Origin of the sequence: Faecalitalea cylindroides ATCC 27803 (assembly GCF_000469305.1) — a bacterium.
Lineage (GTDB): Bacteria > Bacillota_I > Bacilli_A > Erysipelotrichales > Erysipelotrichaceae > Faecalitalea > Faecalitalea cylindroides.
The window spans coordinates 907-58,577 of record NZ_KI270964.1 but is presented as its reverse complement, the minus strand read 5'-3'; the positions used below and the strand labels follow the sequence as shown (position 1 = coordinate 58,577).

The 57,671-nt window shown below is 35.5% G+C and carries 55 protein-coding genes, 1 tRNA gene and 1 other annotated feature (1 of these 57 running past the window's edge); of the genes, 51 read left to right on the top strand and 5 right to left on the bottom strand.

Annotation, left to right across the window (positions count from 1 at the left end; genetic code table 11):
- From trmFO to HMPREF0367_RS01315, 22 genes are all read left to right on the top strand, one after another.
- On the top strand, positions 1-827 hold the 3' portion of the coding sequence (trmFO, locus tag HMPREF0367_RS01420) for a methylenetetrahydrofolate--tRNA-(uracil(54)-C(5))-methyltransferase (FADH(2)-oxidizing) TrmFO (protein WP_035400414.1). It extends 475 nt beyond the left edge of the window; 827 of the gene's 1,302 nt are visible here — the last part of the coding sequence; its start codon lies beyond the left edge, outside the window; the stop codon is at positions 825-827.
- Entirely contained in the window at positions 820-1,719 is a 900-nt protein-coding gene (gene xerA, locus HMPREF0367_RS01415) for a site-specific tyrosine recombinase/integron integrase (protein ID WP_035400412.1), read from the top strand. The genes trmFO and xerA overlap by 8 nt, the downstream gene beginning before the upstream one ends.
- Before the next feature lie 149 nt (positions 1,720-1,868).
- Positions 1,869-2,759 carry a 30S ribosomal protein S2 gene (rpsB, locus tag HMPREF0367_RS01410; protein ID WP_022355823.1) on the top strand — a complete coding sequence of 297 codons (891 nt, stop codon included), beginning with the start codon at positions 1,869-1,871 and terminating at the stop codon, positions 2,757-2,759.
- Positions 2,760-2,782: 23 nt separating this feature from the next.
- Positions 2,783-3,670 (top strand): translation elongation factor Ts, encoded by an 888-nt coding sequence (gene tsf, locus HMPREF0367_RS01405; protein ID WP_022355822.1) that lies wholly within the window; start codon positions 2,783-2,785, stop codon positions 3,668-3,670.
- A 93-nt stretch (positions 3,671-3,763) separates the two neighbouring features.
- Positions 3,764-4,468 (top strand): UMP kinase, encoded by a 705-nt coding sequence (pyrH, locus tag HMPREF0367_RS01400; protein ID WP_015535338.1) that lies wholly within the window; start codon positions 3,764-3,766, stop codon positions 4,466-4,468.
- Between the two features lie 21 nt (positions 4,469-4,489).
- Positions 4,490-5,035 (top strand): ribosome recycling factor, encoded by a 546-nt coding sequence (frr, locus tag HMPREF0367_RS01395; RefSeq protein ID WP_015535337.1) that lies wholly within the window; start codon positions 4,490-4,492, stop codon positions 5,033-5,035.
- Positions 5,036-5,077: 42 nt separating this feature from the next.
- The gene (uppS, locus tag HMPREF0367_RS01390) at positions 5,078-5,776 is read left to right on the top strand and encodes an undecaprenyl pyrophosphate synthase (protein WP_035400410.1); all 699 of its coding nucleotides are present in this window, start codon (positions 5,078-5,080) and stop codon (positions 5,774-5,776) included.
- Complete coding sequence (locus tag HMPREF0367_RS01385) at positions 5,773-6,543, top strand: phosphatidate cytidylyltransferase (RefSeq protein ID WP_015535335.1); 771 nt, start codon at positions 5,773-5,775, stop codon at positions 6,541-6,543. Before uppS ends, HMPREF0367_RS01385 begins: the two co-directional genes overlap by 4 nt.
- A 12-nt stretch (positions 6,544-6,555) precedes the next feature.
- Positions 6,556-7,629, top strand: coding sequence for an RIP metalloprotease RseP (gene rseP, locus HMPREF0367_RS01380; protein ID WP_035400408.1), 1,074 nt, complete (start codon positions 6,556-6,558; stop codon positions 7,627-7,629).
- A gap of 41 nt (positions 7,630-7,670) precedes the next feature.
- On the top strand, positions 7,671-8,786 hold the full coding sequence (locus HMPREF0367_RS01375) for a polysaccharide deacetylase family protein (protein WP_081683603.1): 1,116 nt from the start codon (positions 7,671-7,673) through the stop codon (positions 8,784-8,786).
- A gap of 79 nt (positions 8,787-8,865) precedes the next feature.
- Positions 8,866-8,940 (top strand) — tRNA-Trp (locus HMPREF0367_RS01370).
- 190 nt (positions 8,941-9,130) lie between these two features.
- Positions 9,131-10,411 carry an adenylosuccinate synthase gene (locus HMPREF0367_RS01365; protein WP_035400405.1) on the top strand — a complete coding sequence of 427 codons (1,281 nt, stop codon included), beginning with the start codon at positions 9,131-9,133 and terminating at the stop codon, positions 10,409-10,411.
- Positions 10,412-10,466: 55 nt separating this feature from the next.
- Positions 10,467-10,955, top strand: coding sequence for a nucleoside-triphosphatase (locus tag HMPREF0367_RS01360; protein WP_022356250.1), 489 nt, complete (start codon positions 10,467-10,469; stop codon positions 10,953-10,955).
- Between the two features lie 72 nt (positions 10,956-11,027).
- Complete coding sequence (locus HMPREF0367_RS01355) at positions 11,028-11,366, top strand: winged helix-turn-helix domain-containing protein (RefSeq protein ID WP_248660656.1); 339 nt, start codon at positions 11,028-11,030, stop codon at positions 11,364-11,366.
- A gap of 13 nt (positions 11,367-11,379) precedes the next feature.
- The gene (locus tag HMPREF0367_RS01350) at positions 11,380-12,366 is read left to right on the top strand and encodes an ABC transporter substrate-binding protein (protein WP_035400400.1); all 987 of its coding nucleotides are present in this window, start codon (positions 11,380-11,382) and stop codon (positions 12,364-12,366) included.
- A complete protein-coding gene (locus HMPREF0367_RS01345) occupies positions 12,366-13,334 on the top strand; it encodes a FecCD family ABC transporter permease (RefSeq protein ID WP_035400398.1) in 969 nt (322 codons plus the stop codon). The genes HMPREF0367_RS01350 and HMPREF0367_RS01345 overlap by 1 nt, the downstream gene beginning before the upstream one ends.
- Entirely contained in the window at positions 13,331-14,092 is a 762-nt protein-coding gene (locus HMPREF0367_RS01340; protein ID WP_035400397.1) for an ABC transporter ATP-binding protein, read from the top strand. The genes HMPREF0367_RS01345 and HMPREF0367_RS01340 overlap by 4 nt, the downstream gene beginning before the upstream one ends.
- A gap of 114 nt (positions 14,093-14,206) precedes the next feature.
- Positions 14,207-14,983: an FAD binding domain-containing protein gene (locus tag HMPREF0367_RS01335; RefSeq protein WP_022356245.1), complete on the top strand. Its 777-nt coding sequence runs from the start codon at positions 14,207-14,209 to the stop codon at positions 14,981-14,983.
- Entirely contained in the window at positions 14,967-15,419 is a 453-nt protein-coding gene (locus tag HMPREF0367_RS01330) for a (2Fe-2S)-binding protein (RefSeq protein WP_035400395.1), read from the top strand. Before HMPREF0367_RS01335 ends, HMPREF0367_RS01330 begins: the two co-directional genes overlap by 17 nt.
- Before the next feature lies 1 nt (position 15,420).
- Positions 15,421-17,697 carry a xanthine dehydrogenase family protein molybdopterin-binding subunit gene (locus tag HMPREF0367_RS01325; protein WP_035400393.1) on the top strand — a complete coding sequence of 759 codons (2,277 nt, stop codon included), beginning with the start codon at positions 15,421-15,423 and terminating at the stop codon, positions 17,695-17,697.
- Positions 17,687-18,238 carry a nucleotidyltransferase family protein gene (locus HMPREF0367_RS01320; protein ID WP_035400390.1) on the top strand — a complete coding sequence of 184 codons (552 nt, stop codon included), beginning with the start codon at positions 17,687-17,689 and terminating at the stop codon, positions 18,236-18,238. The genes HMPREF0367_RS01325 and HMPREF0367_RS01320 overlap by 11 nt, the downstream gene beginning before the upstream one ends.
- 16 nt (positions 18,239-18,254) lie before the next feature.
- A complete protein-coding gene (locus HMPREF0367_RS01315) occupies positions 18,255-19,046 on the top strand; it encodes an HAD-IIB family hydrolase (RefSeq protein WP_035400389.1) in 792 nt (263 codons plus the stop codon).
- Between the two features lie 14 nt (positions 19,047-19,060).
- Here the strand turns inward: HMPREF0367_RS01315 and HMPREF0367_RS01310 are convergent, their stop codons facing one another.
- Positions 19,061-19,273, bottom strand: a complete 213-nt coding sequence (locus HMPREF0367_RS01310; RefSeq protein ID WP_015535323.1) for a helix-turn-helix domain-containing protein — start codon at positions 19,271-19,273, stop codon at positions 19,061-19,063.
- Between the two features lie 101 nt (positions 19,274-19,374).
- A complete protein-coding gene (locus HMPREF0367_RS01305) occupies positions 19,375-20,112 on the bottom strand; it encodes a TrmH family RNA methyltransferase (protein WP_035400385.1) in 738 nt (245 codons plus the stop codon).
- A gap of 141 nt (positions 20,113-20,253) precedes the next feature.
- On the opposite strand from HMPREF0367_RS01305, the gene HMPREF0367_RS01300 reads away from it, so the two are divergent.
- From HMPREF0367_RS01300 to HMPREF0367_RS01285, 4 genes are read left to right on the top strand one after another with little or no spacing between them, the layout of a single operon-like run.
- Positions 20,254-21,633, top strand: coding sequence for a glycine--tRNA ligase (locus HMPREF0367_RS01300; RefSeq protein ID WP_035400383.1), 1,380 nt, complete (start codon positions 20,254-20,256; stop codon positions 21,631-21,633).
- 14 nt (positions 21,634-21,647) lie between these two features.
- Positions 21,648-23,414, top strand: coding sequence for a DNA primase (gene dnaG / locus HMPREF0367_RS01295; RefSeq protein WP_035400381.1), 1,767 nt, complete (start codon positions 21,648-21,650; stop codon positions 23,412-23,414).
- A 4-nt stretch (positions 23,415-23,418) separates the two neighbouring features.
- A complete protein-coding gene (rpoD, locus tag HMPREF0367_RS01290; protein ID WP_035400456.1) occupies positions 23,419-24,681 on the top strand; it encodes an RNA polymerase sigma factor RpoD in 1,263 nt (420 codons plus the stop codon).
- The gene (locus HMPREF0367_RS01285) at positions 24,678-25,331 is read left to right on the top strand and encodes a class I SAM-dependent methyltransferase (RefSeq protein WP_035400378.1); all 654 of its coding nucleotides are present in this window, start codon (positions 24,678-24,680) and stop codon (positions 25,329-25,331) included. Before rpoD ends, HMPREF0367_RS01285 begins: the two co-directional genes overlap by 4 nt.
- On the opposite strand, the gene HMPREF0367_RS01280 is transcribed toward HMPREF0367_RS01285, so the two are convergent.
- Positions 25,328-25,657: an acylphosphatase gene (locus tag HMPREF0367_RS01280; RefSeq protein ID WP_206383605.1), complete on the bottom strand. Its 330-nt coding sequence runs from the start codon at positions 25,655-25,657 to the stop codon at positions 25,328-25,330. The genes HMPREF0367_RS01285 and HMPREF0367_RS01280 overlap by 4 nt on opposite strands.
- A gap of 130 nt (positions 25,658-25,787) precedes the next feature.
- On the opposite strand from HMPREF0367_RS01280, the gene HMPREF0367_RS01275 reads away from it, so the two are divergent.
- The 8 genes from HMPREF0367_RS01275 to HMPREF0367_RS01240 all read left to right on the top strand — a co-directional run bounded on the left by HMPREF0367_RS01275 (position 25,788) and on the right by HMPREF0367_RS01240 (position 33,374).
- Complete coding sequence (locus HMPREF0367_RS01275; RefSeq protein WP_035400375.1) at positions 25,788-26,027, top strand: hypothetical protein; 240 nt, start codon at positions 25,788-25,790, stop codon at positions 26,025-26,027.
- A 292-nt stretch (positions 26,028-26,319) separates the two neighbouring features.
- A complete protein-coding gene (glmS, locus tag HMPREF0367_RS01270; protein ID WP_022356233.1) occupies positions 26,320-28,134 on the top strand; it encodes a glutamine--fructose-6-phosphate transaminase (isomerizing) in 1,815 nt (604 codons plus the stop codon).
- 101 nt (positions 28,135-28,235) lie between these two features.
- Positions 28,236-29,165: a helix-turn-helix domain-containing protein gene (locus tag HMPREF0367_RS01265; protein ID WP_035400373.1), complete on the top strand. Its 930-nt coding sequence runs from the start codon at positions 28,236-28,238 to the stop codon at positions 29,163-29,165.
- Positions 29,166-29,170: 5 nt separating this feature from the next.
- The gene (pgsA, locus tag HMPREF0367_RS01260) at positions 29,171-29,749 is read left to right on the top strand and encodes a CDP-diacylglycerol--glycerol-3-phosphate 3-phosphatidyltransferase (protein ID WP_022356231.1); all 579 of its coding nucleotides are present in this window, start codon (positions 29,171-29,173) and stop codon (positions 29,747-29,749) included.
- Positions 29,749-30,222, top strand: coding sequence for a CinA family protein (locus HMPREF0367_RS01255; protein ID WP_035400369.1), 474 nt, complete (start codon positions 29,749-29,751; stop codon positions 30,220-30,222). Before pgsA ends, HMPREF0367_RS01255 begins: the two co-directional genes overlap by 1 nt.
- 2 nt (positions 30,223-30,224) lie before the next feature.
- On the top strand, positions 30,225-31,229 hold the full coding sequence (gene recA / locus HMPREF0367_RS01250; RefSeq protein WP_015535321.1) for a recombinase RecA: 1,005 nt from the start codon (positions 30,225-30,227) through the stop codon (positions 31,227-31,229).
- Positions 31,230-31,312: 83 nt separating this feature from the next.
- Positions 31,313-31,924: a cysteine hydrolase family protein gene (locus tag HMPREF0367_RS01245; RefSeq protein ID WP_035400366.1), complete on the top strand. Its 612-nt coding sequence runs from the start codon at positions 31,313-31,315 to the stop codon at positions 31,922-31,924.
- Between the two features lie 4 nt (positions 31,925-31,928).
- On the top strand, positions 31,929-33,374 hold the full coding sequence (locus tag HMPREF0367_RS01240) for a nicotinate phosphoribosyltransferase (protein WP_035400363.1): 1,446 nt from the start codon (positions 31,929-31,931) through the stop codon (positions 33,372-33,374).
- Between the two features lie 19 nt (positions 33,375-33,393).
- Here HMPREF0367_RS01240 and HMPREF0367_RS01235 read toward each other — a convergent pair whose 3' ends face one another.
- The gene (locus tag HMPREF0367_RS01235) at positions 33,394-34,056 is read right to left on the bottom strand and encodes an alpha/beta hydrolase (RefSeq protein WP_015535320.1); all 663 of its coding nucleotides are present in this window, start codon (positions 34,054-34,056) and stop codon (positions 33,394-33,396) included.
- Between the two features lie 47 nt (positions 34,057-34,103).
- Between HMPREF0367_RS01235 and HMPREF0367_RS01230 the strand changes: the two genes are divergently transcribed.
- The 5 genes from HMPREF0367_RS01230 (at position 34,104) to HMPREF0367_RS09950 (ending at position 38,803) form a co-directional block, all read left to right on the top strand.
- Positions 34,104-34,829, top strand: a complete 726-nt coding sequence (locus HMPREF0367_RS01230; RefSeq protein ID WP_022356226.1) for an amidohydrolase family protein — start codon at positions 34,104-34,106, stop codon at positions 34,827-34,829.
- Positions 34,830-34,901: 72 nt separating this feature from the next.
- Positions 34,902-35,139: a binding site (T-box leader), on the top strand.
- 41 nt (positions 35,140-35,180) lie between these two features.
- A complete protein-coding gene (locus tag HMPREF0367_RS01225; protein WP_035400451.1) occupies positions 35,181-36,212 on the top strand; it encodes a methionine ABC transporter ATP-binding protein in 1,032 nt (343 codons plus the stop codon).
- Positions 36,209-36,889 carry a methionine ABC transporter permease gene (locus HMPREF0367_RS01220; protein WP_022356224.1) on the top strand — a complete coding sequence of 227 codons (681 nt, stop codon included), beginning with the start codon at positions 36,209-36,211 and terminating at the stop codon, positions 36,887-36,889. The genes HMPREF0367_RS01225 and HMPREF0367_RS01220 overlap by 4 nt, the downstream gene beginning before the upstream one ends.
- A gap of 60 nt (positions 36,890-36,949) precedes the next feature.
- Positions 36,950-37,789, top strand: coding sequence for a MetQ/NlpA family ABC transporter substrate-binding protein (locus HMPREF0367_RS01215; protein ID WP_035400361.1), 840 nt, complete (start codon positions 36,950-36,952; stop codon positions 37,787-37,789).
- Between the two features lie 51 nt (positions 37,790-37,840).
- Positions 37,841-38,803 carry a uridine kinase family protein gene (locus HMPREF0367_RS09950; protein ID WP_051335114.1) on the top strand — a complete coding sequence of 321 codons (963 nt, stop codon included), beginning with the start codon at positions 37,841-37,843 and terminating at the stop codon, positions 38,801-38,803.
- Between the two features lie 51 nt (positions 38,804-38,854).
- Here HMPREF0367_RS09950 and HMPREF0367_RS01205 read toward each other — a convergent pair whose 3' ends face one another.
- Complete coding sequence (locus HMPREF0367_RS01205; RefSeq protein ID WP_035400447.1) at positions 38,855-39,727, bottom strand: class I SAM-dependent methyltransferase; 873 nt, start codon at positions 39,725-39,727, stop codon at positions 38,855-38,857.
- 70 nt (positions 39,728-39,797) lie between these two features.
- Here HMPREF0367_RS01205 and HMPREF0367_RS01200 point away from each other — a divergent pair, with 70 nt between their 5' ends.
- The 12 genes from HMPREF0367_RS01200 to HMPREF0367_RS01145 all read left to right on the top strand — a co-directional run.
- The gene (locus HMPREF0367_RS01200) at positions 39,798-40,973 is read left to right on the top strand and encodes a hypothetical protein (RefSeq protein ID WP_035400360.1); all 1,176 of its coding nucleotides are present in this window, start codon (positions 39,798-39,800) and stop codon (positions 40,971-40,973) included.
- 116 nt (positions 40,974-41,089) lie between these two features.
- Positions 41,090-41,584, top strand: a complete 495-nt coding sequence (locus HMPREF0367_RS01195) for a hypothetical protein (protein WP_035400358.1) — start codon at positions 41,090-41,092, stop codon at positions 41,582-41,584.
- 4 nt (positions 41,585-41,588) lie between these two features.
- Positions 41,589-41,798, top strand: a complete 210-nt coding sequence (locus HMPREF0367_RS01190) for a helix-turn-helix domain-containing protein (RefSeq protein WP_022356218.1) — start codon at positions 41,589-41,591, stop codon at positions 41,796-41,798.
- Between the two features lie 67 nt (positions 41,799-41,865).
- The gene (locus tag HMPREF0367_RS01185; protein ID WP_035400355.1) at positions 41,866-44,028 is read left to right on the top strand and encodes an ATP-dependent helicase; all 2,163 of its coding nucleotides are present in this window, start codon (positions 41,866-41,868) and stop codon (positions 44,026-44,028) included.
- 26 nt (positions 44,029-44,054) lie between these two features.
- Positions 44,055-46,052 carry an NAD-dependent DNA ligase LigA gene (ligA, locus tag HMPREF0367_RS01180; RefSeq protein ID WP_035400353.1) on the top strand — a complete coding sequence of 666 codons (1,998 nt, stop codon included), beginning with the start codon at positions 44,055-44,057 and terminating at the stop codon, positions 46,050-46,052.
- Complete coding sequence (locus HMPREF0367_RS01175; RefSeq protein ID WP_035400351.1) at positions 46,036-47,115, top strand: CamS family sex pheromone protein; 1,080 nt, start codon at positions 46,036-46,038, stop codon at positions 47,113-47,115. Before ligA ends, HMPREF0367_RS01175 begins: the two co-directional genes overlap by 17 nt.
- 14 nt (positions 47,116-47,129) lie before the next feature.
- Positions 47,130-47,423 carry an Asp-tRNA(Asn)/Glu-tRNA(Gln) amidotransferase subunit GatC gene (gene gatC / locus HMPREF0367_RS01170; protein ID WP_015535311.1) on the top strand — a complete coding sequence of 98 codons (294 nt, stop codon included), beginning with the start codon at positions 47,130-47,132 and terminating at the stop codon, positions 47,421-47,423.
- Position 47,424: 1 nt separating this feature from the next.
- Positions 47,425-48,801: an amidase family protein gene (locus HMPREF0367_RS01165; protein WP_035400349.1), complete on the top strand. Its 1,377-nt coding sequence runs from the start codon at positions 47,425-47,427 to the stop codon at positions 48,799-48,801.
- A gap of 4 nt (positions 48,802-48,805) precedes the next feature.
- Complete coding sequence (gatB, locus tag HMPREF0367_RS01160; RefSeq protein ID WP_035400347.1) at positions 48,806-50,227, top strand: Asp-tRNA(Asn)/Glu-tRNA(Gln) amidotransferase subunit GatB; 1,422 nt, start codon at positions 48,806-48,808, stop codon at positions 50,225-50,227.
- 35 nt (positions 50,228-50,262) lie between these two features.
- Positions 50,263-50,853, top strand: coding sequence for a hypothetical protein (locus tag HMPREF0367_RS01155; RefSeq protein WP_035400346.1), 591 nt, complete (start codon positions 50,263-50,265; stop codon positions 50,851-50,853).
- 207 nt (positions 50,854-51,060) lie between these two features.
- Positions 51,061-52,341, top strand: coding sequence for a hypothetical protein (locus HMPREF0367_RS01150; protein WP_035400344.1), 1,281 nt, complete (start codon positions 51,061-51,063; stop codon positions 52,339-52,341).
- Positions 52,342-52,413: 72 nt separating this feature from the next.
- Positions 52,414-57,671: InlB B-repeat-containing protein (locus HMPREF0367_RS01145; RefSeq protein ID WP_148449343.1), on the top strand; the 5,258-nt coding region annotated here is incomplete at its 3' end.

The window sequence follows — 57,671 nt, the reverse complement described above, 5'->3', positions numbered from 1 at the left end:
ATGCAGCTGCTCCAATTGTTGAAAAAGACAGTATCGATTTTAATAAAGCTTATTATAAGTCTCGTTATGATAAAGGAGAGGCTAGTTATATCAATTGTCCGATGGATGCACAAGAGTTTGAACAGTTTTATGATGCCTTGATCCATGCCCAATGTGCACATTTACATGATTTTGAAGATGAGAAGTATTTTGAAGGATGTATGCCAATTGAAGAAATGGCAAAACGAGGCAAGAAAACATTATTGTTTGGGCCTTTGAAACCAGTCGGTTTACAAAAAGATGAAAATCATCATCCTGTTGCGGTCGTGCAGTTACGTCAGGATAATGTTGCAGCTTCTATGTACAATATTGTTGGTTTTCAAACCCATCTAACATGGCCGGAACAAAGAAGAGTATTCTCCTTGATTCCTGGTTTGGAAAATTTAAAGATTACTCGTTATGGTGTCATGCATCGAAATTCTTATTTATCGAGTCCAACTTGTTTAAAAGAAACATACCAAACACAAATTCGTGAGGATCTGTTCTTTGCCGGGCAGATCACAGGTGTTGAAGGATATGTGGAATCTTGTGCAAGTGGGATGATTGCCGGGATCAACATGGCTCGTTATTTAAACGATAAAGAACCAATTATCTTTGGAAATACATGTGTGATGGGTTCTCAGGCATATTATGTGACTCATTGTGATCCAAAACATTTCCAGCCAATGAACGCCAATTTTGGCATCATGCATTTGAATGAGAAATGTAGAAAACATGAACGTAAAGAGAAATTATGCAATCAGGCACTCGAACGCATCAAAACGATACAGGGGCTTTTAGATGAATGAGTTGATTGAACGATTTCTACAATATATATATCGTAGAAATTCCCAGTCTGAAAAAACCGTTGATGCTTATAAAAGGGATTTAACTCAATTTAAAGAATATCTTGAAAGTCAGGGGATCACAAATTTTGAAGATGTAGATCGTCTGACTTTTATGAATTTTTTGATGGAGCTAAGAGTTTTACCGGATGGAACATCGGCGAAAAATTCAACGATTGCTCGTAAGATTTCTACATATCGATCATTCTATCGTTACCTGAATGAATATATCGGAATCAATGCCAACCCGCTTTCTTCAATCAAGACGCCTAAAAATAAAAGAAAAATTCCAGATTTCTTATTTCTTTCAGAGATAGAAAATTTTTTAGACACATATGATGAAAATGACCCGATTGAGTTTCGGGATAAGACCATGTTTACTATGATGTATGCCTGTGGTCTTCGTGTTAGCGAACTGGTTAATTTGAAATGGCAGGATGTTGATCTGAATCAAAGGTGTGTACGCATCCTGGGAAAAGGAAATAAAGAAAGAATCGTACCTTTTTTCAAAGGATTTGAAAAAGAACTGAAGAAATATCGTCTTGTATATTATGAAAAATATGAAAAAGGCGATAATCATGTATTCATTTCACAAAAAGGAAAAGGACTGACTTCAAGAGGCGTTCAGTTTTTAATGAAAAAACATGCATTAAATATAGGAATGGACATGGATGTGCATCCACATATGTTTCGTCATAGCTTCGCGACGCATTTGTTGGATAATGGTGCCGATATTCGTGTTGTCCAGGAACTTTTAGGGCATGCTTCTTTATCAACGACCCAGATTTATACGCATGTCTCGACCAAACAGCTCAAAGATGTGTATCAGAAGGCACATCCTTTGGCAAAACAATGATATTTTTACTTGAATAGTCGATATTGACTTGTTATAATCTAGTAGCGCGAAAATGCGCGAATACACACATCATGGATTCGTTTGCCCGTGCATCAAAGATGTTGCATTCGTTTGAAATGGTGGAGGAGTAACGGAAAGGAAGGACTATTATGTCAATTGTATCAATGAGAAAAATGTTAGAGAATGGTGTACATTTCGGACATCAGACTCGCCGTTGGAACCCTAAGATGAAACCATACATCTACACAAGCCGTAACGGGGTTTACATCGTGGATCTGAACAAAACTCAGGCTCAGATCGAAGCAGCTTACCAGGAATTAAAACGTATTAGCGAAGAAGGCGGAAAAGTATTATTCGTTGGAACTAAAAAACAGGCTGCAGACACTATCGAAGAACAGGCTTTACGTTCAGGATCATTCTACGTTAACAAACGTTGGTTAGGTGGTTTATTAACAAACTTCCGTACGATCCAGAAACGTGTTAAACGTCTAGTTGAAATTGAAGAAATGGAAGCTAGCGGAAAAATCGAAGTATATACTAAAAAAGAACAAGCTAACTTGCGTAAAGAAAAAGCTAAACTTGAATCAAGTTTAGGTGGTATCAAAGAAATGAAGAAACTTCCAGATGCTATCGTTGTAGTTGACCCTAAAGAAGAACACAACGCAATCGCGGAAGCTAAAAAACTTGGTATCCCAGTATTCGCAATGTTGGATACAAACTGTGACCCAGATGATGCAGATTATCCAATCGCTTCTAACGATGATGCAAATCGTTCAGTTAAATTAGTTATCACATTGTTGGCTGATGCTATCGTTGATGCTAAGAGCGGATTGTTAGAACTTGCTTATTTGGATGAAACAGAAGATGACGTAACAATGGAAGACGTTATCAAAAATGTTGAACAGCAGATTGCTGAAAATGAAAGACGTCGTCGTCAGCGTAATGAAGAACGTCGTAAACGTAACTTCGAACGTAAAAACCGTCGTTTCAACAAACCTGCAAAAGAAGAAGAAAAACCAGCTGAAAAACCAGCTGAATAAAAAAATCATAGGAGGAAAAGAAAATGATTACTGCATCTCAAGTTAAAGAATTACGTGAAAAAACTGGTGCGGGGATGATGGACTGTAAAAAAGCTTTGACTGAATGTGACGGAGACATGGCAAAAGCTGTTGACTGGCTTCGTGAAAAAGGTATCAGCAAGGCTGCTAAAAAAGAAGGTCGTATCGCTGCTGAAGGTTTAACTCGTGTTGCAACAAAAGGAAATACAGGTATCTTGTTTGAAGTTAACTCTGAAACAGACTTTGTTGCGAAAAACGAACAATTTTTACATTTATTAGATGTAATCCAGAATGCTATTTTGGATACTAAGGCTGCTGACGTAGATGCAGTTCTTACAACATCTACTCCAGAAGGAACAATCGCTGATTTGATCACAAATGCTACAGCGACAATCGGAGAAAAAATCACTTTCCGTCGTGTTTCTGTAGTTGAAAAAGCAGATGATGAATTCTTCGGAAGCTATATGCACATGGGTGGAAAAATTTCTGCACTTGCTGTATTAAAAGGTGAAACAAACGAAACTGTTGCTAAAAATATCGCAATGCAGGTTGCTTCTATGGCTCCTACTTATGTATCTCAGAGTGATATTCCAGGTGATGTAGTTGAACATGAACGTGAACTACAGTTGCAGATGATGAAAGCTGATCCTAAGATGGCTGGAAAACCAGAAAAAGTTCTTCAGGGTATCTTAAAAGGAAAAGTTGACAAACACTTCAAAGATCAGTGCTTATTAGATCAGGAATTCTTCTTGGATCCTAAGATGAAAGTTGCTAATTTCTTAAAAGACAACAAAGTTGAACTAGTATCTTTCGTACGTTACCAAACTGGTGAAGGTATTGAAAAACGCGAAGAAAACTTTGCTGAAGAAGTAATGTCACAAATCAAGGGTTAATCATAACCCTTTTTTTATTGAGTCAATCTTTTTTTCAGATAAAAGATAGTGTATAATCTTAATGATGAAATCTTCAAAGGAGTACAAAATAATATGTATAAGAGAGTGTTATTAAAATTGAGTGGTGAGGCTTTATCTGGCAATGGACAGCCTTTTGATCCAGAGGTTTTAAAATCTTTGGCGGCAGAATTAAAAGATGTTCATGAGCTTGGTGTCGATCTTGCAATCGTTGTTGGTGGAGGTAACTTCATTCGTGGCAAGATGATGGCTGAAATGGGGATGAATCGAGCTCAGGCAGATTACATGGGTATGCTAGGAACAGTAATCAACGCTTTAGCTGTTCAAAATGCTTTAGAGCAGGCTGGTGTTCCTACTCGTGTGCAAACAGCTGTTGAAATGCAAAAGGTTGCAGAACCATTTATCTTACGTCGTGCTATTCGTCATTTGGAAAAAGGACGTATTGTTATTTTTGGTGCCGGAACTGGTTCACCATATTTCAGCACAGACACAACGGCTGCATTACGAGCAAGTGAAATTGATGCCGATGTGATCTTAATGGCAAAGAATGGTGTCGATGGTGTATATGACAGTGACCCTAAGAAAAATCCAGAAGCTAAAAAGTTCAACTCTTTACATTATATGGATGTTTTAAACAAAGGACTTCAAGTAATGGACTCTACAGCTATTAGCATGTGTATGGATAATGATATCGATCTTGTTGTCTTCAACATGAACGAAAAAGGCAACATCTTAAAAGCTGTTAAGCAGGAAGTTACAGGAACATTGATTTCAAAATAATTTTAGAACAGGAGATTTAAAATGAGTGATAATTTAATTAAAGCTGAAGAAAGAATGTTAAAGGCTATTGAAAACTTAGAAAGTAATTTAAAAACGATTCGTACAGGACGTGCAAGTTCACAAATCTTAGAACGTGTTCAAGTTGACTATTATGGATCTATGATGCCAATTAATCAGTTATCTTCTATTCAAGTTGTAGAAGGAACACAATTGGTCGTAAAACCTTATGATCGCAGTATTATCAAATCTGTAGGGCATGCGATTCAGGCGGCAAATCTTGGATTAAATCCACAGGTAGAAGCGGATGTTATTCGTATTCTAGTTCCTCAATTAACACAAGAGCGTCGTGAACAGTTGGCAAAAGATGCACAGAAATATGGTGAAGAAGCTAAAGTTGCGATTCGTAACATTCGCCGTGATGCTAACGACGCTACAAAGAAAAATAAAGAATTAACGGAAGATGATCGTAAGGCTGAATTGGAAGATTCACAGAAATTAACTGACGATTATATCAAACAAGTTGAACAAATCGTAAATGAAAAGAAAAAAGAAATCTTGAATGTCTAAACCCAATCTTGATTGGGTTTTTTTAAGAAGGGAGCTTTTTAGATGAACGACAATATTCCTCAAACTATTGCAATCATTATGGATGGCAATGGAAGATGGGCAAAACAAAGAGGATTGCCAAGAACAGCAGGTCATAAACAAGGTGCGGATACGATTCGAACTGTGGCTTTGGCGGCAAATGAATTAGGTGTAAAAAAACTGATCCTATATGCTTTTTCGACGGAAAACTGGAAACGTCCGGAAGATGAAGTCGGATATTTATGTAAATTACCAGGCCTGTTCTTTAATAAATATATCAGGGAACTAATGGAAAAAAATATTCGCGTTACTTTTGCCGGTGAGTTAGAAAGATTCCCTTCAGATACACAAAAAGTGATAAATCGTGCTGTGAATGATACATCACATAATACTGGATTAGAACTTTGTCTTGCAATCAACTATGGTTCAAGAAGAGAAATATTGTTAGGCATACAAAAATATGCGGATGAAGTAAAAAATGGAAGAAAAAATGATCTAACAGAGGAAGATTTTAGTCAATATTTATTCGTTCCAGAAGATATAGATTTAATGATTCGTACAAGTGGTGAAGTTAGGATCTCAAATTTCTTATTATGGCAACTTGCATATTCGGAATTGATCTTTACACCTGTTGCCTGGCCAGACTTCAATAAAGAAGAGTTGGTCAAGTGCATTGAAGAATTTAAGCACAGGGATCGTAGATTTGGAGGGTTGACAAAATGAAGACTCGAGTAATGACTGCATTAGCCATCATCTTGGTTGTCGCCTTGCCAGTTGCCTTTGGAGGCTGGTTGCTTGAGCTATTGGCTCTATTCATCTTGTTGTCAACGGCTTTTGAATGGATGCATGTTCGACGTGATTTTAATTCATGGCCGGTATATGTATACCCACTTACGGTTGTCTTAGTGATCTTAACACGCTTTATCCCTGAACATTATACATATATTATTTATGCTTTAGGGGTGTGTTTCTTCTTTGCCCTTCCGGTATTTGTTGAGAATTTTTCGTTGCCGGATAGCTATTACTGCTTAACGTATTTTATCTTATTTTCTTTGATCTATCATGCTATTGGATACTTGGTGGCTGAGCATATGTATCTTTGGACCATTGTATTTGCAACATATGGTTCTGATACAGGTGCTTGGTTTGTTGGAAGCTATTTTGGCAAGCATAAGATGAACCCAAGAATTTCTCCAAAGAAGAGCTGGGAAGGCTTTTTTGGTGGAATTGTTTTTGGATTTCTGTTAAGCTTAATAGTAAGTTTCCTATATGCGGATTCATTGAATGGTTATTTAAATACATTATTATGCTGTCTATGTCCAGTTGTAGCGGAATTAGGAGACTTGTGTTTTAGCGCAATTAAGCGAAGCAATAAAGTAAAAGACTTTTCAAATCTACTTCCAGGTCATGGAGGTGTATTGGATCGAGTCGATTCTTTGATGATGAATATTTTATTGTTTGGAATCTTACATGTATTGTTGATCGTATAAGGAGTTGATGAAATGAGTATACTCGGTATCATTGCATTTATCGTATTATTGAGTGTAATTATAGTAGTGCATGAACTGGGACATATGCTTGTCGCAAAACATTTTGGTGTTTACTGTCATGAGTTTTCTCTGGGAATGGGTCCTGTACTTTATCAGAAGAAAGGGAAAGAGACTACGTATTCCATTCGTGCTATCCCTTTTGGAGGCTATGTGTTAATGGCAGGAGAAGAAGACGGATCACAAGATGATGAAACAGAATGGTTAAAAGAAGTTCCTGAAAATCGTAAATTAATTTCTAAACCAACATATCAGAAAGTTCTGGTTATGTTGGCTGGTGTTATAATGAACTTTTTATTGGCTTGGGTCATTTTTATTGGCATCTCATTGGCAAATGGATATCGACAATCGGATCCGTTACCAGTTGTATATGAAGTAATCGAGAATTCGCCAGCAAGTGAGGCAGGCTTGCAAAAAGATGATAAAATTATAAGCGCTAGAGCCGATGGTGAAGAAATCAAACCAGAAACACAGTATGACTTGTTAAAATTCGTACAGTTGCATCACGATACATTGGAAATAACCGTTTCACGTGATGGGCAGGAATTTGAGACGACGATTACACCGGAATATGATAAAGAATCGCAAGGGTATACTTTGGGCTATATTGTTGCAGCCTATTTAGAACCAATTCCTTGGTACATGTCTTTTGTGGAAGGTACGAAGGATCTATGGGATTCAACTGTTGAAATTTACCAATCTCTTGGGCTTCTGTTATCTGGACAAGCTTTAGATCAATTATCTGGGCCAGTGGGAATTTTGAATGTTACTGCTAGAACAGCTGAGCTGGGATTAAATGCATATCTTTCTTTGGTCGGCTTGATTTCAGTGAATGTTGGTATCTTTAACTTGATTCCTATACCAGCACTGGATGGTGGTCGAGTATTGGTCTTGTTGATTGAAAAGATACTTAGACGAAAGATCAATACAGCTTTGGTTGAGAATGTTATTATGATTAGTTTTGTTCTTTTACTAGGATTGATGATCTTTGCAACATACAATGATATTTTAAGATTAGTAGGTATGTAATTATGCCTACTTTTTTTTACTTGTTGTGATAAAATACTTATATGGCAAAAATAAACAGAAAGAAACAAAGAAGAAATCTATTAATATTATTATGTGCTTTTCTATTGATCTTAGGTGTGTTTGTAAAGGTAGTATTTATGATTGTGGATACTTTATTTGTAAGTGAACAAAAAGTTGGGGAGAAGCAGGAATCAAAAAAGGAAAATAAATTATCCAAAGAAGATTACACAAAATATGTAGTCGATGAATTAGGGGATGTTCCAGTTATGATGTATCATGGCATCCATAATATACCGAGTAATGAAACAGGTTATGTTGGCGGAAATGTAGATGTAGACGGATATCAAAGAACAGCCGAAGCTTTTCGTCAAGATTTACAATTCTATTATGATAATGGCTATCGTATGATACGACTCAATGACTATATAAATGGAAATATAGATGTAGAAGCAGGTAAAAGTCCTATCTGTCTTACTTTTGATGATGGATTAGAAAACAATATTTTGGTCACAGGAACGGATAAAGAAGGAAATATTAATATAGATCCCAATTGTGCGGTCGGAATCTTAGAAAGTTTCAAAAAGAAATATCCTGACTTTAATGTAACCGCTACATTTTTTGTAAATGGAGGTCTATTTAGACAACCTGAATATAATGAACAGATTATAAAATGGTTAGTTGAAAATGGATATGATGTGGGCAATCATACTTATTCACATGTTGATTTTACTACGACAGATGGGCAGATAGCACAGCAGGAAGTTGGAAGTGTTTATGCTATGTTGGACGAAATCATTCCTGGACAATATGTGAATATCGTTGCTTTACCTTTTGGTTCACCATATAGTTATGATCACGAAATGATACCATATATTCAAAGTGGACTATATAAAGGCAAACAATATACAACTCAATCGATGTTACAGGTAGCTTGGGAGGCGGATTATTCTCCTTATAGTAATCAATTTAATCCAGCTTTTATTAAACGTATCCGAGCTTATGATAATAATGGTCAAGATTTTGATATAGAAATGAATTTTACTACATTGGAAACAACGAAGTATATATCTGATGGTGATCCTAATACAATTGTGATTCCAGCTAATAAACAGGATATGCTAGGGAATGTATACGATAAAAATGTTATCACGTATTAAACTAAGGAGGCTTGTTTATGACTTTTTCAAATTTAGGATTGAAACATAATCTATTCTATGCTAGAATAAACAAGCACTTAGGGGCATCGTCCAATGGTTAAGATAGCGGTCTCCAAAACCGTTGATGTGGGTTCGACTCCTACTGCCCCTGCCAGTAGTAATTATGACGAAATGTTACAAGATAACACTTCGTCTTTTTTTATTTCAAATGAATTAAAGCTTTTGTAACAAAATGGAACAAATTGTAAATACATGAGAGAAAATTGGTCTATAAATTGACTTATAAAAACTTATTATTTATAATCTAGGTGTTGTGTTTCTAGACACATTTAAAGGAGGCTCATATGTCTAGCCAAGTAGTAGTTGGAACCCAATGGGGCGATGAGGGTAAAGGAAAAATCGTCGATGTATTAGCAGAAAAAGCAGATATGATTGTCCGTTTCCAAGGTGGAGATAACGCAGGTCATACGGTTATCGTAAACGGCAAGAAGTATGTGTTGCATCTATTGCCAAGTGGCGTTCTTCATGAAGAAGCAACTTGTGTAATTGGACCAGGTGTTGTTTGTAACCCATTTGTTCTATTAGAAGAGATGCAGCATCTTGAAGAAGGTGGATTAAAGTGTGATCATATCGTAATCAGCGATAGAGCACAAATGTTAATGCCATATCATCGTTATCAAGATCAACTTGAAGAAGAGGCTGCCAACAGTAAGATTGGAACGACTAAACGAGGAATTGGTCCTTGTTATGCAGATAAGTATGCACGTCGTGGAATTCGTTTCCATGAATTTATTAATTTTGAAACATTTAAAGTGCGTTTAAAAGAGTGTTTAGATTTTAAAAATAAGTTATTTACTGCGGTATATGGTGCAGAGCCTATGGATTATGATTCAATGGTTGCTGACTTTGAAAAAATTCATGATCGCATCGTACCAATGATCAAAGAAACGACAAGCTTGGTCAATAAAGCTCTTGATGAAGATAAAACAGTTTTATTCGAGGGAGCACAGGCTTGTATGTTGGATATCAATTATGGAACATATCCATTTGTAACTTCCAGTTCACCAACCAGTGCAGGTGTAACGACCGGAGCAGGTGTAGCACCAAGTCGTTTACAAACGATTGTCGGTGTTGTTAAAGCTTATTCAACACGTGTTGGAGAAGGTCCATTTGTAACTGAATTATTAGATGAACAGGGAGCTTGGATCCGTGAACATGGTTTTGAATTTGGAGCAACAACAGGACGTCCTCGTCGCTGTGGATGGTTAGATCTATTGGTTGTAAAACATGCTGCCATGTTAAATGGTTTAACAGATATCGTATTGACAAAAATTGATGTTCTTTCGGGTTTGGATACGCTGAAAGTTTGCACTGGATATGAAATTGATGGAAAAGTCTATGATTATATTCCAAGTGATCAGGCAGATGTTGCGAAAGCGAAACCTGTTTATAAAGAATTTAAAGGTTGGAAGGAAGACATTTCTAAGATGTCTAGTGTTGACGAACTTCCAAAAGAATGTCTGGATTACATTAAATTTATTGAAGAATTCACAAATGTTCGAGTTTCTATGATTTCTGTGGGACCGGATCGTGTGAATAATATTTATGTTCATGATATAAAATAATTCATTTAGGAGCGTAAAGCTCCTTTTTGATTTTAGAGATAGAAAGGAACGTTATATGAAGGTCTTTTTAACAGGCTCTAAACAAATTGGAAAAAGTACATTGATCCAAAAATTCATTCAGGAAAATCAAGTGCCTTGCAGTGGATATATTACATTACCATATTTTGAAAACGGTGAAAGAATAGGGTTTTATCTTCATTCTTTAGTCAGTCTAGAACGCAATGATATTCTATTTTCACATGGTAAACAGGTTGTTAAAGGTGTGTTTGATGATTTTGGTGTTGAAATCTTAGAACATTCTAATTCAGGTTTATTGATACTAGATGAAATTGGATTCCTGGAAAGAGATGAAAGAAAATATCTAGATGTATTGATAAAGAAAATCAAAGAATATCCTAATGTGCTGGGGGTATGTAGAAAAATCGATATATCTTATATCGAAGAAATCAAGCACCTTCCTGAAGTGATCGTATATGATTTAGACCATTGTGATTTTGAAGAAGTAAAGAAATCAATCGAAGCATTATGGTCAATGAAGAAGTAGAAATACTTCTTTTCTTTTTTACTATAATTATATATACTGATTATAGCGTTTATCTCAAGTGAGAGTAACGAGGTGATATTTTTGAAATATGATATTAAGGTGCGCATTGGACAAAAGGAAGCCAGCTTTGGAAAAGGTGTAATTGAGTTGATGGAAGGCGTCGAGAGAACCGGTTCGCTTTCGGCCGCTTACAAAGCTATGAACATGTCGAGTTCAAAAGCTTGGAAAATTATCCAAAGGGCTCAACAAGATCTTGGAATTGTCTTATTTGAAAGTAAAAGCGGAGGTGCTGATGGAGGGCATACTATTATTACGGCTCAAGGCAAAGAACTAATGCGAAAATATCGATCCATGATGTTGGAAATAGAAAGACAAGCTGAAATATCGTTTCAAAAATATTTTACAGAATAGGAAGGGACAGTTTATGAAAAAATTACTAAGTGCTGGTCTATGTTTAAGTATGTTTTTATTGGCTGGCTGCCAGGGACAACCACAGGATACGACATTGACCATTACAGATCAGGCAGGTCGTGAAGTTACATTTGAAGAACCTTGTCAAACGGCCGCAAGTGGCTATTACATCACAACAACGATCATGATTGGCTTGCAGCAGCAGGATAAGTTGACTGGAATTGAAATGAAACCAGAGACTCGTCCAATTTATGCCAAGGCTGCAGAAGAGATTTTAGATTTACCTCAATTAGGAAATAAAAAGATGTTCAATGTTGAAGAATGTGCCAAGGCAGATCCAGATGTTGTTTTCTTACCAGTCAGTCTTGAAAGTTATGTTGAAGAATTAGAAGCTTTAGATATTCCAGTTGTACTTTTAGAACCGGAAACAGCGGATGATTTTGAAGAAGCTGTTGAAATTATTGGTAAAGTAATGGGATGCGAAGATAAAGTCGATGAATATAAACAGTATGAAGAAGATTTATTAGAAAAATATGAACTTGATGAAGTTGAGGAAGAACCAACTGTTTATTTTGCAGGATCTGATCTATTAACTTGTGCAACAGATGATATGTATCAAGGAGAAATCTTATCTTATGCACAGGCAGATAATGCGATTGATGCTGAAGGAAGCAGCTGGGTAAATATCGATATCGAAACATTGTTGGCAGCAAATCCAGATTATGTATTTATTGAAGCAGGTTCTTTAAGTGCAGATGATTTTAAAAATGATGCAAGAGTACAGGAACTTCAAGCCGTACAAAATGATCATGTTTATGTATTCCCTAGTACGCTTGAAACATGGGATACACCATCACTTTCAAGTTGTTTAGGTAAATTATGGGCTGCATCAATTTTACATCCTGAGCTGGTTTCTATGGATGATGTTGAAGCAGAAGCTGTTGCCTTCTATGAACAATTCTATGGCTTTACGCCTGAGGCACAGGATCTGGCATTATAATGAAAAATGCGAAGACGTGGTTGCTGATCTTGTGTATAAGCATATTCGTATCTTTGTTTCTAGGACGTTATGGTCTTAGTATCAACGAGACATTTTCAGCACTTTGTTTTCAAGGAGATAAAATTGCGAACAGCCTATTATACAATATACGTTTACCACGTATTCTCTTAGTTTGTCTTTGCGGTGGAGCCTTATCAATAGCAGGAATGGTTTTTCAGACGATATTTAAAAACAGTTTAGCTAGTCCTGATATCATTGGAACAACCAGTGGTTGTTCGCTTGGTGCGATTTTAGGAATTCTATTTTTGAATGATGTGTTAATGATTGAACTTTCTAGCTTTATAGGGGGGTTGTTAAGTTTGTTTCTGGTATATTTTTTAACACGACGTTCAAAAGGCAATGAAATTGTGAATTTATTAATTTCGGGTATTATCGTACAGGCTATTTTTACATCACTGATCATGGCTTTTAAAATCGTAGCCGATCCTTATCAACAACTTCCTAGTATTGAATATTGGCTAATGGGAGGATTTGCCGACGCCAGCTGGTCAAATTTATTGATATGTTTTGTACTTATCTTAATCAGTGTATTTATTTTGTATCGGTTGCGTTGGTCAATACAGATCATAGGCTTTGGACAAGAGGCAAATACACTGGGGGTCGATGTAAAGAAGATAAGAAATAGAGCTTTGATTTTTTCAATCTTATTAGTTTCCAGTGTTGTTTCCGTTGCCGGACCAGTTAGCTGGGTAGGCTTGTTAGTGCCACATATGATTCGCTTGTGGACCAATCAGCCCATTTCAAAAAATTATGTACTGACATTTTTGGTTGGAGCTGTTTTTGTGTTATGGTGTGATAATATTGCTCGATGTTTATTTACGATTGAACTTCCTATCAGCATCGTTACAAGTTTTTTTGGAGCACTTTATCTTGCGATCATTTTCAGAAGAGGGAAAAAGGTCATATGATTCGATTAGAGAATATACGTTATCATTCAATCTTGTCTAATATTGATCTACATCTTGAAAAAGGTAAGATCGTGATGTTACTAGGAGAAAATGGTTGTGGAAAGACAACGTTGATCAAATGTTTGTTGCAGCTGATACCTTATGATGGAAAAGTTTATTTTCAAGATCGTTTGATCAATGATCTAGATAAAAGATCTTTGGCAGAAATTTTTAGCTACGTACCACAAATCAAAACTCTGGTCGATCATATTTCGGTCTTAGAGTTTGTGGTTGCCGGAAGGACACGGTTTTTACCCAGTTATCAAACACCATCCGATAAGGATTATGATATAGCTTTAAACGCTTTGAAAGAATTTGGATTAAAACATTTAAAGAATCGTTCTATGTTTGAGATCAGCGGTGGAGAACTCCAGTTATGCTATGTTGCCAGATCGATCGTTCAAGAGGCAAATATCTTGGTCATGGATGAACCTTGCACGTTCTTGGATTATGAAAAACAATATCGGTTTATGGAACGAATCAAAACATTAAGATCAGATGATAAGATGATTCTTATCAGTATACATGATCCCAATTTAGCCATTCGATATGCCGATGAAATCGTGTTTATGAAAGATGGAAAGATCTTTGATACACTTGAAAAAAAAGATTTTGAGTTCATTGAAAAGTTCTGTGAAATTTATAATCAACTCTTCTCAAATCATTTTGCGTATGATAAAAATTCAAATTTAATTTATTGGAAATTTGAGGATAGATAAGTGTTAATCAACATGTAGTCTTGTGACTGCATGTTTTTTTCATATGATTTTATTCAATTATACAGGTATAAATGATATCATTAAAATATGGTATGATCGACATAGGAGGATAATATGTTAAAAATTCAAAAATATACATGTGCTCAATCTCTTGATGAAGCATATGCTGCTTTGATGAAGAATCCTAAAAACTGTATCATTGGTGGAATGATCTGGTTGAAAATGGAAGATAAAGTCGTGCCTGAGGCCATTGATCTTTCAAGTTTAGGTCTTGATCAAATCGAAGAAAAAGAAGATTGTTTCAAAATCGGAGCTATGGTTACTTTAAGAGAATTAGAGTTACATGAACAATTAAATAAGGCAACGGGGAATGTAATTCATGATGCCCTTAAAGATATTGTAGGTGTGCAGTTGCGAAACTTGGCAACGATTGGCGGAAGTGTTTTTTCTCGCTTTGGCTTTTCCGATGTCCTTTGTGCTTTGATGTGTCTTGATGCGAGTGTACATCTATATCATGCAGGTGAAATGAGCATTCAGGAGTTTTCTAAATCAAATATTCAAAGGGATATCATTACACATATAACGATCAAGAAGAATGATTGGAAGAGTGCTTTTGTGTGTTTAAGACGATCCGCAACAGATATTTCTGTGTTGAATGTGGCGGTGTCTAAATCAAATCAATATCATATTTGTGTAGGAGCAAGACCGGGTGTAGCGACTCGCTATGATGTTGAAATTGATGATATTGATAAAGTAGCTTCTATGATCCAGGATAAGGTTATTTGTGGATCCAATATGCGCGGATCTAAAGAGTATCGCAGTCATCTGGTCAAAGTATTGACAGCGCGTGCATTAAGAAAGGTGGAATCACAGGATGCAGGTACAAATTAAGGTAAATGGGAAATTGATCAAAGATGATGTTTCTTGTGATCTATTATTGATTGATTTTTTAAGAAATCACGGATGTTACAGTGTTAAAAGAGGGTGTGAAACCAGCAACTGCGGTTTATGCACCGTTTGGATGGATGAAAAACCGGTTTTATCTTGTAGTATCTTGGCTGCACGAGCTAATAATCATTCAATTATGACTTTGGAAGGTTTGCAGGAAGAGGCCAAAGTATTCGCAGATTTTATGGCAAATGAAGGAGCTGAGCAGTGTGGCTTTTGTTCACCAGGCTTGATCATGAATGTATTGGCAATGGAAAAAGAGTTAAAGAATCCAAGTGAGGAAGAAATTAAGAATTATTTGGCAGGAAATTTATGCCGTTGTACTGGTTATATGGCACAGATGCGTGCGATTACCAAGTATTTGAATCGAGGTGTCTAGGATGAAATCAATTGGAAAACCTATTGTGAAAAAGGATGCCTATGCCTTGTTGAGCGGGCAACCGGTTTATACCGATGATCTTGCGACAAAAGACTGTTTGATCGTAAAGCTTTTACGTTCCCCTCATGCGTATGCAAGGATCAAGAACATTAATACCGATATTGCGAAAAAAGTTCCCGGCATTGCAGCTATCTATACATATAAAGATGTTCCGGATATTCGTTTTACCCTGGCTGGTCAATCATATCCAGAACCAAGTCCTTATGATCGAAGAATCTTAGATGAAGTAGTTCGATATGTAGGAGATGAAGTAGCTATTGTTGCCGGTGAGAATGAAGATTGTGTGGATAAAGCTCTAAAACTAATCAAAGTGGATTATGAGATCAAAGAGCCTGTTTTAGACTTTAGAAAAGCTTTGGATAACCCAATCAAAGTTCATGAAGAAGACAACTTTAGAACACTTTGTGATGTGGGAACGGATCAAAAACGTAATCTTTGTGCCCATGGTGAAAGTGTATATGGAGATGTTGAAGATGTCTTGAAGAATAGCGCAGTAGTTTTGGAAAGAACATATCATACAAAAGCCAATGCCCAGGCGATGATGGAAACTTTTAGAGCATTCTCCTATATCGATACATATGGTCGTTTGAATGTCGTAAGTTCAACACAGATTCCATTCCATGTTCGACGCATTCTTTCAAATGCTTTAGATATTCCTAAATCTAAGATTCGTGTGATCAAGCCAAGAATTGGTGGCGGTTTTGGTGCCAAGCAAACAGCATGCTGTGAAATTTTTAATGCCTTTGTAACCTGGAAATTAAAAAGACCGGCTAAAGTGATTTATACACGTAATGAGACATTTATGGCCTCTAATTCTCGTCATGAGATGCAGATGAAGGTTCGTTTGGGAGCAACCAAAGATGGTATCATTCAGGCAATCGATCTTTATACATTATCCAATACAGGAGCTTATGGAGAACATGGTCCTACGACGGTTGGGCTTTCCGGACATAAGTCTTTACCGATTTATAATCATTGTTTAGCAAGTCGTTTTGTATATGATGTTGTGTATACCAATACGATGCAGGCAGGCGCTTATCGTGGATATGGTGCAACGCAGGGTTTGTTTGCGGTTGAATCGATCGTGAATGAATTAGCTGATGAATTGCATATGGATCCAGCTGAGTTGCGTTTAAAAAATGTTGTCCATGAAGGAGAAACACTCCCTCAATATTACAATGAATATCTTAACAGCTGTACTCTTGATCAATGTATTGAAAAGGCAATGGAAATGATCGACTGGAAAAATAAACCTCTAGTTAGAGATATGGGTGATTTTACACGTGGTCTAGGAATTGCATGTTCTATGCAGGGATCAAGTATCTCAAATGTCGATCTAGCCAGTGTAGAAGTTAAGCTGCAGGATGATGGTTTCTATACTCTATCTATAGGTGCGACGGACATGGGTACTGGTTGTGATACGATCCTGGCACAGATCATGGCTGAATGTATGGATTGTGATATTGATCAAATCATTACCAATGGCGTAGATACAGATACTTCGCCTTATGATTCAGGTTCATACGCTTCCAGCACGACATATTTAACAGGTACTGCGGTTGTAAAAGCCTGTGAAGAATTAAAAGGCAAGATCGTGCAAATGGCGGCAGAACTTATGCAGATAGAAGCAGATCATATTACTTTTGATGGATCGAAAATTGTTTCTGTTCAAGATGGCAAAGAGATGGAACTTAAAGATTTTGCGCACACTTGTTTTGCCGGAGGAAAGGGACGTAATTTGATTGCGACAGGTTCACATGTTTCTAAAACTTCACCACCTCCATTCATGGTCGGAATTGCGGAAGTGGATGTAGATAAAGAAACAGGAGCTGTTTCTGTACATGATTATGTCAGCGTAGTGGATTGTGGAACAATCATAAATTCCAACTTAGTAAGAGTTCAGGCTGAGGGTGGAATTGCCCAGGGAATCGGAATGGCACTTTTTGAAGATATCAAGTATTCAGATAAAGGAAAGATGATCAATAATTCTTTCTTCCAATATAAGATTCCTACGCGTTTGGATGTAGGGACGATTCGTGTAGATTTTATTCCTAGCTATGAGGATAATGGCCCATTTGGTGCAAAATCCATTGGGGAAGTTGTCATCAATACACCATCTCCAGCCATTGCCTCTGCCGTAAGACATGCTACAGGTTTCCAGGTGAGAACACTTCCAATTACACCTGAAAAAGTTTTATTTAAAAAAGATGAAGATTGATCTTTGTGTATTGGCTGCAGGGAATGCCAGACGGTTTTGCGGAAATAAGCTTCTTTGTGAGTTTAAAGGTAAACCATTGATCCGACATCTTTTAGATAAAATTGATCCAATTTTATTTTCGCATGTATATGTAGTGACACAGTATGATCAAATTGCAGATATCGCAAGAGAATATGGCTTTGAGATCATTATGAATGATGCACCTGATCTTGGGATTGGTTACTCAATAAAGTTAGCGAGTATGCAATGTCAAAGTGATGCGATCATGTTTGTGGTATCGGATCAGCCTTTTCTAAAGGAAGATACGATCAAAAAGATGGTTGAGCTTGCCAACCATGAAGATATCATTGCCTTAGAATACGATCATATTTTCTATAATCCGATGATCTTTCCAGCCAAATATTTGGATGATCTAAAGCATTTACAAAATCACAGAGGTGCAAAACAGCTGATCAAAGGAAAATCAATTGTTTCTGTACCTTGTGATGCCTTGGAAATCGTAGATATTGATACACGGGAAGATTTAAATATATTAATGTAAAGACAGGAGGTATTTAGTGCATAAAAAATATTTCTTTTTTGATATTGATGGAACATTGACAAATCGTGAAACCAAAGAAGTTGTTCCTTCTGCTAGAGTGGCTTTGAAAAAATTAAAAGAGGCAGGTCATTTTGTTGCTATTGCCACAGGAAGGGCACATTATAAGGCTGTTGGTTTTATGCATGATATTAAATTAAGCGATATGGTGTGTGCTGGTGGTGGTGCTCTGGTTATTGATGATCAGCTCATTCACAATATTCCTCTTGATCTAGATAAGGCAAAGGGTGTGATCAAACAGGCAGAAGAACTTGGCTATGGCGTATTGTTGATGCTTGATGATTCCATTGATGTATACTCCAAGAATGATTTGTTTAGAGAACAGTGTGGTCCACGAAAAGAACCAACCAATTATATCATTGATCCAGCTTTGGATTATGATGCCTTACAAGCAATCTATAAAATATATATTTCGATCCCAAAAGAAAAAGAAGATGAACTAACGTTAAAAGATACATTAGGTCACCTTCGCTTTGTCGAAGAGTATTTGATGTTTCAATATGATGAAAAGAAGCAGGGAATCCTAGATATGATGAAGATCTTAAAAGGCAATCTAGAAGATGTTGTCGTGTTTGGAGATGACTACAATGACATGGTCATGTTTGATCCACGATGGACAAGCATCGCTATGGGAAATGCCTGCAAAGAATTAAAAGAAAAGGCATCCTATGTGACGGATGCCAATGTAGAGGACGGAATTTATAAAGCCTGCCAGAAATTTGGTTGGTTTAAAGATGTGCAAGACGAATGACTTGTACATCTTTTTTAATATGGCTCTTTTTTATCTGTCCTGTTGAGTAGATAATCAACGCTTGTATTATAGTATTCAGCAAGTTTTACTAATTGTTCAAGGGGAATCGCTCTATCATCGTTTTCATACCTTGAATAGGTTCTTTGAGTAACATTTAGATACTTAGCGATATCGGCTTGAGTCAAATCGTTGTCTTCTCTAAGGTCTCTTATCCTTTTCAATTTCATAAATATCCCCTAATTCATTATATATGGTTGAAAATAAATTTTTGAAAATTAGGTCAAATTGGACTGAAAACTGTACGATTTGACGTCAAATGATAGAGGTTTCATGAAGCATGCTTAAGTGTATATAGGCATATCGAGCAGGCTGTTGCAACATTTAAAGATTCAAAAGTGTCCATTTCGATCTTGATGCTCATATCGCAAATGTTCAAGATATCTTGTCGAATTCCTTTTCCTTCATTTCCCAAAACCAGACCATAAGGCAATTTAGGCTTTACGTCCTGTAAATTTTTGTATGGTTCATGAAGGCTTGTAGCATAAATGGTCGTGTTTTCGATCTGCAAAAAACGGATGGTATCGTATAGATCTGTGTTCATGGTTCCAATATGGAATATAGCGCCTTGACTTGATTGTAGAGTTTTAGGGTTATAGATGTCTGCACAATCTTTGGATAGATATACATAGTCTACTCCAAATGCATAAGCACTTCTTAAGATTGTTCCAACATTGCCGGGATCTTGAATGCCATCCAATAATAAAACAACATCAAATTTCTCGGGTTGAATATCAGGTTTTGTACAAACTCCAATTATTTTGGCATTGGAATTCTGCGATGAAAGCTTGTTGATGACCTGCTGGGAACAAAAAATAGGTTCAAGATCAGTGAAATTATCTTCGCCTTCCAGCAGATAGATTTCTTTTAGGCAGTTTGCAGACATGGCTTCTTCGATCATATGATGACCTTCTACAAGGAATAATCCGCTTCTATCTCTTTCTTTTTTTTGTAACAGTTTAGCGTGCTCTTTGATTTGTTTGTTCTGTGTTGATTCAATATATTTCATGAAATCATTGTACCATGAATTGCCATAGATTTGTATTGGGCTTTTTTATGGTTATACACTTAAAAAAAATCAAAATTAGTGTATAATATTATCGTGTACCCTTTTATCTAAATTTGAGGGATATGTAAAGGAGAAAAAACAGTGAACGAAAAAACATTTAATGATGTTGTTGCTCATATGAAGAGCACAGGATTTGTCTATCAGGGTTCTGAGATCTATGGTGGTCTTGCGAACACTTGGGATTTTGGCCCTTTGGGAATCGAACTGAAGAATAATATAAAAAATGCCTGGTGGAAACGATTCATTCAGGAAGATCCAAACAATGTTGGACTTCAAAGCGCTATTTTAATGAATCCAAATGTTTGGGTAGCCAGCGGACATGTTGGTGGATTTAGTGATCCATTGATGGATTGTAAAGAATGTAAATCACGTTTTAGAGCAGATCAGTTAATTGAAGAGGCAACGAATCATGAAGTGAACTGTTCAAAAATGACAAATGAAGAGATGGAGGATTACATTGCCAACCATGATATCGTATGTCCAAAATGTGGGGCAAAGAATTTTACCGGTATCCGTCAATTTAACTTGATGTTTAAAACATTCCAGGGCGTTTTAGAAGATGCTAAGAGCACGATTTATCTGCGTCCTGAAACAGCGCAGGGTATCTTTGTAAATTTTAAAAATGTACAGAGAACGATGCGTAAGAAACTTCCATTTGGTATTGGTCAGATTGGTAAGAGTTTCCGTAATGAAATTACACCAGGAAACTTTATTTTCCGTACTCGTGAATTCGAACAGATGGAACTTGAATTTTTCTGTAAACCAGGAACCGATCTTGAATGGTTTGAATATTACTGCAATGCGTGTGTGCAATTCTTAAAAGATCTAGGTTTAAGCGAAGAAAACATTCGTTTACGTGCTCATGATCCAGAGGAGCTGGCACATTATTCAAATGGTACGAGTGATATTGAATACAATTTCTCAGAACCAATTGGCTGGGGTGAGTTATGGGGTATTGCCGATCGTACGGATTTTGACTTAAAAGCTCACCAGACTACCAGCAAGCAGTCATTGGAGTATTTTGATCAGGAAACAGATTCTAAATATGTTCCATATGTTATTGAACCTAGTGTTGGTGTTGAACGTTTGATCTTGGCGGTTATGTGTGAAGCTTATGAGATGCAGCAACTTGAAAATGATGAACGTTTGGTTCTTCATTTACATCCTTATCTGGCACCTTATAAGGTAGCTGTGCTTCCATTATCTAAAAAATTAAATGATCAGGCTTCCAAGGTCTTCAGTGATCTTGCTTCTGAATTTACATGTACTTATGATGATGCTCAAAGTATTGGAAAACGTTATCGTCGTCAGGATTCTATCGGAACGCCATTCTGCGTTACGGTTGATTTTGAAACCGAAAAAGATAACTGTGTAACAGTACGCGATCGCGATACGATGGAACAAGAACGCGTAGCCTTAAGTGAGTTAAAAGATTATATTGAACAAAGAATCAAATTTTAAGCAGGTGGTATGATTTGAGCTGGATAAAAGAAGAGGATATGCGAGCGATACGCCAACAGGCGGATATCGTTGATATCATGTCTAATTATCTAACATTGGAAAAAAAAGGAAAGAATTACAGAGCAATCTGTCCGTTTCACGATGATCACGATCCAAGTTTATCTATTTCTACAGATAAACAGATCTTTAAGTGTTTTGTATGTGGAACAGGAGGAAATGTATTTACTTTTGTACAAAAGATAGAAGAAATTTCTTTTCCGGAAGCTGTTGCCAAGGTAGCGCAGATGATAGGGTATCCATTAAAAATCAGTACGAATGGATTTGAAGCAAAGCCAAATGTAAATCAACCTTATTATGATGTTATGAATGATTATATCGCTTATACTCAATATGAGTTGAATGCTGCTACTGGTATGGCATGCCTTGAATATTGTCATAGACGAAATATCAACGAAGATATCATTAAGCGATTCCAAATCGGGTATGCTCCAGCACAGGAAAAGTCCTACCATTATTTAAAAGCTAAAAAATACAGTGATGAAATTTTGTTGGATACAGGTTTGATTCGTGAAGGAAATGATGGATACACTTCAACCTTCTTTGATCGTTTGATGATACCGATTCATGATGAAAATGGAAATCCAGTTGGATTTACAGCGCGTATCATTACAAATAAAGAGGGGGCTCCTAAATATATCAATACTTCACAAACAAAGATTTATGAAAAATCAAATCTTGTATTCAACTATCATCGAGCGAAAGATTTTGCTCGTAAAAAACATCGTTGTATCCTGGTTGAGGGAGCCATGGATGTCATTGCCTTGGAAAAAGCCGATATCCATGAAGGTGTTGCTTGTCTGGGAACAGCCTGTACGACAAATCAGATCAATTTATTGAAACGATTACAAGTTGGTATCGTGGTTTGTTATGATGGGGATAGAGCAGGTATGGATGCTACGTATAAATTCTCCAAGATGGCTTGTGAACATGGACTTCACTTTGTAATCGTAAACAACCGTACAAAGAAAGACCCGGATGAAATATTTGAAGAACAAGGGAAAGATGGTCTGGAAGCATTGATTTCCAAGACTGTTTCATATGTAGAATTTTTGTTTGGTTATCTGTTGACAAAGTACAACCTGGATAACTATGAAGATAAGAAAAAGTATGCTGAAGAGATTTATGATGCGATCAAGAAAACTTGTGATGAAGTCGAAAGCGCAACATATCTTTCACGCATAAAAACGCAGACAGGATTTGATTTTAGTGCTTTAACGCACGATCAAAAGCCGTCGGAGCGAAAACATACAAGTGCGCCTAGATCATATACGTATTTAGAAGCGCCTTTGCAGGGAAGATTGAAAGCAGAGCAATCATGCCTTGCCATGATGTTATTGTCAAAAGAAGCAGCAATGCGATTTAAAGATGAGATAGGTTTCTTTAAAGATGATCTATGCTCAAAATTGTCGCTTTACTGTTACGATATGTATCGAAGTAAAGATCGTCTGGATATGGATGGTCTGATAGCTTCGATCGATGAAGAAGAAGTTAGAAACTTTTTTATCAGTTTGATAGGAAATAGCTCTCTACCCGGAAAATATGATGAAGAATACTTCCAAGATTGTCTTATCAAGATCAAGGAATGTACGCTTAAAGAGCAGATTGACTTAATCAATCAAAAAATAGAGAGCATGCCTTCGGCTATGGAAAAGCTGAAATTAGCTTCTAAGAAAAATGAACTTATCGTGCAAAAAAATGCACTTAGAAGAAAGGATGGTTGATGTTATGACAAATTCCTTAACTGATGCTTTAAAAAACAAAAAGTTCGCCACTTTAGAAGATGCCAAAGAATATATTCTTGCGTGCCGCGATGCTGATGTTGAAGTATCACAAAATCAGTTTATAGAGTCTATTTCCCAGTTAGATTTATCAGATGATGACATGGATAAGTTGTTTGACTGGTGTGATGAAAATGAGATCTCTTTCATGGATCAACACGAGTTTGATATGGAAGAAGAAGTCATTGATGATGTGGATGAAGATCTAGATTCTAGAATTGATGATGCAGTCGATGAAAATTCCATCGAAGATGAAATTTCTCAGTTAGAGCAGACATTTGCCAATGCATCGCATACTAAGATCAATGATCCAGTAAAGATGTATTTAAAAGAAATTGGACAAATTCCATTGTTGGATCCAAAAGAAGAGCCAATCATTGCCAAGAGAATTCAAGATGGAGAAGCCGCAAAGAAAAAGTTGGAAGAACCAGATCTTGATATAGAAGAAAGAAAAAAACTTGCCAGTGTTGTTGCCGATGGAGAAGAGGCAAAACAAGTGTTGATCTCAAGTAACTTAAGACTTGTTGTTTCCATTGCCAAAAAATATGTTGGACGTGGTATGTTGTTCCTAGATTTGATTCAGGAAGGAAACTGTGGTTTGATCAAAGCGGTTGAAAAATTTGATTATACAAAAGGTTTTAAATTCTCTACATATGCAACTTGGTGGATTCGTCAGTCTATCACGCGTGCAATCGCCGATCAGGCAAGAACAATTCGTATTCCAGTGCATATGGTAGAAACGATCAATAAGCTTACAAGAATTCAACGTCAATTGGTACAGGATCTAGGAAGAGATCCATTACCGGAAGAAATTGCGGAAAAAATGGAAAATATCACAGCGGATAAAGTGCGTGAGATCCAGAAGATTGCTCTAGATCCAGTGAGCCTTGAAACACCGATTGGCGAAGAAGATGATTCTCATCTGGGTGATTTCATCGAAGATAAGGAAACTTTGTCTCCAGACGATTATACCAATAACCAGCTTTTAAAAGACGAAATCAATAACGTATTACAAGGTCTTACAGAACGTGAAGAAAAAGTATTGCGGTTACGTTTTGGTTTGATGGATGGAAGAACACGTACACTTGAAGAAGTTGGTAAAGAGTTCAATGTTACACGCGAACGAATTCGTCAGATTGAGGCAAAGGCATTACGTAAATTAAAACACCCAAATCGTTCTAAACGATTAAAAGACTTTGTTAAATCATGATATCTGTATCAAAACGATTACAGGCAATCGTTGATTGGATCGATGGGACGATTCTAGCTGATATTGGATGCGATCATGCTTATGTGGCCATTGAAGCAATTCGCCAAAAGAAGGTTTTAAAGGCTTATGCATGTGATATTGCTCAAGGACCATTGAACAATGCGAAAAAAACAATTGAAGAGCTTGGCTTGCAGGATAAGATTGAATGTGTCTTGATGGATGGAATTTCCGGACTTTCTTCAGAAGTTGATTTTGTGGTAATTGCGGGCATGGGGAGTAAGACCATTGAAATGATCCTTGATAATGGGGATTGTACAAATCGAACTTTTCTTTTGATGCCGCATAAAGATGAAGATTCTTTGCGAAAATATTGTATGGATCATCATCTGCGCATAGAAAAAGAGCGGATGATCCACGATGGAAATCATTATTATCCGCTCATGAAAGTTTCTCATGATCTAAAATCTACTCAAAGTTTGAATCAGACAGAAATATTTTATGGTAAAAATATGCAAAAAGATCAAGTGTTCTATGATTTTATGGAAAAAGAACAAAAGAAATGGTCTATGATCTATCAACAAATGCCGGAAGATAAAAGTGATTTAACTTTACAAAGATTAAAAGCCATCCAATCTTTATCTAAAAATTAATAACCCATCATTTCAAAACCACTCTCCTGTTTTAAGGGAATCTGGTGGACTGAGATGCTTTCAATATGGATCCTTGGTATCTTCTTCATAGATGCAACCAAGTGATCCATTTTTTCTTGTGATCCCTGCAATTCGCATTCGACACTTCCATCATAGTTGTTTTTTACCCATCCTCTTAAACCTAAATCTACTGCGCGTTTCCATACCTCCACACGAAAACCAACACCTTGAACGATACCGGTAAAGCGATAGTGTCTTCGTATAATGCTGTTATCTGTCATTATGACAGGTTGAGGTTCTTTTTTCTTTTTTCTAAAAAAATTCATGATATTGCTCCTTATCTGCATATTAATTCATTTTTCTTTACTATTCAATATATTCTGGGCATATCACAAGCTATTATTTAAAGATACAGGTATAATAAGAATATAGAACAAATGTTCTAAAGGAGAAAACATGAATAATTTAAAAAAAGATCTTGAGACATGTAATCAGACAATCATTGATAAACTGGAGACATTAAAACAAGATTCACTTACGACCAAGGACGAAATGAAATTGAAGGCAGAACTCGCAAAAGAAGAGGCCGAATACAATCTTGAAAAGTTTCAAGATAAGGCTGAAGCTGCCAAAGACAATTTAATTAGAGATGGAAAAAAAGAAGTGGAAAAACTTAAAGAAAAAGTATTACGATAGAAATACAACTGGTAGAAATACCAGTTTTCTTTTCGAATTGTTATAAAGAAATTAGATCAAATACCCTTTATTTTTTTAAAGATTTCTGTATAATAAAAACATCATGGAGAAAATCGAAGAGAATAGCGCCAGGACTGCTTGCAGTTGACGAGGACCAGATTTATCGAAAGATTCGGCGGGTGATCTGGAGGTTTGATACGACCTTAAAAGTATGACAAAAACAATCTGTGAAGGTTGAACAAATTCATATAGGTATCCTCCATGAATAAAAGTAAATGGAGGTTTTTTTATTATGTGTGGAATCACAGCTTTTACTGGGCAAACGAGTGCTTTGCCATTTTTGTTGCAGGGTCTTGAAAAACTAGAGTATAGAGGATATGACTCTGCGGGTGTTACCTTGGTGGATAGTCAAGGCCTTAATACGTATAAAGTTAAAGGTCGTTTAAGTGATCTTAAAGAGGAGCTCAAACATCAAGAGCATCATCAAAGTACAGGGATCGGACATACGCGCTGGGCAACGCATGGAATTCCCAGTCAACTGAATTCGCATCCTCATACCAATCGTTCTAATACGATCTCAATCGTTCATAATGGGATCATCGAAAATCATCAGGCAATTCGTAATTATTTAAAAGAAGTAGGCTATCCCTTTGTTTCACAGACAGACAGCGAATGTATCGTGCATTTGATTGATTATTATTATGAAGGGGATTTGCTAGAAGCAACCAGGCATGCCTTAAAATATCTTCAAGGTAGTTTTGCCTTATGTGTAGTATCACTTGATCATCCAGATCAGGTCATCGTTGCCAAAAAAGAAAGTCCAATGATCTTAGGACAGAATGATCAGGCAAGTTTTTGTGCCAGTGATATTCCTGCCATTCTGGAATACACAAAAGATGTGATCGTATTAGGTGATGATCAGCTGGCTGTTTTAAAACCAGGTTCTATTGAAATCATGGATTTTGATGGAACTTTGGTTGAGCTAAAAAAACAACATGTTCCTTATGATATAGCGGCGGCCCAAAAAGGTGGCTATGATACATTTATGGAAAAGGAAATCCATGAACAACCTTATGTAATACATGAAACACTGAGAATGTACATGGATCATACACAGATCAAGATCGATGAACTTGACAAGATGGATTGGCATTTTGAAGATTTTAATCGTGTTTATTTTATTGGCTGCGGAACAGCGTATCATGCTTGTTTGTATGCTCAATACTTATTTGACAAATGGCTGAATATTCCATCTTTTTGCATGCCAGCCAGTGAGTTTCGCTATGGTGATCCTAAACTGGACAAAAAATCATTATGTATCTTAGTAAGTCAATCAGGGGAAACAGCAGATACTTTGGCTGCTTTAAAGATGGCTAAAGAGAAAGGCTCTAAATCTATTGCGATCACAAATGTGCTTGGATCTACGATTTCAAGATTGGCTGATGTTACACTTTATACATGTGCAGGACCCGAAATTGCAGTTGCAAGCACCAAGGCTTATACGACACAGCTTGTTTTGTTATGTGTATTGATGATCCAATTGGCTCAAAAAATGAATTGTTCTATCTTGGATGTTGATTCTTTGTTGCAAGATCTACAGAACATGGATATGCATGTCGAAAAGATTCTTTCACAAAAAGAATTGATCAAAGATTTTTCAAGTTTGTTAAAAAATAAAAAAGATGCATATTTCATAGGTAGACAGTTGGATTATGTGAGTGTTTTGGAAGGAGCCCTTAAATTAAAAGAAATATCCTATATACATGCAGATGCCTACTATGCTGGAGAATTAAAACATGGACCTATTGCCTTAATTGAAAAAGGCAGCGTAGTTATCGCGTTAGCAATGCAGGAAAATGTGGCCGAAAAAACGCTTTCCAATATTGAAGAAACGATGGCTCGTGGAGCGCATGTGATCTTGATCACTTCCATGCAAAAAGTATCTTCTGATTATGACCATGTATTTAAGATCGATAATATTCATCCTTATTTGTCTTTGATACCTGTTACGATCGTGTTACAGTTAATTGCTTATTATGCAGCTTTACAGAATGAATGTGATGTTGATAAGCCTAGAAATTTAGCTAAATCTGTAACAGTCGAATAAATCATACACGTAGTTTTTATGCTACGTGTTTTTTTGTGAATATTGATTTTAAAAATAGAAGATTTCTTGTTATAATGTACGGGCAAAGGGGGAGTTTTTAGGTGACTTATTATCAAATCTTAAGACAACGCAGACTAGACCTTAAACTTTCCATCCAGGATGTGAGTTCGCAAACTCGTTTGGCTCCTGAGTACATTCAGGCAATTGAAATGAATAACCTGGAAGTTTTTTCGGATGATTTCTCCTTTGTTCGTTATTTTGTCCGAGCATATTGTGATGCGATCGGAGTTAACTGGCAAGCTGTTCAAGCTGAAGTTGATGCTAATATCAATGCATATGCACATCAACGGAACATGGCTTTAACGCAGGCTCAAAAACGTATGGTAGCTTCTATGCCTTCAGGGCAGGGAAGAAAGATAAAGAGAAGTAAACAGAGCAATTTTCAAAAAAGGATTACTCGTTTGTCACGAAATTTGAAATGGTCGCGAAAACGTTTGATCCGAGTAGGAATTATCGCAGGTGTTTTAATTTTTGGTTTGTTGTTTGTGGTAAATCTTGGATTAGACTATTATTCTTCGCAGCAGGCTTTGCAGGAAGAAGCAAATCGTAAAGCTGAATTAGCTGAAAAAGAAGCGGAGACAGAAAGATTAGCCCAACAAAGACAACAGGAGGCACAAAAAGAAGATATCGTAATAGAAAATACAAGTACAAATACATATACGATAACAAATGTTTTGGAAAATTCGACACCACTGGAATTAGAAATTACCCTACCTTTGGACAGTACAGTTGTTATTTATAACGATGGCGAAGTAATCACAGGGGATACAAGTACGATTTATAGTGATACTTTCAAGAAAGAAATCACCGTGGATAAAGAATGTACATTGGAAATTGAAATAGGTTCTTATTCAGGTAATCAGTTTTCTGTCAATGGCAATAATCTTGCCTTTGATGAAAACTACTGGTATCCGGGAGAACCCGCATATCTAGATATAATTATCAAAGCAAATGAACAAACAGGAGAGTGACGAGAATGAATTTGCCAAATAAGCTTACGATGGTAAGGATAGCCTTAGTACCGCTCGTAGTAATCGTATATCTTTGTATAGGTGATAATTTTTGGGTGATGGATGAAACAAGTGGATTAGCCTTTCGTGATGTTCTAGTTTTTATTATTTTTGCGACAGCATCTATAACAGATATGCTGGATGGGATGATTGCACGAAAATACCATTTGATTACTTCATTTGGAAAGTTTGTAGATCCTATTGCGGATAAATTGTTAGTAAATACTGTTTTGATCATGTTGGCTTACACACATCAAGCGAATATTATAGCGGTTCTATTGATGATTGCACGTGATTTGTTTGTGGATGGACTTCGAATGACAGCCGCTAGTCAGGGAAAAGTTGTAAGTGCAGGATTCTATGGAAAGCTTAAAACAGTGTTGCAGATGGTTGCAATCGTATTCTTGTTGTTGAAGAACTGGCCTTTCTCATATCTCGGATTACCTGTAGACCAGATTCTATTGTGGGCTGCAACTTTAGCTTCTTTATATAGTGGATATATTTATTTTATGAAATTAAAGAAGTATATTTTGGAGTCTATGTAATGCAAACAGCTAAAGATCTTATCGAACTTTGTAAAGACAAACATGTAACAGTTTCCAGCTGTGAAAGTTTGACGGCAGGCCTTTTTACCAGTACGCTTGCTTCTATACCGGGAGCTAGTGCTGTATTAAAAGGTGGCTTTGTAACGTATTTTACAGAAATGAAACAAGTGATGGCACATGTAGAGAAAGATTTGATTGATACATTTGGTGTTGTTTCTGGAGAATGTGCAAAACAAATGGCACAAAATACTAGAGAGATCACACAGAGTGACTATTGTGTTTCTTTTACAGGAAATGCAGGTCCAGATACAATGGAAGATAAACCGGCAGGTTGTGTTTTTTGTGCTATCGCATCAAAAGATGCAGTAAAAGTTTATCATTTCCAATATCAAGGTTTAGAACGAAATGAATTAAGAATGCAGGTTGTCCAAGATATGATCAACAATCTTGCAGAAATCATAATGAAGGAGTAATTATGGCAAAAGCAGAATCAAAAGATAAATTATTAGAAGATGTCTTAACAGAAATTGAACGTGAATATGGTAAAGGTTCTATTATGAAGCTTGGAGATCGAGCTGCAGTGGATGTAGAACCGATTCCTTCTGGAAGTCTTTTATTAGACCAGGCTTTAGGAATTGGTGGATACCCTAAAGGAAGGATCATTGAAATTTTTGGTCCTGAATCCAGTGGTAAGACAACTCTGGCTCTTCATGCGATCGCACAAGTTCAAAAGAAAGGTGGACGTGCAGCTTTTATCGATGCAGAAAATGCTATCGACCCTGTGTATGCACGTAATCTGGGTGTAGATATTGATGAATTGATCTTATCGCAACCCGATTCAGGTGAGCAGGGACTTAACATCATGTTGATGTTAATTGACAGTGGTGCTGTAGATCTAGTTGTCGTGGATAGTGTTGCAGCATTGGTTCCTCAAGCAGAATTGGATGGAGAAATGGGAGATCTTCAAGTTGGAAGCCAGGCTCGTATGATGTCCAAAGCTATGCGTAAGCTTGCCGGCTTGATGAATCATAATGAATGTACGGCAATCTTCATCAACCAGCTTCGTGAAAAAGTTGGCGTTGTATATGGTAATCCGGAAACAACACCAGGCGGACGTGCCTTAAAATTCTATTCTTCGGTACGTATTGATATACGTAAAGCCGATGCGATCAAGAATGGAACCGATATTGTCGGAAATAAAGTGAAAGTAAAAGTTGTCAAAAATAAGGTGGCTCCTCCATTCAAGAGCGCGGTTTTGGAAATTATGTATGGAGAGGGAATCTCATATGTTTCTGAATTGATCGATCTTTGCGTTGATGCCAATATCATCAAAAAAGCTGGTGCGTGGTTTAGCTATGAAGGTGAAAAGATTGGACAAGGGAAAGAAGCAGCTAAACAATACATCAAGAACAATCCAGATTTTATGAGCATGCTGGAAGAAAAATTAAAAGCTTATCAAAACAGTGAGAAAGAAGAATAAGCTAATACGCGAGAAAATCATCAAGGTTTTCTCTTTTTTTATTTCTTTATTGCATGATATAATAAAAAAAATGAGGAATTTTTATGGCAAGATTAAAAAATAACCTATATAAACCAATGAATGTAGATGAATTAAAAGACCCGGTCGTTTTTGTTGTTGATATGGTCAACGGCTTTGTTAAAGAGGGAGCTTTGGCTGATCCTGCAATTATGTCTATTGCAGAAGGTCAAAAGAAATTAATGGATCAATTAGAATGTCGCAATGTATTTGTATGCGATACCCATCCTCCAAAGACAAGAGAATTTTTATCGTATCCACAACATTGTATGATTGGAACAAAAGAAGCTGAAGTAATTGATGAATTAAAAGATCACATCAAAAGGATCATTCACAAAAATAGTACGAACACATTTGTAGCTCCTGAATTTCAGGAATTCTTGCAGGATGAGTGTTCTCGTTATAAAGATTTGATTATTGTAGGCTGTTGCACGGATCTTTGCATTTTACAGTTTGCGCTCTCTTTGCAAAGTTATTTGAATGAGCATAATCATTGTGAACAAAGAGTCATTGTTCCAGCTAATCTAGTTGAAACATATCATGTCGAAGATATACATGATGCTTATTTTTGGAATGATGTAAGCTTAAAAAATATGGCGACAAATGGAATTCTGGTCGTCTCAGAAATTAGAGGATGAAATTATGAAGGAAACTAGAAATTTATCACTTGTAATGGATTTTTATGAACTGACCATGAGTCAGTGTTATTTTAATTTAGATAAAAATCGTGAAGTTGTGTTTGATTTATTTTATAGACATAACCCAGAAGATGGAGGCTTGTGTATCTTTGCAGGGTTAGAGCAAGTTATTGAATATGTAAAAAATTTGCATTTTGAAAAAGAAGAAATTGAATATTTGCGTTCCTTGAACCAGTTCACAGATGAATTTTTAGAATATTTATCGACTGTTCGTTTTACAGGAGATATTTATGCGATTCCAGAAGGGACTCCGGTTTTCCCTTATGAACCATTGGTGCGCGTAAAAGCACCGATCATTGAAGCACAGCTTGTAGAAACGGCTTTATTACTGGCATTAAATCATCAAACTTTGATTGCGACCAAGGCGCGTCGTATCGTACAGGCCAGTGATGGAAGAGCTGTTATGGAATTTGGGGCAAGAAGAGCACATAACTTTGATGCGGCAATTTATGGAGCTAGAGCAGCATATATCGTAGGTTGTGCTGGAAGTGCAACGACATATGCCGGAAAAGAATATGGTCTTCCTGTATTGGGAACCATGGCACATTCTTTTATTCAGAGCTTTGATAGTGAATATGATGCTTTCTTATATTATGCGAAAACTTATCCGGAAAGTTGTACCTTGTTGATTGATACATACAGTACATTAAAATCAGGTATCAAAAATGCAATCAAAGTTGCCAAAGATTATCTAGAGCCAAATGGTTATCGTTTAAAAGGTGTTCGTATTGACTCTGGAGATATGGCTTATCTTTCAAAAAAGGTACGTAAAGAATTAGATGCAGCAGGACTTGAGGATTGTCAAATCGTTGTCAGCAACTCTTTAGATGAATATGTCATTACTTCTTTGATTCACCAGCAGGGTGCTAAAATCGATTCTTTTGGTGTAGGAGAAAACTTAATCTGTTCAAAAAATTCACCTGTTTTTGGTGGTGTTTATAAATTAGTTGCGATCGAAAAAGATGGTAAGATCATTCCTAAGATCAAGATCAGCGATAACGTTGAAAAAGTTACAAATCCAGGACTTAAGAAGTTGTATCGCATCATTGATAAAGAAACAAATATGGCACAAGCTGATTTAATGGCTTTATGGGATGAGGAGTTGGATGAATCAAAAGATCTTACGATTTACCACCCTATGTCTCGATGGAAATATAAAGTTATTCCAGCAGGATCTTATATCTTAAAAGAATTATTAGTTCCAATCTTTATTAGAGGTGAACAAGTGTATGAAGAACCTACTCTTGATGAGATTCGTGCTTATTGTGCAGAACAGTTAGAGTATATTTGGGAGGAAATCAAACGTTTTGAATATCCTCAGGAGTATTATGTAGATCTAACAGAAAAACTATTAACATTGAAATTAGAAATGTTAAATGAATATAAGTAAAAAGAGCCGATGGCTCTTTTTAAATTAGCTTATCTTCTAAAGCATCATCAATTAAAGTAAAAATACATTCTTCCATGATTCCGTCATACAGCATTCTATGCTTGCCACCTTCAATATAGATCAAACGTTTTTTACCGGGAATATTTGAATAAATATTTTTTGAGCTTTCAACCGGAATCACTTCATCTTTTGTTCCATGAAAAATTGTAACGGGACAGTCGATATGATAAATAGATTCTTTGTATTGATTTATGATCGTTTGAAAGGCTTTGGTTTGTGATGCAGATGGAACACTGACACTCTTTTTAGCTAGATTCTTAACTATCTTGATGCCATGGTTTGTGATATTGGCTAAATCAAGATATTGAAAAGCAGGTGCAACAAGGATCAAGGATCTTACATGATAGATGCTTGCTAGATAACTGGCAATGACGCCTCCCATGGAAAAGCCAAGAAGGATAATTTCCTGGTCTTTATATTCATGAATTTTTTCTTCTGCTTTTTTGATCCATGTTTCGTAATTATCGTCGTGAGGATCATAGGGGTCATACATATCAAATTGAATGATTTGATACTTTTTCTTGTCGATGTGTTTTGCCAAAGGATCAAATTCATGTTGGACATTTTTTCCAAAGCCATGGATCGTTATGATTACTTTCTGTTTCTTTTTAAAGAATAACATGTATTACCACCTCATTATGATATAATTATAGAAGAAAAGGGGAAATCATGAAAGCGACACTTATAATAAAAAATATTGAAAGTTTATATACCTGTGATAAAGATTTTACGGTATATAAGCATGCATTTATCGCATGTCATCATGATAAGATCATTGATCTAGGTGTGCATGACTATAAAAAATGGATCGACAGCGCAACCCGTGTTTTAGATGCCTGTGGTGAAACGGTAATACCAGCATTTATCGATTGTAATTTTGAGGGGTTTTCTAAGGTGCGTTTAGGGGATCAATTACGAGAGAATAATTCAGCATTGTATGCCATGAAAACAAATGGAATCTTAACAATTTTATCAGATAAAAAAAGAATTCAAAAAAAAGAACTTACGCAGGATGTCTTTGTTCGAAAACAAGAAAGTAAGTATCCTATTATTGAAAGAGAGCAGGATTTTCATGAATTAAAACCACAAAAGTTTATCGTGTCGTGTGGTTTTGGTAAGCCAAATTCATATGTATATAGTTTTCAACATTTGGCATATATTCTATTTAATATGTATAAAGTGGACTTAAGAACTTTGTTGGAATCTATGACAAGTTTACCCGCTAAGACATTTGGCTTAAGTGATAGAGGAAGCTTGGAGAAGGGTAAACTAGCAGATATTTTAATATTACAGGTTCCCACAATGGAACATTATTATCAAACATTGGGGCGTCCTTTGATTCATAGGATGATCAAAAATGGAATTCCTTTTTATCCAAATTGGATTGTTTGTTGAAAATTTTATGAAAAATTTTCAGAAAACGTTTGACATATATTTTTTTTGTTGGTAAAATCTTACCATAAATACAAAATGATGAAGAAAAGAAGAGTACTTTAAGAAGTTTTTTAGAAGAGAGTCCTTGTATGCTGAAAGAGGATAAAAACAGCTTATTGGAACATGGTCTTGGAGTCGCATGATCGAGAGTGTAGGTCATGACGGGGTCGCCCGTTATAGCGATAGAGTATGATGGTACTCGATGAGGCAAAACAAGTGATTGTTTTGTGAAAATAGGTGGTAACACGTAAGTTCAACTTTCGTCCTATAGCAGGATGAAAGTTTTTTTATTTATAGAAAGGGATGGTTTGCTTGATAAATCTTAAACATATCACCAAGACATTCAATACTAAAGATGGTGATGTACATGCGGTTAAAGATGTAAGCTTACAGATTGATGAAGGACAGATTTATGGAATCATCGGTTTTTCCGGAGCTGGAAAATCGACACTGGTTCGATGCATCAATTTATTGGAAAAACCGGAACATGGCGAAGTGATTTTTGATGGTAAAGATTTATTAAAGATCACAGAAAAAGAACTTCGTATAGAACGTCAAAAAATGGGAATGATCTTCCAGCATTTTAATTTGATGAAATCAAGAACGGTTTATGAAAATATAGCATTTCCACTAAGACATCTAAAAATGGATAAAGAACAGATTGATAAAAGAGTCATGGAACTTCTTGAATTGATTGATTTAGTAGAAAGAAAAGACTCATATCCAAGTCAATTATCAGGAGGGCAGAAACAACGTGTTGCGATTGCCAGAGCTTTAGCTACAAAGCCTAAGGTCTTGTTATGTGATGAAGCAACAAGTGCTCTAGATCCACACACAACACAAAGCATTCTTCAATTGATCAAAAAGATCAATAAGGAATTAAAGCTAACGGTTGTTATGATCACACATGAAATGGCTGTAGTCAAAGAAATTTGTGATCGTGTTGCGGTAATGGAAAATGGACGTGTTGTTGAGGAAGGTGACATTGTTACTGTATTTGCACATCCACAGATGCCAGTCACAAAGAATTTTATCAATACGACGAATAACTTAGGAAAGATCGATGAATTGATCGAGGCAAACAATCCATTGGTTCAAATCAATGAGAATCAACAAATTATCAAGCTTCAATATCAAAGTGGAAATACTTCAGAAGCTTTGATTTCTAAGATTTCAAGAGATTTCAATGTTGACTGTTCCATCATATTTGGAAATGTCGAAGTTGTAAAAGACAGTCCAATTGGAACTTTGATAACGATCTTTACAGGAGATCATGAAAACATCAAGAAAGCTTTACAGATGTGTAGAGATAATGATGTTGTTGTGGAGGTGATGAAGAAATGATGGATTTTATCATTCGGATCATGCCTAATGTCGTAGATCGTTTTGATGTATTTGTAGAATCAATTTATGAAACATTATTGATGATCTTGATCAGTGGCTCTATAGCACTGATCTTGGGTTTGATTTTTGGAACAATCTTAGTTGTTACTCGACCGGGTGATATTTTGGAAAATAAAGCGGTTTATACAGTTTTAGGAAAAATTGTAGATTTATTCCGTGCAGCTCCATTTATTATCTTAGCGATGATATTAACACCCTTATCTCAATTGATCATGGGTACTTCTATTGGTTTAAAAGGTGCGTATATACCTTTGATCATAGGAACTGCTCCATTCTGTGCTAGACAAATGGAACAGGCCTTATCGGAGATTGATAGAGGTTTAGTAGAAGCAAGTCAATCTATGGGATTTGGCCCATTTGAAATTATTTGGAAAGTGTATCTAAGAGAAAGTATTCCAAGCATTATTCGAGGGTTTACGATTACATTAATTTCTATGATTGGTTTGACGGCAATTCTAGGTGTTACAGGTAGTGGTGGCTTAGGTGTTTTCTGTATCAATTATGGATATAATCAATATAATTATGACATTTTATGGGTTAGCTTAGCCATTCTAGTTTTATTAACAATCTTGGTTCAAGGAATTGGAAATTTCTTGGCAAGGAAAACAACACATTAGGTTTCGATACTTATTATAATTATAAGTAAGAAATAAATATTAAATAGGAGGAAAAGAAAAATGAATACAAAATTTGTAAAAGGATTATTAGCATGTGCATTGGTTGCAGCACCATTAACAGGCTGCTCATCAGGATCAGGAGACGATGCAGCAGAAGACAAAACAATTACAATTGGAGCAAGTGTTACACCACATGCAGAAATCATCAACAACATCGTTCCAGATCTTGAAGAATTAGGGTATACAGTAGAAGTGGTTGAATTCTCTGATTATGTAAAACCAAATCAAGCATTGTATGAAGGTGAACTTGATTGTAACTATTTCCAACATACACCATATCTAGAAGACTGGGTAGCAAACAATTGTGAAAATGAAGATGATTTAGTGAGCGCTGCAAAGATTCACTTTGAACCACTAGGAATTTATTCTTCAAAACACACAGATGTAAGTGATGTACCAGATGGAGCACAAATTGCTGTGCCAAACGATACAACTAATGAGGCAAGAGCATTGCAGCTTTTACAAGCACAAGGAATTATTACTTTGGCAGAAGGCAAAGGATTGGAAGCTACAAAGGCTGATATCGTTGAAAATCCATATAATGTAGAAATCGTTGAACTTGCAGCTGAAGTTGTTCCTACAAAACTAAATGAAGTTGATTTCGCAATCGCAAATGGTAATAACGCTTTAAATGCAGATATCACAGATTATTTGTTGGTAACTGAATCAACTGATTCTGAAGCAGCAGATCAATACGCAAATGTTATCGCAGTACGTAAAGGTGATGAAGATTCTCAGAAAATTCAGGATCTATTATCTGTATTAGAAACACAGAAAACAGTAGATTTCATCGAAGAAAACTATAATGGCGTAGTTGTTCCAGTATTCGAAGTTAAATAGTTTATAGTATAATAAAAAGGTCGAAAGACCTTTTTATTTTGGAGGGTTTAAATGAAATCTATCATAGATGCAATCAACTTAGAAAAAGAGCTACATCCCCAGGCAACCAGTCAAGATATATCAAAATTAATATATCAAGCATGTTTTGGTAATGGTCATATGATTACTTCTGTTAAAGATTGTCTAGATCAATTGAAGCAGGAAGTAGTCCAGGATAACTCTAAGCCATCAATACAAAATATAGGGAATGGATATGTTAGAGTTAGCTGTAGTGCTATGAAAAAAAAGGAAGAATTATATAATCTATTGTTTGTGCATAGCTCAAAACAAGATCCAGATACTAAGCTTTATCAAAGTTTATTAATGAAATATGATCTTCAGCCTTCTGATAATCTACATCATTCAAAAGTATATGTTGATACTTACGATCCGCATTATCGCATCATTAAAAAAGAATATATAGATTATATTAAAGGGATAGAATTTGTATATAGACAAATTCAAAATAATGAAAGAACTCTAATTTGTATTGAAGGACCCTGTGCAAGTGGAAAAACAACGTTTTCAAACATTCTTCATGAATTGTTTTTATTAACTATTTTTCATATGGATGATTATTTTCTCCAACCATTTCAACGTGTGCCAGAACGCCTGGAAGAAATTGGCGGGAATGTGGATTATGAAAGAGTGAAAAAAGAAATTTTTGATCTATGGTCTAAACAAGAGAACATTGTCTATCAAAGATATAACTGTCAAACATTAGAGTTAGAAGAACCAATTCACGTTCCTTATAGAGATATTATGGTGATTGAAGGAAGTTATAGTTGTCATCCCTATTTTAAAGAGTTTGATACCAGGAAGATTTGGATCGATCTAGATTCAGAAGAACAAATAAACAGACTTGAAAAGCGTTCAAAGAATTTACTTGAACGTTTTATCAAGGAATGGATTCCTAAAGAAAATGCATATTTTAAAAAATATGATATAAAATCTACATGTGATGTAATAATCTAAGAAAAAAGACCAATCACGATCATGAAGGGAGTGAAAGGTCTTTTTTATCAGTTAGTCTTTTGTCCATCTTCCAAAGATTCCACAAGGAAGAATACTGTTGTTGTAGGTAACAGGAAGAAGGTTTTCTCCAGTTTCAATGTTTCCTGGATGTGATGGCAATAAAGAACGAGATAATACTTCTTCTAATGTTTTACAACTAAAACCAGTGGTATAACAGTTTACTAAGAAGAATAAGGCATCTTTATCAAGGATCTTTTGACATTCATCAACAAGTTCATATAGTTGATCTTCTAGTTTCCATAATTCTTGTTTAGGTCCTCGACCATAACTAGGTGGATCCATAATGATTCCATGATATGTTCTTTGTCGTCTTTGTTCTCTTTTGACAAATTTTAAGCAGTCTTCAACGATGAAACGAATTGTGTTATTTTCTAGATGATTTAGCTCCATGTTTTCTTTAGCCCATTGAATCATACCTTTAGCAGCATCGACGTGGACAACTTCTTTTGCTCCGGCTTTAGAACAGGCGATCGTAGCCCCGCCTGTATAGGCAAATAGATTCAAAACACGTATATCATCACGTTTTGAATTGCGAATTTTATTCATTACAAAATCCCAGTTCGCAGCTTGTTCAGGGAATAATCCAGTATGTTTAAAACCAGTTGGACTAATTTTAAAGCGCAATTCTTTATAACCGATTGTCCAAAATTCTTTGATTGGGTGTTTTGTTTCCCAGTGGCCTCCTCCGGATTTTGAACGATGATAAATCGCATCAACATTGTTCCATTTTGATTCGTCTTCAATAGGCCAGATACAAACAGGATCTGGTCTTCTTAAAATTGTCTTGTTCCATCTTTCGAGTTTTTCTTTATTTCCTGTATCTATGACTTCATAATCTTTCCAGTCTTTACTAATTTGATTCATGACTGTATTATACATTATTATAGAAAAATTGTGTTAAAATATTTTCGCAAATGAAAAGGGGGTCTTTTACATGTATGTTTCTATGATTTGTAAAGATCGTAATGAAAAAGAAAAAAATGAATTATATCAAGTTCTAGGCTTATTGGCGCAAAGAGAACAGGTTCAGATTGAAGATCGTGGTGATGTGGTTGAGATGATCGTATGCCCACAAGGTAAGATCGTTATTTCCGAAGATGGAGAGGATATGATCATTCATGCCAATACAAGACATGCAGGAGCTGGTTTCCACGCCTTTGTCGTAGATATTTGTAAGGATATTCAAGAAGAAGTGCCAGGAGAATATGAATTGGTAGACGATCTTGAATTTAGTGAAGATGAAGATTTTCATCGTCTTCACCATGTGTATGAAGATGAGCTTGAGTATTTAAGAAATGCTTTATTGACAAATGATTTGTTGAAAACGCAGAATTATTTGTATGAAGAAACATTCTTCTTACCTATTGAAAAGAAAGATCGTATATTTACCAGTATTGGAGATATCGATACGAAAGAATTTAGAGAGATGCATTTACATGATTTGATGGATAACTTCTATATCTGGAATAATTTTGATCGTGATGCACAATTCTTTAAAAACTGTGCTTTGGTTCTTCTTTCTAAAGAAGGTGTTGGTCGATATACAATGATGAATGATCAGACACAAAAACATGCGAATACGATTTGTGATTATATTGAATTAGCGTATAAACAAGATGACAGTATTCCTCTTCCAGTTAACGAATATAACTATTTATGTGATATGTTACAAAGGGAAAAACTTTTAAACGATGCGGTACCTATGGAGGAAGAAGTCATTCAATATAAAACAAAAGAAGTCTATCATTTATTCCAGGATGCGAAAGTAGTAGCCGATGGAGCAAGTGAAAGAAGTTTTGATCCTGTAAATAATGCACTTTGTTTGATGTCTCCTTATGAAGATGATGCACATTGGGCATGGTTGATTCAGGCTTCAAAAGAACCACATATTTGTTCATATCTAAATGAACTGGAAGAAGTCAAGCCAATTGTATATCATGGTAAGACAATTCAAATACTGGATAAAGAAGAGGATGGAATCTATAAAATAGAAGCAAAATTAATGCAGGATGAACGTGCTCTATATTTTCATATTACATATGCCGATAAAAAAGATGAGAATTATTTAAAACAATGCATCAAAGAGAGTTGTTTTCAAGATTTAGGATAGCTAAAAAGCTATCCTATTTCATTAAATAATAATTAATTAATGATAAACATTAAATAATTATTGAAAAACATATTTGCTTCTGTATAATATAAGTACACATATCGGGAGGAAATATTATGCAGAAAAATGATTTTAAGATCGTGCCAAAAAAGGAAAAAAAGGGATTTTCAAGAAATTTGATCATATTATTTTTGGTTTGTCTTTTGTTGCTGCTGCCATTTGCGATAAGAAGCTTTGTTTTTTTGATTGGTGAATTTTCATATATGACATGGAAATATTCAGTTTCTTTATTTTTGAAAGATGTGGTGCTTGAACTTACATTTGTTATTTTATTTTTGGTTGTTCTTGTTATCTTATGTACGCAAAAACCATTCTCTAAGATTTTATTAAGATGTTCTACAGGTTTAGGTATCTTATATATCGTTACAGCTATCATTGTTCCAAGACTTCCAGACTTTGAATTACAGACATTTATTTTGGTGGGAATTAATGATGTTATCATTTTCGAAGGCTTTTATTTCATTATTGGCTTGGTTTTGATCATATTTAGTGTTTTAATGAAAGCAGATTTGATTATCAAACTCAATTGGAAGATGAAATGTTGTAGGTGATAATATGGCAATTATTTTGCGTTTAGATCGAGTAATGGCAGACCGTAAGATTTCTTTAAATGAATTAAGTGCTAAAGTGGGAATATCGAATGTAAATTTATCGAATTTAAAGACAGGAAAAGTAAAGGCAATCCGTTTTTCGACTTTGGATGCGATCTGTAAAGTTTTAGAATGTCAACCAGGCGATATATTAGAATATAAAGAAGATGAATAATTTAAATCCAGCGATGTCTGGATTTTTTTGCATGTGATAATATGGTAAAATATTCAACGGTGATATTATGGGTGAATCAGTATTAGATACATTAAATATAAATCAAAGAAAAGCAGCCAGTACAATTGATACGCATGTTCGCATCATTGCCGGTGCCGGCAGTGGAAAAACACGTGTTTTAATGGCAAGAATCGTGTATTTGGTAAAAGAAGTGGGTATCATGCCAAATCGAATTTTGGCGATTACTTTTACAAATAAGGCAACACAGGAAATGAAAGAGCGACTTCATGCACAATTAAAAGATGAGGCCAGTGTTGTACGTATCTCTACGATACATGCTCTTTGTGTAAGGATCTTACGAGAAGATGCTGATCAGATTGGATATCCTCGATCTTTTACGATCTTGGATTCGGATGATCAAAAACAAATATTACGTCCTATTTATAAAAAGATGGATATTGATTTAAAACAACTTTCGATGGCTAAAGTTTTAGGATATATTTCTGGTTATAAATCAGAACATATCGATCCAGATATGGCTATAGCCATGGCTGAAACGGATAATTCTGAGCAGATTGCCAATATCTATAAATTTTATGAAGATGCTCGCTTAGAAATGAAAGCTATGGATTTTGATGATCTATTGATCGAAGCACATAAACTTTTAAATCATAATGCGGATGTAAGAACAAAATGGCAAAATCGTTTAGATTATATTCATGTTGATGAATTTCAGGATGTCGATCCTGTTCAATATGGCATTATTCGTTTGATTACAGGAAAACATGCTTTTTTATGTGTTGTAGGAGATCCAGATCAAACCATTTATACTTGGCGTGGTGCAAGCGTAGATATCATTCTTCGCTTTAATAAAGATTTTGAAAATTGTGAAACCGTGATCTTGGATCAAAATTATCGTTCTACAAAACCAATTCTTGAAGCCAGCAATAAAGTTATTTCGTATAATCAAGATCGTATCAAAAAAGATTTATATACACAGATTCCAGGCGATGATAAGATCTTGCTGCATGCATCAAGTGAAGAAGGGGATGAACCTTTATTTGTCGCAAGAGAAATATCGAAACGACATAAAAATGGAATAGACTATAAAGATATAGCCATTCTATATCGCTCAAACTATAGTTCCAGATCTTTTGAACGTGTATTTCGAACAGTGGGGATTCCTTATATTATTTATGGTGGAATTCGTTTTTATGAAAGACAGGAAATTAAAGATGCTTTGGCGTATTTAAAGCTTTGTACATATCCTGATGAAAATGATCCTGAACAGTTCTCTTTAGATCTTGCGATCTTGCGTGTCATTAATCAGCCTAGACGAGGCATTGGTCAAAAATCTATAGATGCGCTACGCGAAGAAGCTGCAAGTCGACATATCAATCTTTTTGAAGAGATGAGAGATCCTTTAGATATTTCGAATGCAATTAAAAGAAAATGTGAAGGTTTTGTTTCACTTATTTTGGATTTAAGAAGTCATCGTAAAGATTATTCATTAGAAGATTTTTTGGATTATGTATTGGATAAGACTGGATATTTAAAAATGTTAGAAGATGAAAATGAAACAGAACGAATTGAGAACTTAAAGGAACTTAAATCCGATATTGCCCAGTCTTTAAAAGAAGATCCGGATATGACTTTAGAAACATATTTGCAGGATGTGTCTTTATTTACCGATAAAACTTCGGATTTGGCATTGAATTCTGTTTCATTGATGACAGTTCATGCGGCTAAAGGACTTGAATTTGATACAGTATTCCTTGTGAATTTTAATGATGGAATCTTTCCAAGTGCAAGGTCCGTTCAAGAAGGGGGAAGAAAGTCACTTGAAGAAGAAAGACGCTTGTGTTATGTTGCGATGACTCGTGCAAAACGAAATTTGATCATTACATGGAATACAGGCTATTCATACATGTTGGATACATATAAGATTTCATCGAGGTTCTTAATGGAGATACCCAAAGAGTATACTTATGATGATAAGCCAAAACCAAAAGTTGAATATACATCCAATATGATGCAAAGTTCTATGAGTTCATCTAAACAAACTATGAAAAAGAATCAAAAATTTCGTAAAGGAGACTTGGTCGATCATAGTGTTTATGGGCAGGGTGTTGTATTGAAAATTGAAGGAAATGTAGCAACAGTTGCTTTTAGCCATAAATTTGGAGTAAAGAAATTGAATGCTAGTCATCCGTCTTTGAAAAAAGCATGATATAATATCTAAACAGGTGATTAAATATGAATGAAGAAAATCGTATTTTATTTCTAAGAAAAGAACTAGAAAAGTATTCTATTGAATATTATGTATATGACAATCCAAGTGTTTCGGATCAAGAATATGATCGTTTGATGCAGGAGTTGATGACATTAGAAGAAAAACACCCTGAAATGTATGATGCCAATTCGCCTTCACAAAGAATCATTGGTCAAGTCTTGGAAGGTTTTGAAAAAGTTAGGCATGACAGCCAAATGCTTTCGTTAGGAAATGTCTTCAATTATGAAGAAATTGAAGAATTTGTTAATCGTATTCAAGGAAGTGTCAAAGATGCCGAATTTGTCGTGGAATGTAAATATGATGGTTTAGCAATGTCTTTGATTTATGAGAATGGTTCCTTTGTTCGTGCTGTGACAAGAGGGGATGGATTGGTTGGCGAGGATGTATCCGCAAATATCAAAACGATTCAATCCATTCCTATGCATATTCCGGAAAGACGTCATGTAGAAGTACGTGGTGAAGTGTATATGCCTAAAAAAAGTTTCGAAGAACTGAATGAACGTCAAAAAAAGAACAATCAAGCCTTGTTTGCCAATCCTAGAAATGCGGCAGCGGGTTCAATTCGCCAACTTGATTCAAGTGTGTGCGCTTCTAGAAAGCTTGATGCTTACTGGTATTATTTTCAAAATGCACAGGATTTTGGAATCTTAACTCAGCAGGAAGCGTTGGATCGAATGCGTTCTTTAAATTTTAAAGTCAACCCTTTATTTAAAGTTTGTAAGAATACAAAAGAGATTTGGGAGTTTATCCAGTCCATTCAGGAAAAACGAAATGATCTACCATATGAAATTGATGGTATGGTTATTAAGCTCAATTCTTTATCTGATCAAAGGACATTAGGTTCAACTGCCAAAGTGCCACGATATGCCACGGCATATAAATTTCCTGCCGAACGTGTACAGACAAGATTGCTGGATATCGTAATTACGGTAGGAAGAACAGGAAAGATCACACCCAATGCGGTTCTTGAGCCGGTTCGCATTGCCGGTACAACGGTTAGTGCGGCGCAGTTGCATAATGAAGATATGATTTTATCAAAAGATCTAAGGATCAATGATATTGTTGTAGTACAAAAAGCTGGAGAGATCATACCGGAAGTTGTCTCAAGTGTGAAAGAAAGACGTGATGGATCACAGGTTCCATATGTATATCCAACTCATTGTCCGGTTTGCGGCTCTAGATTGGTACGACTAGAAGGGGAAGCAGCCCATTATTGTATCAATCAAGATTGTCCGGCTCGTGTTGTGGAGTCTATGATACATTTTGCCTCTAGAGATGCAATGGATATCGATACTTTGGGTGATAAGAAAATTGAACAGCTTCATGAATTTGGTTTTTTAAATTCTATCGAAGATATTTATTTCTTACATGAACATCGTGAAGAGCTTCTTGAAAAAAGAGGATATCAAAAAAAATCGGTCGATAAAATGTTGGAGACAATTGAAACCAGTAAAAAACAGCCTTTGGCTTTATTGTTATATGGATTAGGAATTCGACAGGTTGGTAAAAAAGCTGCAGCTATCTTGGCAAACTACTTTGGCTCTATGGATGCATTGATGAAGTCTGATGTTGATACACTTGTTTCCATCAATGATATCGGCCCGATCACAGCTCAAAGCATTGTTGAGTTCTTTAAAGATGAATCAAATCAAAAACTGATTCAGACTTTAAAGGAACAGGGCTTGAACATGATTCAGGAAAAACAAGAAATCAAGGCAAGCCGATTTACGAATAAAACGGTTGTTTTAACAGGAACTTTAGAACACTATACGCGAAATGAAGCCAAAGAGATATTAGAAAATCTTGGGGCTAATGTTTCAGGTTCTGTTTCAAAAAAGACAGACTATGTGATTTATGGTACAGCTGCAGGAAGCAAGCTTGCCAAAGCACAAAATCTTGGTGTTGCGACGATGAGTGAGGAGGAATTTGTAGAGGAGGTAGAAAATGCACAGAACAGTTAAGTTATTGACAAGCTTTTTGGTGATTTCTTTATGTCTGAGTGGTTGTATGGGGACATCTACAAATGATACTTTAGCTTTACAGGCAGGAGATTATGTCGCAATGTTGCCTTTTGAATCGAGCGATACACGTGTCAAACATGTTGGTTTGATTTCGGATCAAGATATACGAATTGAGATTGAATCTGGTTTGATGGATCTGTCAAAACAATATTTTGATCCATCGTCTGTTGGATATCGTACACATACATTTCTTGATTTTGATGAATTGGATGCAACCGATGGTTCTAGAGGACTTTTGGGAACATTAAGAGATGATAATCCTAATGGTTTAAATCCATCTCGTGATGAAGCTTTCGATACCGGGAATGGAGAAGTAACTGGAGCCACCATTCTTGTGGATATCTATGAACTAGACTGGTATAACACTAATGATAACTTACGAGGAATTTCCTTAGCTTTGGTCGTAAATGATGAAGTCGAAGATGATGCAGGAAATACATATGAGATTACCAAAGAAAAGTTACAAAATTATATTGAGGTAACCACAGGGAAATTGGTTAATTATATGCGTGAGCGCTTTAATGATATCTCAGCTAGAATTCCTATTTATATTGCCGCTTATTCTTTAGATTCTTCGCAGGAATCTTTAGGTGGATACTTTTATGAAGGAATGTTTGAAGGAAGTAGTGGAAGTTATAATTCTTTAGATGAAGAGTGGATCCTGGTGCCAAGCACACAGTTAACTACAGATGATCCAACAACAGCTGAGCAATTCAATACTTTTAAAGAAGATATTCAAAATGTTTTGCCTGATTACACATATGTAACAGGAAAGGCAAAATATGAAAATGAAAATTTAGTTAAACTGCAGTTGGATATTACTTCCCATGGTAAAACAGCGGGTGAAATTTTGGCAGTATGTCAGACGGCAAACTCAAGTTTATCAGTGTTTACAAGTACGGATTGTGAATATCAGATTACAATTACCAATGATGATACAGTTTATGCGATGATCAATCGTGATATCGATTCAACTGAAACAAATGTTAATACACGCTTTTAATAGAGGAGAAAAGAATGGAAAAGTTTAGTAATGAATATTTTCATAAGTTGGCAAATGATCTTAAATTCGATTTAAGTGATGATGAGATCAACGAACTGAAAAAAGATTTTATTGAAGTCGAAAAACAAGTTGAATTGTTTGAAAAAATCGACACAACGGGAGTAGAACCTATGGTTTATCCTTTTGAAGAGGCAACAACATTTTTAAGAGAAGATATAGAAGAAGATGTGTTGTCACAGGAAGATGCATTAAAGAATGTTAAAGATGTAAGAATGGGACATGTTCATGTACCAAAGGTGGTGAAGTAAAATGGAAATAAAGTCAAGTGTCAGTGCAGTTGAATCTTATAAAAGAATTGAAGAATTGCAGCCAAAATTAAATGCAGCTGTAACGATGATCGAACCTAAAGACAATCCTAATCAAGGTAAACTTTTCGGTATTCCTGTCATCTTAAAAGATAACATCAATACAAAAGGAATTCGTACAACAGCAAGTTCAAGAATTTTAGATAACTATGTTCCTGTTTATGATGCAACGATTGTTAAAAAGTTGAATGAAGCAGGAGCTATCTTTGTCTGCAAGGCCAGCATGGATGAACTTGGTATGGGTGGAACAAATAAAAATGCCTATACAGGCGCTGTACATAACCCTTACGATCTTGATCGTATTTCTGGTGGTAGTTCAGGAGGGTGTGCTGTTTTAGTAGCTAGTGATGCAGCTCCTTTAGCTATTGGAACAGATACGGGTGATAGTATTCGTAAGCCAGCTGCTTATACAGGTGTTGTTGGAGTAAAACCAACTTATGGGCGTATTTCTCGTTATGGTATTATTCCATATGCATCAAGTTTGGATCATGTCGGTTACTTTACGACAAATATCAAAGATGCAGCTTTAGCTTTAGAAGTTTTAGCTGGACGTGATGATAAAGATATGACTTCAAGCTTTAAACCAGTTGAAGAATACTCTAAAAATTTAAATGGAGATCTAAAAGGCAAAACGATCGGTGTTTTAAAGACAGTCATCGATGAAATAGAAGATGAATATGTAAAAAACACATTCTATGAATTTGTTGAGAAGTTAAAAGAAGCTGGTGCTAACATCAAAGAAGTGGAAATGCCAAGAGAATATATGGAACTGATTCCACCGGTTTATAAGACCATTGCCAATGCAGAAGCAACCGCAAACCATTCTAATCTTGACGGCCTTCGTTTTGGTATGCGTGAAGATGGTGAAAGTGTAGAAGAGGTAATGACAAACTCACGTACAAAAGGCTTCTCAAGCTATGTTCGTGCTCGATTTGTGATTGGTTCTTATTCATTGTTTAATGAAAATCAAGATCGTTTATTTAGAAAAGCACAGAAGATTCGTCGTTTGATCGTAGATGCTTATAAGAAATGTTTTGAAGGTGTTGATGGTATTTTGTGCATGGCAGCTTTAGATATTGCTCCAATGATTGAAGACAGTCAGGATGTTCGCTTTAAAGAAACCTCTTTTGCGGATGAGCATATGCAGCTTGCCAACTTCTCTGGATATCCAAGCATAACTTTGCCATTTGCCCAAAAAGATGGAATGCCACTTGGAATCAATTTAACATGCCGTCCATTTGAAGAACAAATGATGTTTGATTTGGCACAAGGTATGGAAGATATAACAGGTTTAAAAGACCAGGTTAAGAAAGGAGTCTAAGAACATGGATTATTATGTAACGATTGGTATTGAGATCCATTGTGAACTAAAGACAAATACCAAAATGTTTTCTGGAGCACCAGTCCGTTTTGGAAAGGTGGCTAATACTTGTACGTCCGTAGTAGACCTTGGACATCCAGGAATCTTGCCATGTGTAAATAAAGAAGCAGTAAGACTTGCCATTAAAGCTTGTACGGCTATGCATTGTGAATTGGATACGTTATTAAAATTTGATCGTAAAAACTATTATTATTCAGATCTTCCAAAAGGATTCCAAATCACACAACAATTTCATCCAATCGGAAAGAATGGATATGTAGAAATTGAAGTAGATGGTGAAAAGAAAAACATTCGCATTGAAAGAATTCATATGGAAGAAGATACTGCTAAACAGTTTCATAAAGATACAGGAACATATATTGACTTTAACCGTGCAGGAACTCCATTGATTGAGATCGTCTCTTGTCCGGATATGCATTCAGCAAAAGAAGCAGCTGCCTATGTAGAAACTTTACGAAAAAATCTTCTATATCTAAATGTCAGCGATGTTAAGATGGAAGAAGGCAGCATGCGCTGTGATGTCAATATTTCTTTAAGTAAGGATAAAGATACTTTAGGAACAAAAACAGAAATCAAGAACTTAAACTCTATTGCCAATGTTCAAAAAGCTGTTCAGGCAGAAATTGAAAGGCAGTCTGCTTTATTAGATGAAGGAAAGAGTGTTGAGCAGGAAACAAGACGATATGATGAATCTTTAAAGACAACGGTTCTTATGCGTAAAAAAGAAGGAAATGTTGACTATAAGTATTTTCCAGAACCAAATATCTTTCCAATTCAATTAGATCCAAACTGGGTAAAAGAAATTCAGGATTCTCTTGAAGAATTACCAGAACAAAAGATCGAACGCTTCATGAAAGAGTATGGCTTAAGTGAATACGATGCCAATGTGTTGGTCAATGATAGAGCTATGGCAGATTATTATGAAGAAGTTTGTAAGCATACCAAAAATGCGAAGAAGGTATGTAACTGGATTACAGGAGATGTTAGTGCTTATCTAAATAAAAAGAATACAAATTTTGATTCGATTGAAGTAAAACCAGAATATATTGCCAGTCTAGTTGATTCGATTGAAGCTGGAGATATTAGTGGAAAACAAGGTAAGGTTGTTTTTGAAGAAGTTATGTTGAATAAAGATCCAAAGAAAGTCATTGAAGAAAAGGGTATGAAACAAGTCAGTGATGACGGAGCTATTCTTGCCTTGGTAACAAGCGTTTTAGATGCCAACCCACAAAGTATCGAAGATTACAAGAATGGTAAGGATAGAGCTGTTGGATTCTTAGTTGGTCAAGTAATGAAAGCCAGCAAAGGACAGGCAAATCCAAAACGAACAAATGAATTGATCAAGGAAGAATTAAACAAACGTTAATTTTATGGTATACTAATCACTAGGAGGGTAGTTTTATGGCTTTAAATAAGACAAAACCTAAAAAAACACAAAAGAAAAATACAGAATCTAAACAAGGGCATAAGCTTGTTTGGTTTACTCTGATCATAATCGCTATTCCTGTAGTGATAGTAGCGTATGTATTATTAACTAGTATGGGTGGACAGGGTGAGCCTGTCGTTGGAAATCGTTTTAACGGTGAAGATCTAAACCCAAGCATTACAGAAGAAGCGATGAACTCAATTCAAGAACAGGTTTCCGGTATTGGTGGTGTAGAAGAAGCAACGATTAATTTAAAAAGTGCAACTTTAAGAGTTCATTTAAATATGGATGATTCTTATACACAAGATCAAATTCAGGCAGCCAGCGATCAAGCTTATGAAATTGTAGCGGCAACGCTTCCTATCGATCAGTACTTTACAAATCGTGAAGATGCTAAAATGTATGATCTAGAAATTGATGTGTACAATTACATAGTAGATGACAGTCATCCCGCAGAAGGTCAGATATACATTAAGACAACCAAAACCGGTGCTGCAACGGATCGTGTAACAGATGTCATGACAACGGCTAAAGATCCAGAACTTGTAGCTCAAATTAAACGTTAATATTTCGCTGTGTGAAAGCACAGCGTTTTTTATTTCAATAATGTAAACGTTTTCATTGACGTTAAACCGAGGGGGAGGGTATAATATGTCTATAGAAACTTTATGCTTTTTTGGTAATACATTAAAACAGTAATAAAGAAATAGGCTCACTTTAACATTACTTTATCGATTACTTGAGAAGTGTAAAGGTAAGAGAGGAGTAAGGGTATGCGAAAATTTATAAATCGTATAGTTGCATTGTTCTTATCACTGTGTATGGCAATGCAACTAGGAGCTGGAGACGTATTTTTTGTTTTTGCCCAGAGTCTAGATGATCCGGTCATAGAATCCGGTACCCAGCCGGTTAGTGAAGAACCGACAGTACCAGAAGAACCGACAGTACCAGAAGAATCGACGGATCAAGTAGAAACAGAACCTCCTAAAGAGGATGCTGTTTTAACTGTTGAATATCTAGATGAAGCTGGGAATAAATTAATAGAAGATAAAGTTTTCAGTGGAATCTATGTAGAGGATACGGTAAAAGCAATTGATATAGAGTTGCCTATAGGAGGGTATACTTTAGATCATGTTATTGATCCTGATAATGAATATGTTTTAGGTCAAGATCTTATTCTTTCAAAATCAGAAAAGGCGATAAAACTTATTTATAAGGAAGAAATTTCAGAAGAAGCAACCGATAAAGATGAGCCTACAGAAGATAATAATATAGTATCTGATAATTCAGATAATACTTCTGCTAATTCAGTTGTAGATGAAGGTGATGATGAAAAACCAACATATTATGAAGTCAGGTATTATGATGAGAATGGAAATCGAATTGGAGTTACTACAAGTGGATCGAATATTCAATATGTAAAAGCTGGTGAATCAACTACACCTCCAAGTCGTCCTGTTCTAAATAACGAGGGTGAAAAATTTGTTGGGTGGTTTACAGAACCCAATGGACAAGGTAATCAAATTACAGAGTTTGGTCCAATAAATGCAGATATGAATTGTTATGCATATTATGAAGCTCAGACCACACATACTATCAAAATTGATTATGTTTTTGCCGATACGGAAAATCAAGCATTTGATTCATATATAGCGACTGTTGCTAATGGTGATGCATTTAAGGCAGAAGTAACTTCTCCAATATTAGAAGGATATACAATTGACCAACCAACAGTTTCAATTGACATTCCGAGTGTTACTGAAGATGTTACATATACTGTTAAATATTCAGGAGAAAAACAAACATATACTGTAAGGCATATGTTACAAACTCCAGCTGGTAGTGACTATGTAAAGACTGATGAAGAAACTAAAGAAGGCTATATCGGTAATTACACTGCAGCTGAAGCAAAAACATATGAAGGCTTTCATTCTTTATCTTTCCAAAATATTTTGATCACACCTACAACTACAGAGAGTAATACAGTAATAGAAATTAAATATGATCGAAACTTCTATAATCTATCTTTTATTACTGGTGATAAAGGAAGCTAAGTTCCTAGTGTATCTGTTAGATATGGTCAAAATTTAGGTACGATAGTAAATGACATTGATGAACCTACTCGTTTGGGATATCGATTTATTGGTTGGTCTTTAACCAATAATGGTGAGGTAATTGATGGAAATGTAACTATGCCAGCTAATCAAACCAGCTTATATGCTGTATGGCGTGAAAATACAAATGCTAGTTATACAGTAGTTTACATGTTGGAAAGTTTAACTGGTGGACATGATTACATCACTTCAAAAACAGGAAGTGGACAAGTTGGAGCTATAATACCAACAACAGGATCTCTAAGCATCACGGATAATGATTGGAATAATGCCAATATTGATCCTAATGGTGTAGAAAGAGATACAACAAAAGATGAAGATGTTACCATTACCTCAGATGGACAAGCTGTAAAAACGGTTTATTTTAATCGAAAAACATTCCATGTAAATTTCTATTTATATGTAAGAAATGGTTTCTTAGATTGGGAATGGCAAAAACAAGATAATTTAACAATCTCTGCTAAATATGGTGAAGATGTATCTTCTATTTGGACTGACGATGCTCATAGTGAATATATGTGGTATACAGGAAGAGATCAACAAACAAGTGTTGGTGCTATGAGTGCTATGCCTGCATACGATATAAACCGATATGGAGAAGAATCAAATACTGAACCTATATATTATATGGTTGAAAAAGTTAATAGTGATCGGCAGTATGAAGAATATACGACTGGTGTTTTGCCTCGAGGATGGACTATTAATGAAGGAGATATAATTGAAATACCAGGCTTCACTTATGAACGCATGAATACGCGTAATAGTACGTTATATTATACTCGTAATAGTTATACAATTACTTTTGAAAATTGTGTAGGAATTAGAAATGAAAATTTAGAGTATGAAGAGGCCTTGGCAAATGCTAAACCTAATGATGATGACATTCAACCTCCTGCAACAGTGGATGATGATGCGGTATTTGCTGGATGGTATACTTCACCAAACTTTGAAGAGAAAGTAGACTGGAATTCAGTCATGCCTTCTCATAATATTCAACTTTATGCTAAGTGGGAAAATCCAGAATATACTGTTAAATTTGAAACAAATGGAGCTGGTCCGATTGATCCAATCACTGTTAAAAAATATGAATCAATTGAAGGACAGCTTCCAACTCCAACAAAAGAAGGGGATGAATTCTTAGGTTGGTATACAGATGAAAATTTCAATTATCCATTTATCGAAGAGACAAATATTGTTGAAAACTTGACTTTATACGCAAAATGGAAAAATGCTTCAATTGTACCATATACAATTCGTTATATTGATGCAGAAACCAAAGAAAGTATTGCAGAGGATACAAATGGAAATGCTGAACTTAATTCTTATGTATTAGTTGAGCCTAAACCAGTAGAAGGCTATACTGCAAATTCTGGTTCAAGTCAAAAAATATTAACTCATAGTGGTCAGATTTTTGAAGTTGAATATACGAAGAAACCAACTTGGTCTTTTACAATTCGTTATATTGATATAGAAACGCAACAACCTATTATTAAGGATAGCGTTCAATCAGTACCTGATACGACTTCTCAAGTTGTAGTACAGTCTCCTAGTGTTAAAGAACAATCAGGTCTTGCTGATTATATGATTGTTTCTGATCCACAAATGACTGTCACAAAAGATCAAGATGGAGAAACTGTAGTTTTCTATTATACAAAACAAACACAATCTTATCTTGTAAATCATCAATTACAAATGCCAGATGGAACATATCAAACTATTGAAACAGAAAATCAATCAGCTAATGTAGGAGATTATGTTACAGCTAATCCAAAAACATATGAAGGCTATAACTGTATTTCTACACAGTATCAACGTTCTGGAGTTGTAACATCTCATGGTGAGAATGAACAAGGTTTAGTTATTAATGTTAAATATAATCGTACTAATCCTATCACGGTAGATAATTATACAGATTATTATGATGGTGAGTCTCATGGATTAACTATCAATGGAACATTGATCAAAAATGATCTTGTAACTGAAACAATCGAATATTCTGAAAATGGACAAGATTGGTCAACAACAGCGGTTACTAAGAAAGATGTTAGTACAGGTGCTTCATTAGATTATACAGTTTATGTTCGCTTTGTAACGACAGTAAAAGATAATACTTATACAAGTGAACCAGAACAACATAGTATTACTATCAATCCTCGTCCGGTTACTATCAAAGCACCTGATGCAAATAAAGTATATGATGGAACTCCATTAAATACGTGGGGACAACAAGCAGATATTATTCAAAGTGAAGAGCCATTGTCATTAGGTTTTGTTGGTGAAGAAGGTTTTATAACTTATTACTATACTGGAGAAAGTACTATTACTGCCCCTGGTGAAGAGGATAATGTAATTAATGAATCAACTACAGAAGTAGATAGTAATTTAAAAGCTGGTACATTACTACGTAATTATGATATTAGTTATTCGACTGGACTATTAAAGGTTACTGAATTGCCAGATACGGAAAAGTTTATTGCAACTATTCAACCTCATGGTAGAGAAGTTACATATAATGGTAAAGTGCAAGATTCTATTGGTATAGATTCTACTACTTTTGCTAAGGCAGATGGAACTAGTTTACAAGGTTATACTATATCTGCTGCAAATGATGCATTCAAAGGTTCTGGAACTGAAGCAGGTAATTATGACGTAACACAACAAAAAGATATTATTATTTATGATAGTGAAAATAATAATGTTACAGATCAATTTAAATTGAACATTTTACCGGCACAGTTAGTGATTAAACAACGAGAAATTACAGTTAATGCAGCTAGTTATACATGGGATTATGATGGTGATGAACATTCATTAGAAACATGGTCTGTTACAGTTGGAACAGTAGCTGATAATCAAAATCTTTCTGCTACTGTAAAAGCTGATACAGCTACTGGAACAATTAAAGAACAAGGTGAATCAGCCGACAATATTATTTCTAATATTGTAATACGCGACGCGTCTGGAGCAGATGTAACAACGAATTATGATATAACTCCTGTTAATGGAGTCATTCGAATTAATCCAATTGATGCGGAAATTACAGCTAAAATTGTTATTGCGGATAAGACAACTACGTATAATGGAACAATTCAAAAATTCTCAAACTTAAATGGCGATGACTATACCTTATCTTTCGAATTTAAAAATGAAGAAGATAAAATTGATACTACAGGTTGGCATTTGATTAATGATGAGATTTCAACTCAGGGATTGTATGCTACGACAACCGCTATTCCAGCTGTATTTGCTAATCCAACAAATTTGAAAGTAGTCGATAAAAACGGGGATGAAGTTGCTACTGCTATACCTTCAGTAACTCAAGGTTCATTAACAATCAATAAAGCACCATTAACAATCACAGCAGGTAGTGATTTAAAAGAATATGATGGAACTCCTTTAACTTCAAGTGAATTTAGTCAAGAAGGTTTAATAACTAGTGATAAAATCAGTCTTTCAACTAATGGTTCTCAATTAAAACCAGGATCTAGCAGTAATACAGTCGTAGAAGAATCGGTTGTAATTATCAATCAGAATATTGAAAATGGAGTTAATGTAACTGAATCTTATGACATTGAATTTAAACCTGGTACTCTAACAGTTACTAATAATGATAAAAATTCTCGTAAGATTACTATTACTGCGGGAAATGCTTCAAAAGTTTATAACGGAACTCCTTTAACACAGGCAACTTTCCGTATTGAAGGATCAACAGTTGGAAATGATACGATAAATAGAGGAAATATTGAGACTATTGGCTCAATCACAACTGTAGGAACAGTGGAAAATGTTGTAGATCCAAGTACAGTTCAGATTATGAATGGTAATGTTAATGTAACTGAAGCTTATACTATTGAATATAATATAGGCACTTTAGAGGTTACACAAAGACCAATTACATTCACTGGTGCAACAGATACTCATGTTTATGATGGAACTTGGTTTGCAAATGCTGGTGTTTCACAAACTGGAACATTAGCTTCAGGTGATTCATTCACTGGCGCTATAGTTGCTACAGGTACGATTAAAGATGTTGGAGAAAAACCTAATCCAGTTGGTGAAGTTAAGATCATGAACGGTGATGAAGATCGAACATTCTGTTATGACATTACTAAGACACCAGGAACATTGACAGTTACCCCAGCTGCGGCTTCATTAAATGCTGTAACTATTGAATCAGAAACAGTAACTTATAATGGTCAAAATCAAAAACTTGATAATGCTAGTTCATTAATAACAAGTGGTACAACTTTGTATTACAAAGAACGTAATCAAGGCGAAGAGGCTTGGTCAACAACAATGCCAGAATTTAAAAATGTAGGACAATACATCATTGATGTAAAAGCTGTTAATCATAATTATTATGATGCTACAGCTAGTGCTACATTGACAATTCAACAAAGACCAGTAGTTATAACAGGTGATTCAAATGAATTTGTTTATAACGGAGAAGAACAAAAGGTTGAAGGTTATACTTGGACAACAGAAACAGAAAATAGCGGATTGTTGAAAGGTGATACGATTGAAAATGTAGAAGCAATTGCTAAATCAGTCAATGTTGGAAAGAACATTCCAGGAACTATTACTGCAAGTAAAGATGTTAAAATCACTTCAAATGGAGAAGATGTAACAAAGAACTACTATATTACTACTAATCCAGGAACAATCACTATTAATCAAAAAGCTATTTCTATCACAAGTGATTCTGCTGAACAAAAATACAATGGGCAAGCATTGATTAAGAATTCTGTAGAAAGTGATCCAGAATTAGTTAAAGAATCACAAATAATTAGTTATACCTTTACAGGTAGACAAATTGCTATTGGAACAAGTAAAAATACCTTTGCTGCATCTATTAAAGATGGTGAAAATGATGTAACTAGAAATTATAATATAACTTATAATTATGGTACTTTAACTGTTTATGGTGAAATCAATTACAATGCAAATGGTGGAACAGGTAGTGCTCCAGAAGCAGACCGTTATGATGCAGGTGATACATATAATGTAAAAGAGAATATGTTTACACGTGCAGGATATACATTTGGTTCATGGAATACTCAAGCAGATGGAAAAGGAACAACATATGCTAAAGGTTCACAAATAACATCACTTCAAAATAATGTAACATTATATGCTCAATGGATTGCAAATAGTGATACACAATATAATGTGGCAACATATTTAGAAGGTGAAAATGGATATCCTACTGATCCTACTACAATTGTTAAACGCAGTGGTGAAACTGATACAACAGTATCTGTAACAGAAGA

Excerpts from the sequence above, each read along its gene's own strand:
- xerA (WP_035400412.1), top strand. The coding sequence starts at position 820 with ATGAATGAGTTGATTGAACGATTTCTACAATATATATATCGTAGAAAT.
- rpsB (WP_022355823.1), top strand. The coding sequence starts at position 1,869 with ATGTCAATTGTATCAATGAGAAAAATGTTAGAGAATGGTGTACATTTC.
- tsf (WP_022355822.1), top strand. The coding sequence starts at position 2,783 with ATGATTACTGCATCTCAAGTTAAAGAATTACGTGAAAAAACTGGTGCG.
- pyrH (WP_015535338.1), top strand. The coding sequence starts at position 3,764 with ATGTATAAGAGAGTGTTATTAAAATTGAGTGGTGAGGCTTTATCTGGC.
- frr (WP_015535337.1), top strand. The coding sequence starts at position 4,490 with ATGAGTGATAATTTAATTAAAGCTGAAGAAAGAATGTTAAAGGCTATT.
- uppS (WP_035400410.1), top strand. The coding sequence starts at position 5,078 with ATGAACGACAATATTCCTCAAACTATTGCAATCATTATGGATGGCAAT.
- HMPREF0367_RS01385 (WP_015535335.1), top strand. The coding sequence starts at position 5,773 with ATGAAGACTCGAGTAATGACTGCATTAGCCATCATCTTGGTTGTCGCC.
- rseP (WP_035400408.1), top strand. The coding sequence starts at position 6,556 with ATGAGTATACTCGGTATCATTGCATTTATCGTATTATTGAGTGTAATT.
- HMPREF0367_RS01375 (WP_081683603.1), top strand. The coding sequence starts at position 7,671 with ATGGCAAAAATAAACAGAAAGAAACAAAGAAGAAATCTATTAATATTA.
- HMPREF0367_RS01365 (WP_035400405.1), top strand. The coding sequence starts at position 9,131 with ATGTCTAGCCAAGTAGTAGTTGGAACCCAATGGGGCGATGAGGGTAAA.
- HMPREF0367_RS01360 (WP_022356250.1), top strand. The coding sequence starts at position 10,467 with ATGAAGGTCTTTTTAACAGGCTCTAAACAAATTGGAAAAAGTACATTG.
- HMPREF0367_RS01350 (WP_035400400.1), top strand. The coding sequence starts at position 11,380 with ATGAAAAAATTACTAAGTGCTGGTCTATGTTTAAGTATGTTTTTATTG.
- HMPREF0367_RS01345 (WP_035400398.1), top strand. The coding sequence starts at position 12,366 with ATGAAAAATGCGAAGACGTGGTTGCTGATCTTGTGTATAAGCATATTC.
- HMPREF0367_RS01340 (WP_035400397.1), top strand. The coding sequence starts at position 13,331 with ATGATTCGATTAGAGAATATACGTTATCATTCAATCTTGTCTAATATT.
- HMPREF0367_RS01335 (WP_022356245.1), top strand. The coding sequence starts at position 14,207 with ATGTTAAAAATTCAAAAATATACATGTGCTCAATCTCTTGATGAAGCA.
- HMPREF0367_RS01330 (WP_035400395.1), top strand. The coding sequence starts at position 14,967 with ATGCAGGTACAAATTAAGGTAAATGGGAAATTGATCAAAGATGATGTT.
- HMPREF0367_RS01325 (WP_035400393.1), top strand. The coding sequence starts at position 15,421 with ATGAAATCAATTGGAAAACCTATTGTGAAAAAGGATGCCTATGCCTTG.
- HMPREF0367_RS01320 (WP_035400390.1), top strand. The coding sequence starts at position 17,687 with ATGAAGATTGATCTTTGTGTATTGGCTGCAGGGAATGCCAGACGGTTT.
- HMPREF0367_RS01310 (WP_015535323.1), bottom strand. The coding sequence starts at position 19,273 with ATGAAATTGAAAAGGATAAGAGACCTTAGAGAAGACAACGATTTGACT.
- HMPREF0367_RS01305 (WP_035400385.1), bottom strand. The coding sequence starts at position 20,112 with ATGAAATATATTGAATCAACACAGAACAAACAAATCAAAGAGCACGCT.
- rpoD (WP_035400456.1), top strand. The coding sequence starts at position 23,419 with ATGACAAATTCCTTAACTGATGCTTTAAAAAACAAAAAGTTCGCCACT.
- HMPREF0367_RS01285 (WP_035400378.1), top strand. The coding sequence starts at position 24,678 with ATGATATCTGTATCAAAACGATTACAGGCAATCGTTGATTGGATCGAT.
- HMPREF0367_RS01280 (WP_206383605.1), bottom strand. The coding sequence starts at position 25,657 with ATGAATTTTTTTAGAAAAAAGAAAAAAGAACCTCAACCTGTCATAATG.
- HMPREF0367_RS01275 (WP_035400375.1), top strand. The coding sequence starts at position 25,788 with ATGAATAATTTAAAAAAAGATCTTGAGACATGTAATCAGACAATCATT.
- glmS (WP_022356233.1), top strand. The coding sequence starts at position 26,320 with ATGTGTGGAATCACAGCTTTTACTGGGCAAACGAGTGCTTTGCCATTT.
- pgsA (WP_022356231.1), top strand. The coding sequence starts at position 29,171 with ATGAATTTGCCAAATAAGCTTACGATGGTAAGGATAGCCTTAGTACCG.
- HMPREF0367_RS01255 (WP_035400369.1), top strand. The coding sequence starts at position 29,749 with ATGCAAACAGCTAAAGATCTTATCGAACTTTGTAAAGACAAACATGTA.
- recA (WP_015535321.1), top strand. The coding sequence starts at position 30,225 with ATGGCAAAAGCAGAATCAAAAGATAAATTATTAGAAGATGTCTTAACA.
- HMPREF0367_RS01245 (WP_035400366.1), top strand. The coding sequence starts at position 31,313 with ATGGCAAGATTAAAAAATAACCTATATAAACCAATGAATGTAGATGAA.
- HMPREF0367_RS01240 (WP_035400363.1), top strand. The coding sequence starts at position 31,929 with ATGAAGGAAACTAGAAATTTATCACTTGTAATGGATTTTTATGAACTG.
- HMPREF0367_RS01235 (WP_015535320.1), bottom strand. The coding sequence starts at position 34,056 with ATGTTATTCTTTAAAAAGAAACAGAAAGTAATCATAACGATCCATGGC.
- HMPREF0367_RS01230 (WP_022356226.1), top strand. The coding sequence starts at position 34,104 with ATGAAAGCGACACTTATAATAAAAAATATTGAAAGTTTATATACCTGT.
- HMPREF0367_RS01220 (WP_022356224.1), top strand. The coding sequence starts at position 36,209 with ATGATGGATTTTATCATTCGGATCATGCCTAATGTCGTAGATCGTTTT.
- HMPREF0367_RS01215 (WP_035400361.1), top strand. The coding sequence starts at position 36,950 with ATGAATACAAAATTTGTAAAAGGATTATTAGCATGTGCATTGGTTGCA.
- HMPREF0367_RS09950 (WP_051335114.1), top strand. The coding sequence starts at position 37,841 with ATGAAATCTATCATAGATGCAATCAACTTAGAAAAAGAGCTACATCCC.
- HMPREF0367_RS01205 (WP_035400447.1), bottom strand. The coding sequence starts at position 39,727 with ATGAATCAAATTAGTAAAGACTGGAAAGATTATGAAGTCATAGATACA.
- HMPREF0367_RS01200 (WP_035400360.1), top strand. The coding sequence starts at position 39,798 with ATGTATGTTTCTATGATTTGTAAAGATCGTAATGAAAAAGAAAAAAAT.
- HMPREF0367_RS01195 (WP_035400358.1), top strand. The coding sequence starts at position 41,090 with ATGCAGAAAAATGATTTTAAGATCGTGCCAAAAAAGGAAAAAAAGGGA.
- HMPREF0367_RS01190 (WP_022356218.1), top strand. The coding sequence starts at position 41,589 with ATGGCAATTATTTTGCGTTTAGATCGAGTAATGGCAGACCGTAAGATT.
- HMPREF0367_RS01185 (WP_035400355.1), top strand. The coding sequence starts at position 41,866 with ATGGGTGAATCAGTATTAGATACATTAAATATAAATCAAAGAAAAGCA.
- ligA (WP_035400353.1), top strand. The coding sequence starts at position 44,055 with ATGAATGAAGAAAATCGTATTTTATTTCTAAGAAAAGAACTAGAAAAG.
- HMPREF0367_RS01175 (WP_035400351.1), top strand. The coding sequence starts at position 46,036 with ATGCACAGAACAGTTAAGTTATTGACAAGCTTTTTGGTGATTTCTTTA.
- gatC (WP_015535311.1), top strand. The coding sequence starts at position 47,130 with ATGGAAAAGTTTAGTAATGAATATTTTCATAAGTTGGCAAATGATCTT.
- HMPREF0367_RS01165 (WP_035400349.1), top strand. The coding sequence starts at position 47,425 with ATGGAAATAAAGTCAAGTGTCAGTGCAGTTGAATCTTATAAAAGAATT.
- gatB (WP_035400347.1), top strand. The coding sequence starts at position 48,806 with ATGGATTATTATGTAACGATTGGTATTGAGATCCATTGTGAACTAAAG.
- HMPREF0367_RS01155 (WP_035400346.1), top strand. The coding sequence starts at position 50,263 with ATGGCTTTAAATAAGACAAAACCTAAAAAAACACAAAAGAAAAATACA.
- HMPREF0367_RS01150 (WP_035400344.1), top strand. The coding sequence starts at position 51,061 with ATGCGAAAATTTATAAATCGTATAGTTGCATTGTTCTTATCACTGTGT.